This is a genomic window from Isoptericola sp. NPDC057653, assembly GCF_042799955.1.
In the GTDB taxonomy this organism is placed as follows: Bacteria; Actinomycetota; Actinomycetes; order Actinomycetales; family Cellulomonadaceae; genus Isoptericola.
This window is the reverse complement of record NZ_JBHVHP010000002.1, coordinates 999,925-1,057,595: the sequence shown is the minus strand read 5'-3', so window position 1 is coordinate 1,057,595 and position 57,671 is coordinate 999,925. Positions and strand designations below refer to the sequence as shown.

Below are 57,671 nucleotides of genomic sequence, written 5' to 3'. Positions count from 1 at the left end.
TCGGGCAGCGGCTCCGTCTCCGTGACGTCCAGCGCGGCCCCCGCGAGGGTGCCGGCGCGCAGCGCCGCGACCAGGGCCTCCTCGTCCACCGTGGCGCCGCGCCCCGCGTTGACGAACCGCGCGTGCGGGGGCAGGAGCCCGAGCACCCGCGCGTCGAGCGCGTGGTGGGTGGCGTCGGTGGCCGGCAGCAGCGAGACCAGCACGTCCGTGGTGGGCGCCACCTCGTCGATCGACCCGACCACGGGGTAGCCGTAGCGCTCGCCCGGGGTCGACGCGACGCCCGTGACCTGCGCGCCGAGCGCGGCGAGCAGCGGCGCGAGGACGGCCGCGATGGAGCCGAAGCCCCAGACGGTCACGCGGGCGCCGCGCAGGGTGAACAGCGCCTCGTCGCGGGCCTGCTCGCGGCCGAGGCCGCGGTCCCAGACGTGGTCGCGCTGCGCCGCGAGCGTGCGGTCGAGGCGGCGGACCGACGCGAGGACGAGCGCCAGGGTGTGCTCGGCGACGGTCGTGTCGTGCAGGGAGCGGCCGGAGGAGATCACCACCTCCGGGGCGAACCCTGCCGCGAGCGCCTGGTCGGGGCCGGCGTTGAGGGTCTGCACCCAGCGCAGCCGCGGCATGCGCCGGGCGGCGTCCTCCAGGACCCGCTGCGGGCTGGACCACGTGACCAGGACGTCGGCGTCGGCGTGCTCCTCGGGCACCGGGTCGCGCATGACGTAGTGCGCCACCGTGACGCCCGGGACGTCGATCGTGAGGTCGAAGGGGACGTTTCCGGGCACGAGGATCTTCACGCCTCGGGACGCTATCAGCCCGGCGGAGGAGTGGTTCCGGACCGTTCGCCGTGCGCCCTGTGACCTGCCCTCTTATCGTTCGAGAGGTCCGGCGTCCGCCGGGGTCACGGGTGTCGAGGAGGTCGGCATGACGACGTCGGGGACGGGGACGGCGCCGCCGACCCGCGCGCAGGTGCGGCAGGCGATGACCGCGCGCACGCCACGCAACTACATCACCTGGCTCACGCTCGCCTTCATGATCACCTCGTCGGTGGCGAGCCTGCGGGCGGCGCCGACGATGGCGGTCTACGGCCTTGCGGCGGTGTTCCTGTACGTCGTGCCGGCGATCGTGTTCCTGCTGCCGACGTCGCTGGTCTCGGCGGAGCTCGCGTCGGGGTGGTCGGGCGGCGTGTACCGCTGGGTGGCGGAGGGGCTCTCGAAGCCGCTCGGCTTCCTGGCCGTGTGGTGCCAGTTCGCGATGACGATCTTCTACTACCCGAGCCTGCTGGGGTACGTGGCCAGCACGCTCGCGTACGTCATCAACCCGGCGCTGGCGTCCAACGGCGTCTACGTGGCGATCGTCATCATCGTCATCTACTGGGCCGGCGTGTGGGTGTCGTCGCAGGGCACGAAGACGGTCGCGGGGCTGTCGAGCGCGGGGCTGATCATCGGCACGCTGATCCCCGCGGCGATCCTCGTGGTGCTGGGCATGGTGTTCCTCGGGCAGGGCAACGCCTCGGCCGCGCCGATGGACTCCTCCCACCTGCTGCCGCAGTGGACGGGCATCGCGTCGCTGGTGCTCATCGTCAACAACTTCCTGTCGTACGCCGGCATGGAGATGAACTCCGTGCACGTGAACACGCTGAAGAACCCCGGCAAGGAGTTCCCGCGCGCGATGTTCCTGGCGATCGGCCTGGTGCTGCTGATCTTCATCCTCCCGGCAGTCGCGATCAGCTGGGTGATCCCGGCGGACCAGCTCTCCCTCACCGCGGGCGTCATGCAGGCGTTCGACGCGTTCTTCGCCAACTTCGGCGTCTCGTGGCTGACGCCGATCCTCGGCCTCATGCTCATCGCCGCGTCGATCGGCGGCATGCTCACCTGGCTCGCCGGGCCGTCGAAGGGCCTGCTGACGGTGGCGCGCGAGGAGGGCTACATGCCGCCCTTCCTGCAGCGGCTCAACAAGAACGGCGTGCAGCAGAACATCCTCGTCGCGCAGGGCGTGTTCACCACGTTCATCGCCCTGCTGTACGCGTTCATCCCCGACGTCTCCAGCGCCTACTGGATCCTGTCGGTGATCACCACGCAGGTGTACCTGATCATGTACCTGCTGCTGTTCGTCGCGGCGATGCGCCTGCGCCGCACCGCGCCGGACCACCCCCGCGGTTACCGCGCCCCCGCGCTCGGCGTCCTGTGCGTGGTGGGCTTCCTCGCCTCCGTCGCCGCGATGGTGATCGGCTTCGTGCCGCCCGCCCAGTTCTCGAGCGGTTCGGTGGGGGTCTACATCCTCATCGTGGGCGGCGGGCTCGGCGTCATCGGCCTGCTCATCCCGTGGCTGTTCCTGAGGTTGCGCAAGCCGTCGTGGCGGCAGCCGGCGGAGGACGACGGCACGGCGGACGACGCGGCGGGCCCGGCGGCCGCCGGGACGGAGGCCTGAGATGACCACGACGACGCCGTCGCACGAGCCGGAGCGCGGGGCTCAGGGGCGCAAGCGCTGGATCACGTACACCGCGGCGGCGGTGCTGCTGCTCCTGCTCGGCGCGGTCATGATGATCCAGTTCGCCGGCCACCAGGACCGGCAGGACCAGCGCGAGGCGGAGCAGAAGGCCGCGACGCTGCACGCCGCGTTCGCCGAGATCGGGATCACGTCCTTCTCCGAGGAGACCATCGCCCGCGTGCTCGGCTCCGACGGCGGCGGGTTCTGCACCGACCCGGCCGCGCTGGTCGACGCCACCGCGAACCTCGCGGCCGCCAACGGCGCCGCCGGCCCCGGCATCCGCCCCTCGGTGCTCGACGAGCGGCGCCTGGAGGGCGACCGCCTCGTCATCGAGACGTACTGCCCGGACCAGCTCGACGAGTTCGACGCGTACGTCGACTCGCTCAACCTGGACCCCACCACCACCCAGTCGACCGACCCGTCCACCACCCAGGAGGGCTCATGACCACCGCCCCCGACGTCGAGGCCCTGCGCGCCGCCGTCGCGCCGCTGCTGCCGCGCGCGCTGGACGACCTGCGCACGCTCGTCGCCATCCCGTCCGTCGCGGACGAGCGCCTCTTCCCGCGCGCCGAGTGCGAGCGCGCGGCGCAGTGGGTGGTCGACGCCTTCCGCGCGGAGGGCATCGACGACGCCCGCCGCGAGCGCACCCCGGACGGCTCGGACGTGGTGGTCGGGTACCGGCCCGGCCCGCCCGGCGCGCCGACGGTGCTGCTGTACGCGCACTACGACGTGCAGCCGCCGCTCGACGACGCCGCGTGGAAGACCCCGCCGTTCGAGCTGACGGAGCGCGACGGCCGCTACTACGGGCGCGGGTCCGCCGACTGCAAGGGGAACGTCGTCACGCACCTCACGGCCCTGCGCGCGTTGCGCTCGCTGGTGGGCGAGGACCTGCCGGTGGGCGTGCGCATCGTGGTCGAGGGCTCGGAGGAGCAGGGCACCGGCGGCCTCGACCAGTGGGTCGAGGCCAACCCGGGGGCGCTCGCCGCCGACGCGATGCTGGTGCAGGACACCGGCAACGCCCGCCTCGGCCTCCCGACGCTCACCGTGTCGCTGCGCGGCGCCACCACCGTGGTGCTGCACGTCGAGGCGCTCGAGGGCGAGATCCACTCCGGCATGTTCGGCGGCGCGGCGCCCGACGCGCTCGCCGCGCTGGTCGCGATCCTGGCGTCCCTGCGCGACACGGAGGGCAACACGACCATCGACGGCGTGGACGCGTCGGGCACCTGGCCGGGCGTCGGGTACGACGCCGACCAGTTCCGCGGCGACGCCGGCGCGCTCCCCGGGACGCGGCTGCTGGGCGACGGCGCCGTGGCCGACATGCTCTGGGCGCGCCCGGCGGTGACGATCCTCGGGATCGACGCGCCGTCGGTCGTGGGCTCCGCGGCGGCGATCCAGCCGCGCGCCGCGGCCCGGCTGAACCTCCGGGTGCCGCCCGGCGCGGACGCCCTCGACCTGCAGGACAAGCTCGTGGCCCACCTCGAGGCCCACGCCCCCTGGGGCGTGCGCGTCACCGTGGAGCGCGACGCCGTCGGGCAGCCGTTCGCCGCCCGCACCGACGGGCACGTCTTCGAGACCCTGTCGGCGGCGCTCGCGGACGCGTACGGCGAGGCCACGGTGACGGCCGGCCAGGGCGGCTCCATCCCGCTGTGCAACATCCTGGCGAGCCAGTACCCGGACGCGTCGATCGTGCTCCTCGGGGTCGAGGAGCCCGCGTGCCTCATCCACGCGCCGAACGAGAGCGTGCACCCGAGCGAGATCGAGAACCTGGCCGTGGGCGAGGCGCTCTTCCTGGCCCGGCTCGGCCAGGGATGACCGCCGTGCCCGCCGCCCGGTACGACGCGGTCGTGGTGGGCGGCGGGCACAACGGGCTCACCGCCGCCGCGTACCTCGCGCGGGCGGGGCGGGCGGTCCTCGTCCTGGAGCGGCTCGACCACGTGGGCGGGGCCGCGGTCTCCGCCCCGGTGTTCCCGGGCGTGGACGCGCGGCTGTCGCGGTACTCCTACCTGGTGTCCCTGCTGCCGCGGCGGGTCGTCGACGAGCTCGCCCTGCCCCTGACCCTGCGGCGCCGGCGGTACTCCTCGTACACGCCGGTGGGCGACGCGGGGCTGCTCGTCGACACGGGCGACGCCGCCGCCACGCGGGCGTCGTTCGCCGCCGTCGGGGCGCCCGCGGCCGACCACGACGCGTGGCGGCGCTGGTACGCCGCGACCGGCCGCCTCGCGCGGCGCCTGTTCCCCACGCTCACCGAGCCCCTGCCGTCCCGCGCCGAGGCCCGCGCCCTCGTGGACGACGACGCCGCCTGGGACGCCCTCGTCGAGCGACCGCTGGGGGAGGCGCTGCGCACCCGGTTCGGCTCCGACGTCGTGCGCGGCGTGGTCGCGACCGACGCGCTGATCGGCACGTTCGCGGACCTGGACGACCCCTCGCTGGCGCAGAACCGCTGCTACCTCTACCACGTGGTGGGCGGCGGCACCGGGGACTGGGACGTGCCCGTGGGCGGCATGGGCGCGGTGTCCGGGGCGCTGCGGGACGCGGCGCTCGCGGCCGGGGCGACGGTCGTGACGCGCGCCGCCGCGACCGCCGTCGACCCGGGCGCGGGCGGCGACGCCCAGGTCTCCTGGACGGACGACGACGGCCGCACGCACGGCGTCGCGGCGGGCGCGGTCCTGTGCGGCGCGGCGCCCGCCACCCTGGACCGCCTGCTCGCCGCGGCCGGTGCGGCACCGTCCGGCCGGGCCGGGGCCCGCGCCCCCGAGGGCGCGCAGCTCAAGGTCAACATGCTGCTGAGGCGGCTGCCCAGGCTGCGCGACGGCGTCGACCCGGTCGCCGCGTTCAGCGGCACCTTCCACGTGAACGAGTCGTTCGACCAGCTCCGGGCCGCGCACGCCGACGCCGCGGCCGGCCGTGTCCCGGCGGTGCCGCCGTGCGAGATCTACTGCCACTCGCTCACCGACCCGTCGATCCTCGGGGCGGACCTGCGCGCGTCGGGCGCCCAGACGCTCACCCTGTTCGGCCTACACATGCCCGAGCGGCTGTTCCGCACCGGCGACCCGGCCGCGCAGGACGCCGCGCGGGACCGGGCGCTCGCCGCCACGTTCGCGTCCCTGGACTCCGTGCTCGCCGAGCCGATCGAGGACGTGCTGCTGCGCGGCCCGGACGGCCGGCCGTGCCTGGAGGCGCGCACGCCCGTCGACCTGGAGCGCGACGTCGGGCTGCCGGGCGGGCACATCTTCCACCGCGACCTGTCGTGGCCGTGGGCGCCGGACGGCGACGGCGGCGACGGCGGCGGCGACGGCGGCGACACGGCCGGCCTCGACCGGCCCGGGTCGTGGGGCGTCGAGACCGTGCACCCGCGCGTGCTGCTGGCGGGTGCCGGCGCGCGGCGCGGCGGGGGCGTGAGCGGCGTCCCCGGCCGCGCCGCGGCGATGGCGGTGCTCGGGGCGGGCTAGCCCTGGGGCGCCAGGGTGCGCAGGACGCAGAACTCGTTGCCCTCGGGGTCGCCCAGCACCTCCCAGCTCGCGTCGGGGTCCTGCCCCACGTCGACGCGGGAGGCGCCGAGCCCGAGCAGCCTCGCGACCTCGTCCTCGGAGCTCCGGTCGATCGGGCTGACGTCCAGGTGGAGCCGGTTCTGCACGGTCTTGGCCTGCGGCACCCGCGCGAAGACCAGGGTGGGGGCCTCCTGGCGGGCGCGGACGCCCTCGACGGTCGGCTCCCACGAGCCGATCTCCACCTGGTCGTCGCGGCGCTCGAGGACGTCGAAGCCCAGCACCTCGCACCAGAAGGCGGCGAGCCGCTCCGGGTCGTGGCAGTGGACGACCACCTCGGTGAGCCTGCTCGTCATCGCTCCGCCCCCTTCGGCGCGACGGCCTCCAGGTCGTCGACGCTCCCCGACATGATCGTGCGCACGTGCGCCGTGACGTGCTCGACGGGCCAGTCCCACCAGGCCAGCGCGAGGAGCCGGGCGACGTCCCGCTCGGAGAACCGGGTACGCAGGACGCGCGCCGGGTTCCCGCCGACGATGCCGTAGTCCGGCACGTCGTGGGTGACCACCGCGCCCGCGCCGACGACCGCGCCGTGCCCGATGCGCACGCCCGGCAGCACCGTGGCGCCGTGCCCGAACCAGACGTCGTGGCCGACCACCGTGTCCCCGCGGCTCGGGAGACCGGCGAGGAGGTCGACGTGGTCCGCCCAGGATCCGCCGAGGGTGGGGAACGGGAACGTGGACGGGCCGTCCATGCGGTGGTTGGCCCCGTTCATGAGGAAGCGGGTGCCGGTCCCGAGCGCGCAGTACCTGCCGATCCGGAGCTTCTCGGGCCCGTAGTGGTAGAGCACGTTGCGGGTCTCGAAGGCCGTCGCGTCGTCCGGGTCGTCGTAGTAGGAGTACTCCCCGACCTCGATCAGCGGGGACGTCACCAGGGGCTTGAGCTGCACCACCCGGGGCTGGCCGGGCATCGGGTGCAGGATCGTCGGATCAGCGGGAACGGGCATGCGTCGCGGTCTCCTCGTCGGTCGTGCTTCGCGTCCGGCCCATGATGAGGCTCCCGGCCCGGCCGGTCATCCTCATTCCTGCGGTCAGCCCGGCGCCCCGACCGCCCGCTCCTGCGCGGCGGCCCAGGCGTAGCCCGGGTCGTCGCGGAGCAGGGCGTCGTGGGGGCCGCGTGCGACGACCCGGGCTGGGCCGCCGGGGCCGCCGGGGCCGGCGGGGGCCGCGCCGAGCAGCAGCACCTCGTCGGCGGACACGAGCGGCGTGAGGCGGTGCGAGGCGACCACGACCGCCCGGCCCGTGGCCCGCGCGTGGGCCGCGAGGGTGCCCACGAGCGCGTCGGCGGTCGCGGCGTCGAGGTGCTCGGCCGGCTCGTCGACGAGCAGCACGCCGGCCGGGGCGAGCAGCGCCCGCGCCACCAGCAGCCGACGGCGCTCGCCCCCGGAGACGTCCGCGCCGTCCGGGCCGAGCATCGCGTCGAGGCCGTCCGGCAGCGCCGCCAGCCAGGTGTCGAGGCCGACGGCGGCCAGCGCGTCGCGGGCGTCGTCCTCGGTCACGTCGGGGCGGGCCACGCGCAGGTTCTCCAGCACGGTCGTGCCGAAGAGGTGGCCGTCCTCCGCGACGAAGAGCGTGCCGCCGGACGCGGCGCGCACCTGCCCCGCGCGGACCGGGAGCAGCCCGGCGGCCGTGAGCAGCAGCGTCGTCTTGCCGACGCCGGACGGGCCGGCCAGCGCGACCACGGCGCCCGGCCGCAGCGCGAGGTCCACGCCCGCCACGACCGTGCGGTCCGCCCAGCCCGCGGCGACGCCGTCGAGCTCCAGCAGGTCGCCGCCCGCGGGGGCCGGCCCGGGCGCGGGGGCCGCGGGGGCCGCGGGAACGGCGTCGGGGAGGAGGGCGACGAGCCGGCGGGCGGCCTCCCGGGAACGGCGCAGCTGGACGGCCGCGGCCGGGAGCGTGGACGTGGCCTCGAAGACGGCGAGCGGGGTGAGGACGACGACGGCCAGCTCGACGGGCGTCAGCGCGCCCGCCGCGACGGCCGGCACGCCGAGCAGCAGCGAGCACAGCACGGCGAGCGTCTGCGCGCCGGCGTCGATGGCGGCCGACGTGCCCGAGATGCGCGCGCCGTCGTGGGTGGAGCGCGTGAGCCGGGCGTCGGCGGCGCGCAGCCCGGCCAGCCGGTCGTCGAGGCGGCCGGCGACGCGCAGCTGCTGCCCGTCCTCGAGCAGCTCCAGGGCCCGGCCGGTGACCTCGGCGCGGGCGGCGGCGCCGCGGCGCTCGACGGACGCCGCGGCCCGCGACGCCAGCCACGGCGCGAGCACCCCCGTGAGCAGCAGGCAGCCGAGCAGGGTGAGCCCCGCGGCGGGCAGGAACGCGCCCACCAGGATCACGGAGCCCAGGCCGACGCCGACGGCCACGCCGGCGGGGATCAGCGCGCGGACGACGACGTCGCCCACCGCGTCCACGTCGGCGCCCACCCGGGCCAGCAGGTCGCCGCGGCGCAGCGCGACGACCCGCGTGACGGGTCCGCGGGCCAGCGCGTCGTAGAGGTTGGCGCGCAGGGCGGCCATGCCGCGCAGGGCGACGTCGTGGGAGGCGAGCCGCTCCAGGTAGCGCAGCACGCCCCGCCCGGTGCCGAACGCGCGCACGGCGACGACGGCCACCGACAGCTGCAGCACCGGCGGCATCTGCGACGCCCGCGCGACGAGCCACGCCGCCGCGGCGGCCAGGCCCACCGAGAACCCGAGCGCGAGCGTGCCCAGCACCACCGCCCGCAGCACGCGCGACCAGCGCACCTCGAGCATCGGCAGCACGCGGCGCAGCGGGTCGCGCGTGCCGGCGTGCGGGGCCGCGGCCGTCCCCGGGGCCGAGGCCGGTGTCGTCCCCGGCGTGCGCGCGCTCATCGGCCCACCACCTCCCCGCCCTCGGCGACGCGCCGCGAAGCGACGTCCACCACCTGGTCGGCCAGCGCCAGCAGGGACGCGCGGTGGGCGACGACGACCACGGTGCGGCCCGCGTCGCGCCACGCGCGCACGGTGTCGAGCACCACCTGCTCGCCGCGGGCGTCGAGGTGGGCGGTGGGCTCGTCGAGCAGCACCAGCGGCGGGGGAGCGGAGCCGCCCGTCCCGGCGCCGTCGAGCAGCGCCGCCGTGAGGGCCACGCGCTGCCGCTGCCCGACGCTCAGCCCCGTGCCGCCCAGGCCGACGGGCGTGTCCCAGCCCTGAGGCAGCCCGGCGACGACGGCGTCCAGGCCCGTGGTGCGGGCGGCGGCGGCCAGCTCCTCGGCACGGACGGCACGGCCGTCGGCGACGGCGTCGCGCAGGGTGCCGGGCGCGAGGCTGGGGCGCTGGGGCACCCACGTGACCTGCGGCCACCAGGTGGCCGGGTCGACGTCGGCGAGGTCGACGGGAGCCGGGTCGACGGACGTCGCGTCCGCGGGCTCGACGACGACCCGCCCCTCGTCGGGCCGCAGCAGCCCGAGCAGGACGAGGGCCGTGGTCGACTTGCCCGCGCCGCTGGGTCCGCGCAGCGCCACGACCCGGCCGCCGCCGGGGCGGCCCGTGCCGAGCGGCACGCGGGCGGTGAGCCCGGCGGGCGCGGCCACGCCGCGGTCCCCGGCGCGCACGCCCACGCCGTCGAGGACGAGGGTGGCGCCCGCGAGCGCCGGCGCGGGCGCGGTGCCGACGTCGGGCAGCGGCTGCTCGAGGACGGCGAAGGCGCGGTCGGCGGCCGCGAGGCCGTCGGTGGAGGAGTGGAACTCGGCGCCGACCCGGCGCAGCGGCAGGTACACCTCGGGCGCGAGGACGAGGACGGCGATGGCGGGGACCAGCGCGATCATCCCCTCCACCAGGCGCAGGCCGACGCCCACCGCGACGATCGCCACCGACAGCGTGGTGAGCAGCTCGAGCACCATGCCCGACAGGAACGCGATCCGCAGCGTGCCCATGGTCGCGCGCCGCGACGCGTCGCCGAGGGCCCGCACCCGCGCGCCGGGCCCGATCTCGCGCCCGAACGCGCGCAGGGTGGGCAGCCCGGCCAGCAGGTCGAGCACCTGGGAGCCCAGGCGCTCGATCGTGTGCAGCCGGCGCTCGGACGCGCCGGCGGTCATGACGCCGACGAGCCACATGAACAGGGGCACGAGCGGCAGCGTCACGACGCAGATCAGCGCGGACACCCAGTCCAGCCCGAGCACGACCAGCACCAGCACCGGGGTGAGGATCGCGGTGAGCAGCAGCTGAGGGAGGTACCGGACGAGGTACGGCGCCAGGTCGTCGAGGCCGCGGGTGGCCAGCGTGGCCGTGGCCGCCGAACCTGCGTCGCCGCCGGCCCGCGGCCCGAGCGCCACGGTGTGCGCCACGACCTGCTCGCGCAGCTCGGCGACGACGTCCGCGGCCGCCTTCTGCGCGTACCGCTCCTGGGCCCAGGCGATCGCCGCCCGCGCCGCGAGGGCGGCGACGAGCACCCCGAGCCACGGGGCGAGGTCCGCCAGGGCCAGGGGCGTGCCCGCGCTGCCCGCGGTGACCGCGGGCCCCAGCGTGTGGGCGATGGCGAACGCCTGCACGACCACGGCGCCGGCGGCGGCGACGCCGAGCGCGGCGGTCAGGGCGACGTACCACCGGGCCGCGCGGGCGCGTCGCAGCAGGCGCGGGTCGAGGGGCTTCACGGGAGCAGGCTAGGGCTCGGCACGGACGGTGCTCGGACGGCGCTCGCGCGGCGCGTCAGAACGCCGCGTCCTTGATCTTCTGCCAGGACAGCCCGGCGGGCGCGGGGATGTCCTTGCTGGACAGCCGGCGGCGGAACACCCAGTACGTCCAGGCCTGGTAGGCGATGACGAGCGGGGTGAGGACCACGGCCACCCACGACATCACCGTGAGCGTGTAGGGGGTGGAGGAGGCCTCGGCCACGGTGAGGGCCACGCCGCCGTCGACGGCGGGGATGACGTCGGGGTACATGGAGCCGAAGATGAGCACGACGGCGGCCGCGATGGTCACGGCCGACAGGGTGAACGCGACGCCCTCGCGGCGGGCCCGCGCGGCCACGACCACGCCGACGAGCGCGAGCGCGGCGACCGCCACCGGCACCCAGGTCCACGCCACGGAGTAGGCGACCTGCGCCCAGACGGCCCAGCCGCCGGCCACGACCAGCGCGACGACCGACAGCACCGACGCGAGCCGGCCCGCGCGCTCGCGGACGTCGCCGTCGGTCTTCAGCGCCACGAAGACGCTGCCGTGCAGCAGGAACAGCACCAGCGTGGTGAGGCCGCCGGCGAGCGCGAACGGGTTGAGCAGCGCCCAGAACCCGCCCACGTACTGGAACGACTCGTCGAGCAGCAGCCCGCGCACGAGGTTGCCGAACGCCACGCCCCACATGACCGCGGGGACCCACGACCCGAACTGGATCGCGAGGTCGCAGCGCCGCGCCCAGCGGGCGTCGGCGATCTTGCCCCGGTACTCGAACGCGACGCCGCGGGCGACGAGCGCCAGCAGGATGATCAGCAGCGGGATGTAGAAGCCGGAGAACATGGTGGCGTACCACTCGGGGAACGCGGCGAAGGTCGCGCCGCCCGCGGTGAGCAGCCACACCTCGTTGCCGTCCCACACCGGCCCGATGGTGTTGATGAGGACGCGACGCTCCTTGTCGCGCTGCTCCTTGCCGCCGCGCGGCAGGATCGACAGCAGCATGCCGACGCCGAAGTCGAAGCCCTCGAGCACGAGGTAGCCGGTCCACAGGACGGCGATGATGAAGAACCAGAGGATCGCGAGGTCCACGGCAGTAGCTCCAGTCTCGTTTTCTCGGCGCTCAGTACGCGAAGGACAGCGGGCGGTCGGTGTCGTCCGAGCTCTGCGCCTCGGGCGACTCGTCCCGGACCGAGGCGGGCACGCCCTCGATCGTGTACCGGTGCATGAGGCGGTACCAGACGACGGCGAGCAGCGCGTAGACGAGCGTGAGCACGATCATCGACGCGAGGATCACGCCCGGCGGGACCGCCGTCGAGACGCCGCGCTCGGTGAGCAGGCGTACCTGGTCGATGCCGCTCGGGTTGGGTGCCACGACCCACGGCTGCCTGCCGACCTCGGTGAAGATCCACCCGAACGAGCAGGCGATGAACGGCATGGGCAGGGCCAGGATGCCGAGCCGCCCGAGCCAGACGTTCTCGCTCACGCGTCCCTTGCGCGTCAGCCAGAGCGCGAGGAGGGCGAGGGCGGCGGAGAAGGCGGCGAAGCCGATCATGAGGCGGAACGACCAGTACGCGACGGCGAGCGGCGGCGTGTAGACGACCGGGTCGCCGGAGGCGGTGGTGTCGCCGTAGCGCTCCGTGTACTGCTGCTGCACGTCGTTGACGCCGGGCAGGAAGGACTCGGGGCCGGAGAAGTGGCCCGTGCCGAGGTAGCTGGCGAGGCCGGGGACGGTGAGGATGTGCCGCACGCCCTCGCAGCCCTCGTTGAGGTTGCCGATCGACAGGATGGAGAAGGCCGCGGCCTCCTCGCCGTCGCACAGGGCCTCGGCCGACGCCATCTTGCCGGGCTGCTGCTCGAACATGAGCTTGCCCTGCACGTCGCCGGACCAGATGACGCCGGCGCCGGCGACGAGCATGACCCAGGCCCCGAGGACGACGGCGGGGCGGTAGACGTTCCGCGCCGTCTCGACGTTCTCGGCCTTCTTCGTGCGGGCGAGGCGCACCATCCACCAGGCCGCGATGCCGCACACGAACGTGCCGGCGGTGAGGAACGCGGCGGTGATGGTGTGGGGGAAGGCCGCCCACAGGGTGTTGTTGGTGAGCACCGCGCCGATGGACTCCATCTCGGCGCGCCCCGTCTCGGGGTTGTAGATCGTGCCGACCGGGTGCTGCATCCACGAGTTGGCGGCGAGGATGAAGAATGCCGAGAGGTTCGTGGCGATCGCGAACAGCCAGATGGCCGCGAGGTGCACCTTCTTGGACACGCGGTCCCAGCCGAAGATCCACAGGCCGAGGAAGACGGACTCGACGAAGAAGGCGGCCAGCGCCTCCATCGCGAGGGGGGCGCCGAAGACGTCGCCCACGAAGCGGGAGTACTCGCTCCACGCCATCCCGAACTGGAACTCCTGCCAGATGCCGGTCACGACGCCGAGCGCGAAGTTGATCAGCAGGAGCTTGCCGAAGAACTTCGTCAGACGCAGCCAGCGCTCCTTCTTGGTCACCACCCACGCCGTCTGCATCGCGGCGACCAGGGGCGCGAGGCCGATGGTCAACGGGACGAAGATGAAGTGGTAGACGGTGGTGATGGCGAACTGCCAGCGGGCCAGTGCGAGGGCGTCCACGGGTTCTCCTGATTTTCGACCGAGTCGTCTTTCGACGGTATGACCACTGGCCCGTGGGCGCACGACCAGGGCGGTCGCCGCCACGGAGCCCTGCTCGTGAAGACTTTCACGATCTTGGTCGTGAAGGTCTTCACAAGTCAAACCCGGGACGGGCGCGGCGTGTCCGGCGGCGGCGTGTCACGCGGCGGGTCGCGCAGGATGCGATACTGGTGCGAAGCCGCACGGGCCCACATCCCGGGGCGGCCCACGAGCTCGCAGCACTCGCGATCCGCACGCGATGCCGCCGCCTGGCACGAGGCCGGGGGGTGGGCGTCCGCGAAGAGAGCGGTGCCGCAGCCGGAACCGAGACTTCCGTCGGTCGGTGCGCTGAGCAGCGCCGCCGTCCGACGACGACCACCGGGGTCCGCACGTGTGGGGGCGGGATCTCCGGAGCTGGAGCGCCTTCCGTGACGTCCGACAACCCGACCGACGCCGCAGCCCGCAAGCCCGTTCGCCGCCGCGCGACCCGCGCCGCCGGCGGCCCGCAGGACGCCGCCACCGAGCAGCCCGCGACGACCCCGGACACCCCGGCCGCCGCGCTGTCCGACCTCGTCCTGCCGGAGCGCTCCGACGCCCGCGAGGACGCTCCCGGGGGCGGCACCGGCAACCTCGCCGACATCGTGCTGCCGCAGGGCCCGAGCGGCCGCACCGAGGGCGACGACGCAGGCCAGAAGCCCGCCCGTACCCGCCGCCGGGCCACCCGCTCCACGGGCGCGCAGCGCGCCGCCGAGCCGGCCGCCGACGCGGCGCCCGCCACGGAGGCCGTCGTCGAGACGCCCGCCGAGGCTCCCGCGACGCCGGCGGCCGAGCCCGCCCCCGAGGCCGAAGCGGCCCCCGCGACCAAGCCCCGCACCCGCGCACGCCGGGCCACGGGCTCGACGACGAAGAAGGCCGCGACGGAGGATCCCGCCGCGACCGAGGCCGCGGAGCCGGCGGAGGCACCCGCCGCGACGAAGAGCACCGCGAAGACCGCCGCGAAGAGCGCCACCAAGACCGGCGCGAAGCGCTCCGCCCGGACGGCCGAGGCCGAGGAGAAGGAGCCCGCGGCGAAGACCGCGAGGAAGACCACGCGCAAGAAGGCAGCCCCCGCGGCGCCCGCCGAGGAGACCGCTCCGGAGGCGACCGCCCCGGAGACCGCCGCCGCGGCGCAGCCGGAGCCGACCGCTCCGCGGTCGCCGGCCGCCAGGGGCGGCGGGTCCGTGACCCCGCGTCTCGCGACCACGGCCGTCCTGTTCCAGGCGCCGGACCTGTCCGGCCGCCGCGCCCGCCGCGCCCAGGCCCCCGCGGGCCCGCCGCGCCCGCACGACGAGCCGGCCGCGCCCTCGTTCGCGTCGAAGGTGAGCACCGCGACCACCGAGCCGGCCGCCGAGACCACCGAGCCGGCCGCCGCGCCTGCCGCGCCTGCGGCGTCCACCGCCGAGGTCCCGGCCGAGGCCCCCGCCGCCGCGACGACCGGCGGCGCGACGCGCTCGCGGTCGCGCCGCGCCACCCGCCCGTCCAAGGCGGCGCAGCCCGCGGTCGCGGAGACCGAGGCCACCCGGCCCGAGGCCGCGCCGGAGCCGGCCGCCGCGCCGGCCCGTCCCGAGCGGACGCCGGTCGCGGGCCAGCAGACCGAGGCGCCCGGCGTCGAGCTCACCGACGACGAGGCCGCCGCGGTCGAGGAGGTCGGCGTCATCGAGTCCGAGCTCGTCGCCGAGGGCGTCGAGCTCGTCGACCTGGGCCCGGAGGACCTGAGCGACGAGGACGGCGAGGACGACGAGATCCGTCCGCGCCGCCGCCGGCGCCGGGGTGGCCGCGGCCGCCGCGGCGGGCGCCGTCCCGAGGACGGTTCCGAGCCGGAGGGCGACGAGGACGCCGAGGACGGCCCGCACGACGAGGCCGCCGGGCGTCCCGCCGACGAGGACGCGGACGAGCACGGCGACGACCAGGACGACGACCACGGCGACGCCGAGGACGAGGGCGGGGAGTCGGCCTCGAGCCGTCGCCGTCGCCGCCGTCGCCGGGGCACCCGCGCGGAGCGGGCCGAGGCCGCGGTGGCGCGCACGCGCGACCGGGACGAGGTCACCGCGCTCAAGGGCTCCACGCGCCTCGAGGCGAAGCGCCAGCGCCGCCGCGAGGGCCGCGACGCCGGCCGCCGCCGCCAGATCATCACGGAGGCGGAGTTCCTCGCCCGCCGCGAGTCGGTGACGCGGTCGATGGTCGTGCGCGAGCTCGACGGCCGCACCCAGATCGCCGTGCTCGAGGACGGCGTGCTCGTCGAGCACTACGTCTCCCAGCAGTCGCAGGCGTCGATGGTGGGCAACGTCTACCTCGGCCGCGTGCAGAACGTGCTGCCCAGCATGGAGGCCGCGTTCGTCGACGTCGGCAAGGGGCGCAACGCCGTGCTGTACGCCGGCGAGGTGAACTGGGACGCCGCGGGCCTCGAGGGCGGCCAGCCGCGCCGCATCGAGGAGGCGCTGAAGTCCGGCGACTCCGTGCTCGTGCAGGTCACCAAGGACCCGATCGGGCACAAGGGCGCGCGCCTCACCTCGCAGGTCACCCTCGCGGGCCGCTACCTCGTCCTCGTGCCCGGCGGCGGCATGACCGGCATCAGCCGCAAGCTCCCCGACACGGAGCGCAGCCGCCTCAAGAAGATCCTGCGCGACGTCGTGCCCGAGGGCTCGGGCGTCATCGTGCGGACCGCCGCGGAGGGCGCGAGCGAGGCCGAGCTGCGTGCCGACGTCGAGCGTCTGCAGGCGCAGTGGGCCGCGATCCAGAAGAAGTCGTCGTCCGCCAGCGCCCCCGCGCTGCTGCAGGGCGAGCCGGACCTCGCGATCCGCGTGGTGCGCGACATCTTCAACGACGACTTCTCGTCGCTGCAGATCCAGGGCCAGGGCGCGTGGGACGAGATCGCGCAGTACGTCGAGGAGCTCGCTCCCGACCTGCGCGACCGCGTCACCAAGTGGACGGAGAACACCGACGTGTTCGCCGTGCACCGCGTGGACGAGCAGCTCGCCAAGGGCATGGACCGCAAGGTCTGGCTGCCGTCCGGCGGGTCGCTGGTCATCGACCGCACCGAGGCGATGACGGTCGTCGACGTCAACACCGGCAAGTTCACCGGCGCGGGCGGCACCCTCGAGGAGACCGTCACGCGGAACAACCTCGAGGCGGCCGAGGAGATCGTGCGCCAGCTGCGGCTGCGCGACATCGGCGGCATCGTCGTCATCGACTTCATCGACATGGTGCTCGAGTCGAACCGCGACCTCGTGCTGCGTCGGCTGGTCGAGTGCCTGGGCCGCGACCGCACCAAGCACCAGGTGGCGGAGGTGACCTCGCTCGGTCTGGTGCAGATGACCCGCAAGCGCGTGGGCCAGGGCCTGGTCGAGGCGTTCTCCGAGACCTGCGAGCACTGCAAGGGCCGCGGGTTCATCGTGCACAGCGAGCCCATCGAGAAGGGTGGCGCCCCGCACCAGCACGCCGACGCCGACCAGGGCGAGGGCGCCAAGCGCTCGCGCCGCAAGCGCGGCGGCAAGCAGGCCGAGCCGGCGGCTCCCGCCCCGGCGGCCGAGGTGCCGACGCTGCCCGAGGACCGGTCCGAGGCACGCGAGGCCGTCAAGGCCACGCTCGCGACGATCGCGGCCGCGGCGGCGCACGCCCACGAGCACGAGCACGACGCGAAGGACGAGTCGTCGCGGCCCGTGGAGGCGCCCTCCGACGCCCCCGCGCCGCTGACCCTCCCCGAGCCCGTCGAGGCCGCGGTCGTGACGCCCGTCGCGCCCGAGACCCTCATCGAGCTGCCCGAGCGCAAGCCGGAGGAGCCCGCGCCGGCGCCGTCGGCCGGGGAGCCCGCCGAGAAGCCCGTGAAGAAGGCGCCGCGCCGGGCGCGCAAAGGAGCCGGAGCACCGAAGTCTGCTCAGCCGGGTGCTGGGGAGGCTGCGGCCGGAGTGACCGGCACCGCATGACCGGCGACGAGTGACCTGACCGCGAGGTCGGGGCGAGGGCCCGAGATCGATGTCCACGACATCGACCTCGGGCCCTTCTCGTCGACCTCGGCGTGCCATGCTCGGGCCATGGACGACGGGGGCGGCGGGCGGCTCGAGGTGATCGCCGGGCCGATGTTCGCCGGCAAGACGGAGGAGCTGGTGCGCCGCGTGCACCGGGCGCGGATCGCGCGGCGGGGCGTGCTCGTCGTCGGGCACGCGCTGGACACGCGCAGCGGCCCCGGCCGGGTGGCCTCGCACTCGGGCCTGGAGCTGCCGTCGCGCAGCGTGCGGTCGGCGCAGGAGGTCCCGGGGCTCGTCGAGGCCGGCACCGAGCTGGTGGCGGTCGACGAGGCGCAGTTCTTCGGGCCGGACCTGGTGGACGTCGTCACCCCGCTGGCGGACGCCGGCCTCGTCGTGGTGGTGGCGGGGTTGTCGGTGACGTTCGACGGCCGGCCGTTCGCGCCGCTGCCGGCGCTGATGGCGGTGGCCGAATCGGTCACCAAGCTGACCGCCGTGTGCGCGGTGTGCGGGCGCGACGCCGCCTTCCACGTCCGGCTCGGCGGTGTGCGCGCGGGGCGGCCGGGCGGGGACGCCGACGCGCTCGCCCCCGCCGCCGGCCACGTCGGCGGCACGGAGAGCTACGAGGCGCGCTGCCGACGCCACCGCGCCGGGTGATGCGCCGGGTGATGCGCCGGGGTGACGCGTCGGGTGGCGCGGCGAGCCGTCAGCCGCGCCCGAGCTGCTGCCGCAGCGGGCAGTCGAACGGGTCGCGGGCGGCCAGCCCGACCTGGTTGAGGTACCGCACCACGATCGCGTAGGAGGCCAGCAGCGAGGTCTCCGTGTACGGCATGCCGAGGCGGGCGCAGTGCTCGCGGACGATGAGCCTGGCCCGCGCCAGGTGGGGGCGGGGCATGCTCGGGAACAGGTGGTGCTCGACCTGCAGGTTGAGGCCGCCCATGAGGACGCTCATCCAGGCGCCCCCGCGCACGTTCCGCGACGTGAGCACCTGCTTGGACAGGAAGTCGATGCGGCTGCCCGCGGGGATCATCGCCATGCCCTTGTGGTTGGGCGCGAAGGTCGCCCCCATGTAGACGCCGAACACGGCGAGCTGCACGCCGAGGAACGCGAAGCCGAGCCCGAGGGGCAGCACCCAGAACACCACGGCGACGTAGACGGTGAGGCGCACCAGGATGGTGACGAGCTCGCGCCGCCGCGCGGCCCGGTCCTCCGGCGGGCCGGACAGGAGCGACCGCACCGCCGTGACGTGCAGGTTGAGGCCCTCGAGCGTCAGCAGCGGGAAGAAGAGCCAGCCCTGGCGGCGCGTGATCGCGCCGAGGAACCCGCGGTGCTCGGCGGCGGCCTCCTCGGTGAAGGAGATGACGCCGGGCGCGACGTCGGGGTCCTTGCCGACCTGGTTGGGGTTGGCGTGGTGCCGCGTGTGCTTGGTCATCCACCACGAGTAGCTGATCCCCACCACGGCGTTCGCCAGCAGCCGGCCCACGCGGTCGTTGAGGGGACCGGACGCGAAGACCTGGCGGTGCGCGGTCTCGTGCGTGAGGAAGGCCAGCTGGGTGAGCACCAGCCCGAGGGCGGCGGCGATCAGCAGCTGGAACCACGAGTCGCCCAGCAGGACGAAGCCGGCGACGACGCCGCCCAGCGCGACGGCGAGGGCGACGGCCGTGGCGAGGTAGTAGCCGTACGCGCGGCGCAGGAGGCCGGCGTCACGGACCTCCTTCGACAGCGCGCCGTACGTGCTGGTGAACCGGGCGGCCTGACCGCCGCGAGCGGCGGACGGGGCCTGAGGGGCGGCCGGGACGACTGTGGGCATGCGTGCCTCGCAGGGGTCGGGGTCGACTTCCCAGCCGAGTGGTGAGCGGTTGCTCTGTCGTGCGGATGCCTCGAGCCTACGGATCCGTAGGTTCAGGGCAAGGGGGCTGTCCCCCCGAGCGCCCGGATCCGTGCGAGGACGACGGCCGACGTCGCGGCGTCCGCGGCCGCGACGATCCCGCGCCCCCCGCGGACCGGCCCGCCGTCGAGGTCGGTGACGACGCAGCCGGCCGCCTCGCAGAGCGCGACGCCGGGCAGGAAGTGCACGCTGCCGTCGACGCCGGCACCCGTGACGTACGCGGCCTGCCGCCCGGCGGCGACCCACGCGAGGGCGAGCGACGTGGAGGCCACGCGCAGCCCGAACGCCGCGCGCAGGGCCGGGTCCGCGACGAGCGCGGGCGTCGGGTCGCCGTTGTCGACGTCCACGTTGACCAGCCGCGTCACCGGGCTGGGGGAGAGATCGGTGTCGGCGCCCGTGCCGGGCGCGCGGCGGCGGGCGCGGGCCCCGTCGGTCCAGAGCACCTCGCCGGTGAGCGGGTCGGCGACCGCCGCGACGAGGACGTGCTCGGTGGCGCCGCGCTGCTCGGCGAGCGCCACGTTGACGCCGAAGGACGGGACCCCGGCGGCGAAGTTGAGGGTGCCGCACAGCGGGTCGACGTACCAGCGCCGCGCGGCGTCCCCGCCCGAGGTGCCCAGCTCCTCGCCGACGACCCCGTCGTCCGGGCGTGCGGCGGCCAGCACCTCGCGGACGGCCCGCTCGGCGGCGACGTCCGTGTCGGTGGCGAAGTCGAGCGCGGACTTCGCGTGCCGCGTCACGGGGCGGCCGAACGCGGCGGCGACCTCCGTGGCGCCGGCCAGGGCGGCGGAGATCGCGACCTCGACGTCGGTCGGGCGGGGCCCGGGGGTGGGGCGGGGTGCAGCCGTGGGGTGCGTCACGTCCGGCATCCTGGCACGTCCGGGGGGCGGCCCTCAGTCCTCGACCAGCGGGACGAAGGAGTAGGTGCCGTGGTCGGACGTGCGGACCCTGCCGCCGTCGTCGCGCGTCACGAGCACCATGACGTGCCGCACCGGGATCACCATGCGGCCGCCGCGGGCCACCTGGTCGACCAGCTCGTCGGGCAGCCGGGTGGCCGCGGCGGAGACGAGCACGCGGTCCCAGCCGCCCGGGCGGGGCGCCCCGAGGACACCGGGGGTGGCGTGGGCCACGTGCGCCCAGGTCATGCCCGTGCGGCGCACGTTGGCCGCCCCGCGCGCGGCCAGGTCGGGGAACCGCTCCAGGCCGAGCACCGTGCCGTCGGGCCCGACGAGCCGGGCGAGCAGCGCCGTCGTCCAGCCGGAGCCGGACCCGACGTCCAGCACCTGCGCGCCTGCGTGCACCTCCAGGAGGCGGAGCATCGCCGCGACCGTCGACGGCTGCGAGCAGGTCTGCCGGTGCCCGATCTCGAGGGGCTGGTCGGCGGCGGCCCAGCGGGCCACGCCGCGGGGCAGGAAGCGGCGCCGGTCGACGTCGCGCAGCGCGGCGGCGACCGCGTCGGCGACGCCCCCCGCACCCGTCGGCAGGTCGGCAGGTCCGGTCCGTCCGGCCATCTCCCCATCGTGGCCCCGCCCGGCGTCCGACACCGGGCGGGGCGACGACGGGCGAGCGACGGCACGCGGGGTGACGATCGATCCAGCGGCCGGCGTCCTCGTCGCCGGCCCGGAGATCGGAGGACGGCATGGCAGGGACGGTCGCGCGCGTCACGGAGATCACCGCCCGCTCGGACACGAGCTTCGAGGACGCGATCCGCGTCGGTCTCGAGCGTGCCGGCCGGACGGTCCGCAACATCACCGGCGCCTGGGTCAAGGAGCAGAAGGTCGACGTGTCCGACGGCACCGTCGTCGCGTGGCAGGTGGACCTGCAGGTGACCTTCGTCCTCGACGACTGAGAGGCCCGCGGACGGTGCGGCACGCCCACCGCCGGCCGGCGGTGGGCGACGTCACGCCCTGGGCGGGCGGCGGAGGTTTGAACCCTTCGGCTCGCTCGCGTAGTCTTGGACGTCGGCACGCCTCTGGTGTGCCAGTCCCGTGTGCCCACGACGCACCGCACTCGACCGCCGCGGCGGGCCGAGTTGCAGACCAAGTCGGTGATTCGACGTCGTGCGGCATGCCCAGACCAGGAGAGATGAGCAGCAACGTGGTGTACGCGATCGTCAAGGCCGGTGGCCGTCAGGAGAAGGTGTCCGTCGGGGACATCGTCGTCATGGACCGACTCAAGGCCCAGGCCGGTGACACGGTGGAGCTGCCCGCTCTGCTTCTGGTGGACGGGGAGAAGGTGACCACCGACGCCGCGAAGCTGGCGAAGGTCAAGGTCACGGCTGAGGTCGTGCGGGACGAGAAGGGCCCGAAGATCACGATCCTCAAGTACAAGAACAAGACCGGCTACCGCAAGCGCCAGGGTCACCGCCAGTCGCTGACCCGCCTCAAGGTCACCGGCATCAAGTGACTCACCGCCGGGCCGAGCGCGACACCCCGCAGCACGGCCCGCGGCACTGATCCCCTCGTTCTTCGCAGAAAGCAGGTCTGAAAGATGGCACACAAGAAGGGCGCGAGCTCCTCGCGCAACGGTCGTGACTCGAACTCCCAGCGTCTCGGCGTGAAGCGCTACGGCGGCCAGGTCGTCAAGGCCGGCGAGATCATCGTCCGCCAGCGTGGCACCCACTTCCACCCCGGCGAGAACGTCGGCCGTGGCGGCGACGACACGCTGTTCGCGCTGACCGCCGGCTCGGTGGCCTTCGCGACGCGTCGTGGCCGCAAGGTCATCGACATCGTCGCGGCCGAGGTCTGAGCCGCAACACACTTCCTCGACTCCCACCCGAGTCGACGACGAGGGGCGCACCGTCGCGGTGCGTCCCTCGTCGCTTTGCCTGAGAGGATCTGACCATGGCCAGCTTCGTCGATCGCGTGGTGCTGCACGCCGTGGGCGGTGACGGCGGCCACGGTGTCGCGTCGATCCGCCGCGAGAAGTTCAAGCCCCTCGCGGGCCCCGACGGCGGCAACGGGGGCGACGGAGGCACCGTGCGCCTCGTCGTCGACCCGCAGACCACGACGCTGCTGGAGTACCACCACTCGCCGCACCGCCGGGCGACGAGCGGCACCCAGGGCATGGGCGACGACCGCGACGGCGCCAACGGCGGCGACCTCGTGCTGGTCGTGCCGGACGGCACCGTCGTCAAGGACCGCGAGGGCAACGTGCTGGCCGACCTCGTCGGCGCCGGCGCGGAGTACGTCGTCGCGCAGGGCGGCCGCGGCGGCCTCGGCAACCGCGCCCTCGCCTCCCCGAAGCGCAAGGCGCCGGGCTTCGCGCTGCTCGGCGAGCCGGGCGAGGAGCGCGAGGTCGTCCTCGAGCTCAAGACGATCGCCGACGTCGCCCTCGTCGGGTACCCGAGCGCGGGCAAGTCGTCGCTGGTCGCCGCGATCTCCGCCGCGCGCCCCAAGATCGCCGACTACCCGTTCACCACGCTCGTGCCGAACCTCGGCGTCGTGCAGGCGGGGGAGACCCGCTACACGGTGGCCGACGTGCCCGGGCTGATCCCGGGCGCGAGCGAGGGCAAGGGCCTCGGCCTGGAGTTCCTCCGGCACGTCGAGCGCACCGCCGTCCTGGTGCACGTGCTGGACTGCGCCACCCTCGAGCCGGGCCGCGACCCGCTCAGCGACCTGGACGTCATCGAGGCCGAGCTGGCCGCGTACGCCGGGGACCTCGGGATCGAGGGCGGCCGGGTGCCGCTCACCGAGCGCCCGCGGCTCGTGGTGCTCAACAAGATCGACGTCCCCGAGGCGCGCGAGCTCGCCGAGCTGGTGCGCCCCGACCTGGAGGCGCGCGGGCTGCGCGTCTTCGAGGTGTCGACGGCGAGCCACGAGGGCCTGCGCCCGCTGACCTTCGCGCTCGGCGAGCTCGTCGAGCGCGCCCGCGCGGCCGCCCCGGCGCCCGAGCCGACGCGGGTCGTGCTGCGCCCCAGGGCGGTCGACGAGGCCGGGTTCACCGTCACGGCCCGGCGCGAGCACGAGGGCGTCTACTACGAGGTCCGCGGGTCCAAGCCCGAGCGCTGGGTGCGCCAGACGGACTTCAACAACGACGAGGCGGTCGGCTTCCTCGCGGACCGGCTCGCCAAGCTGGGCGTCGAGGACCGGCTCCTCAAGGCGGGCGCGGTCGCCGGCGACGAGGTGCGCATCGGCGACCCCACCAACGCCGTCGTCTTCGACTGGGAGCCGACGCTCACCACCGGCCCCGAGCTGCTGGGCGTGCGCGGCACCGACATGCGCCTCGAGGAGAGCGCCCGACCGACCCGTGGCGAGAAGCGCCGCGAGCACCAGGAGCGGATGGACGCCAAGACCGAGGCGCGCCGCGAGCTGTGGACGGAGCGCGAGTCGGGTCACTGGACGGACCCCGACGACGCCTGACCGAGGATCCGGCGAGAATGCCGGGGTGAACGCCGCCACCTCCCGCGCCAGCCTGCCCACGGCACATCGGATCGTCGTGAAGATCGGGTCGTCGTCGCTCACCGGTCCGGACGCACGCCTCGACCTCGGCGCGCTGCGCGCCCTGGTCGACGTGCTGGCCGCGCGGGTGGCGGACGGCGGGCAGGTCGTGCTCGTCTCCTCGGGCGCGATCGCCGCCGGCATCGGCCCGCTCGGGCTCAGCGCCCGGCCGCGCGACGTGGCGACGATGCAGGCCGCGGCCATGCTCGGCCAGGGCCAGCTCGTGGCCCGGTACACCGAGGCGTTCGCCGCGCACGGCCTGCAGATGGGGCAGGTGCTGCTCACCGCCGAGGACACGGTGCGCCGGTCGCGCTACCGCAACGCGCAGCGGTCGCTGGAGCGCCTGCTGGCGCTCGGCGTCGTGCCCGTCGTGAACGAGAACGACGCCGTGACGACGGACGAGCTGACGTTCGGCGACAACGACCGCCTGGCCGCGCTGGTCTCCCACCTCGTGCGGGCGGACGCGATGGTGCTGCTCACCGACGTCGACGGCCTGCACGACGCCCCGCCGTCGCGGCCCGGCGCCCGGCGCATCGCGCACGTGGCCGACCTCGCCGACCTCGACGGGGTCGAGGTCACCGCGCGCGGCAGCGCCGTCGGCACGGGGGGCATGGTCACCAAGCTCGAGTCGGCGCGGATCGCGACGGGCGCGGGCGTGCCGGTCGTGCTGACCAGCGCGCCGCACGTCGCGGCCGCGCTGGCCGGCGAGGACGTCGGCACGTTCTTCGAGGCGACCGGCCGGCGCACGACGGCCCGGCGGCTGTGGATCGCGCACGCCGCGCAGTCCCACGGCCGGCTGCACCTCGACGCCGGCGCCGCGCGGGCCGTCCTGGGCGGGCGGGCGTCCCTGCTGCCGGCGGGCGTCACGCGCGTCGAGGGCACCTTCGAGGCCGGCGACCCCGTGGAGCTGGTCGGGCCCGACGACGTGGTGCTCGCGCGGGGTCTCGTGGCGTTCGACTCGGGCGAGCTGCCGGGCCTGCTCGGCCGGTCGACCTTCGACCTGCGCGCCGAGCTGGGGGAGGGCTACGACCGGGAGGTCGTGCACCGCGACGACCTCGTGCTCGAGCACCGCCGCTGACGCCGCGGCGACGCCGCACCGACGACGCCGCACCGACGACGCCGCACCGACGACGCCGCACCGACGACGCCGCACCGACGACGCCGCACCGACGACGCCGCACCGACGACGCCGCGATGAGTTCGTCGCGGCGGGGCCGTCGGTAGGGGCAGCGGCGCGCGCGGTGCGCGCCCCGGCCCAGGAGGCTCCCATGCGTCGCCCGCACCCCGTCCTCGCCCTCGTCACCTCGTTCGTCGCCGCCGCCGGCACGGTGCTGGCGCTCGCCGTCGCCCCGGCGTCGGCGGCGCCCCGCCCGTCCCCGACGGTCGCGCGGGCCCCGGCCCCGCCGACCGAGTACACGGGGGACCTCGCCGGCGCCCGCTACCGCGTGCTGGTCCCGGACGACTGGAACGGCACCCTCGTGCTGTTCAGCCACGGGCACTACCCGTCGGAGTTCTTCGGCGGCTTCCCGGTGCCGCACCTGCTGGGCAACCAGGAGCTGAGCGAGCAGACGCTCACGGACCAGGGGTATGCCGTGGCGGCCTCCCTCTTCCAGGGCGGCGGGCTGGACTTCGCGGTGCCGACGGCGGTGGCCGACCAGTCGCGCCTCCTGGACTGGTTCTCCGCGCACGTCGGTGAGCCGGCCCGCACCATCACCTACGGGCAGTCGATGGGCGCCGTCACCGCGGTCGCGCACGCCGAGGCCGAGCCGGACCGGATCGACGGGGTGCTCACGGTCGGCGGCGTCATCGACTGGGTGGGGCAGCTCGACGCGATCCTCGACATGAACCTCGCGACCCGCGTGCTGCTCACCGACGGCACCGACGCCCACGGGAACCCGATCGATCTCGTCGACGCGGCGGACCCGCAGGCGAGCCGCGACGCGCTGGTCGCCGCGCTCACCGCGGCGGCGGAGACGCCCGAGGGGCGCGCCCGGATCTCCCTCGTCGCCTCCCTCAACACGGTGACCGGGTGGTACTGGATGAACGAGCCGCGCCCGGCGGACGCCGAGGCATGGGCCCGCGGGCAGGCGCAGTGGCTGGTCGGCGCCTACACGCTGGGGCTGGGGCCGACGGCGCGCGTGCACCTCGAGGCGACGCTGGGCGGCAACCCCAGCAGCACCGACCTGACCCGGCTGCGGACGCGCCTCGCGCGATCGGGCGACGCCGCCCGTGTCCGGGCCGCGTACGCCGCGGCGGGCCTCGACCTGCGCGCCGACCTGGCCGCCCTGGAGGCGGCATCCCCGATCGTGGCGGACCCCGCCGCCCGGGCGGCGATGGTCGCCCACCGGCCGGAGGGCACGACGCCGTCCCCGGTCCTCACCCTGCACACGACGGGCGACGGCGGCGCGCCGCCGTCGGGCGAGCGGTCCTTCGCGCAGCGGGTGCGCGAGGTGGGCCACCCCGGCAACCTCCGCAGCCTGTACGTCGAGCGCGGGGCGCACCTGTCGGTCAGCCTCGGCGAGGAGCTCGTGGCCCTGCGCACCCTGGAGCGCCGGATCGACACGGGACGGTGGCCCTCGCTCGCCCCGCGGCGGCTGAACCGCGCGGCCGCCGCCCTGGGCCCGGACTACCGGGCGACCTTCGAGGTCGTCACCCTGCAGACCTTCGACCACGCCCCCGCGTTCACGCGCTTCGTGCCCCCGCGCGCGCCCCGTCCCTCCTGGTGAGAGGGGGGTCCCTCCGTCGGGCGCGGCATCGTAGTCTCGGGGGATGACCACGACCCTCTCCGAGCAGACGGCCGGCAGCGACCAGGGCGCCGACGTCGCGGTCGCCGTGCGCGACGTCGCGCGGCGCGCCAAGGTCGCGTCCCGCACGCTCGCGACGGCGAACCGGGCCACCAAGGACGCCGCGCTGCGCGCGCTCGCCGACGCCCTCGTGGCTTCGTCCGGCCCGATCGTGACGGCGAACGCCGACGACCTGGCGCGGGGTCGGGAGCGCGGGCTCAGCGACGGGCTACTCGACCGCCTCGCGCTCACGCCCGAGCGCGTGGGGGCCATCGCCGACGCGCTGCGCGAGCTCGCGGGGCTGCCCGACCCGGTGGGCGAGGTCGTGCGCGGCCAGACGCTGCCGAACGGCCTGCGGCTGCGTCAGCTGCGCGTGCCGATGGGTGTGGTCGGGATGATCTACGAGGCCCGCCCCAACGTCACGGTGGACGCCGCCGGGCTCGCGCTGAAGTCCGGCAACGCCGTGATCCTGCGCGGCGGCAGCGCCGCGGCGTCGTCGAACGCGGTGGTCGTCGACGTGCTGCGCGCGGCGCTCGCGGCCCAGGGGCTGCCCGCCGACCTCGTGCAGACCATCGACGCGTACGGCCGCCCCGGAGGTGTCGCCCTCATGCAGGCGCGCGGGCTGGTCGACGTGCTCGTGCCGCGCGGCGGCGCGGACCTCATCCGCACCGTCGTGGAGTCGTCTACCGTGCCGGTCATCGAGACCGGGGTCGGCAACGTGCACGTGTACGTGGACGCCACGGCCGACGTCGCCGAGGCCGTCGAGATCGTCCTGAACGCCAAGACCCAGCGCGTCGGGGTCTGCAACGCGGCGGAGACGCTGCTGGTGCACGCCGACGCGGCGGAGGCGTTCCTGCCCGCCGCCCTGGCCGCCCTCGGCGGCGCCGGCGTCGTGCTGCACGGGGACTCCCGCTCCGTCGCCCTGGCGCCCGAGGCCGTCGAGGTGCTGCCCGCGACCGACCACGACTGGGCCACCGAGTACCTGGCGCTGGAGCTCGCGGTGCGCGTGGTCGACTCCCTCGACGACGCCATCGAGCACATCCGCACCTGGTCGTCCGGGCACACCGAGGCGATCCTCACCCGCGACCTCGCCGCGTCCGAGCGGTTCGTCGCGGAGGTGGACTCCGCGGCGGTGATGGTGAACGCGTCGACGCGCTTCACCGACGGCGGCCAGCTCGGCCTGGGCGCCGAGATCGGCATCTCCACGCAGAAGCTGCACGCCCGTGGCCCGATGGGCCTGGCCGAGCTCACCACCACCAAGTGGGTGGTGCACGGCGACGGGCACGTCCGGCCCTGACGGCCCCGCCGTCGCCCGTCGGCCCCGCTCCCGCCCCGTGAGAGACTGGGCCCCGATCGCACCTGCCGCACCCACGACGCACAGGAGGAACCCGTGCTGCACACCGCCGTCCAGGTGGCCCAGGAGGCCGCCGAGCACGCCGAGACCATCTCCCCGATCGCGATGGGTCTCCTCGCGTTCGGTGGCCTGGTCGCCGCGCTCGTGGTGACGTACGCCTTCCGCAACGTGTCCAACCGCCACTGACGACCGCCGTCCGGCCAGCGTGAACGAGCCGTCGTCGCAGCCGCGCCGTCCGCGCCTGGGCGTGATGGGCGGCACGTTCGACCCCATCCACCACGGGCACCTGGTCGCCGCCAGCGAGGCGGCGGCGCTGCTGGATCTCGACGAGGTCGTGTTCGTCCCCACGGGCAAGCCGACCTTCAAGCAGCACCAGCACGTCTCCGAGGCGGAGCACCGCTACCTCATGACGGTGATCGCGACGGCGTCGAACCCGCGCTTCACCGTGAGCCGCGTGGACATCGACCGCCCGGGGCTCACGTACACCGTCGACACGTTGCGGGACCTGCGCGAGGAACGCCCCGACGCCGACCTGTTCTTCATCAGCGGCGCCGACGCGATCGAGCAGATCCTCACCTGGAAGGATGCCGCCCACCTGTGGGAGATGGCACACTTCGTGGCTGTCACGCGGCCGGGGCACCAGCTCACGGTGGACGGACTGCCCCACGACGGGGTCACGACGCTGGAGGTCCCGGCGCTGGCGATCTCGTCGAGCGACTGCCGTCGCCGGGCGCAGGCCGGTCAACCGGTGTGGTACCTGGTGCCGGACGGCGTGGTCCAGTACATCGCCAAGCACGGTCTGTATCGAGGTCTCGATGAGTGACAACAACCCGTCCCGCCCGCTGACCCGCCGCGAGATCCGCGAGCGGGAGCAGGCGGCCGCCGCCGCGCAGGCCCCCCAGGCCCCGGCGGCGCCGCCGCCCGCGGCCGGCCCGGACTACGGCCGCCCCGCGGCGCCGTCCCCGTTCGGCCCGCCCGCCGGGTCGGCGGGCGGTGCCCCCGCGTCCCGGTTCGCCGCGCCGCCGACCAGCGCTCCGTCGCGCCGGTCGCTGCGCGAGCAGAGCCCCGCGGCGGGACCCGCCCCGGCGCCGATGGTCCGGCCGCCGTCGGCCTCGGCGGGTGTGCGCGGCCTCGACGAGACGGGCCGCCTGGCCCCCATCCAGCGCCCCACCGGGGAGATGTCCCGCGCGGTCGCGCCCGCCCCGGTGTCGCGGCCCGCGGCGCCGAGCGCCCAGGCGGCCCCCACGCGCACCTCGATGCGACGCGACTTCGCTGCACCGCCGGCCGCGCCCTCGCCCGCCCCGACGGGCACGACGCTGCCGCCCCTGTCCTCCCCGGCGAGCGCCGCCCCGCCCGCGGCGACCCCGCCCGCCTCGGTGGCCCCGCGCCCCGACGGGCCCCCGCGTCGTTCGCCGTTCGCGACCACCGGGTCGGACTCGCCGTTCGGCGCGCCGTCGGCGCCGACCGCCGCGCCCACCGCCCGGGCCGCCGCGCCGGCGGCGCCCGCGAGCGCGCCGGCCTCGTCGACGCCCCCGCCGCTGCCCTGGGCCAGCCCCGCGGCGGAGCGGCCCGCCGCCCTCCCGCCCTCGCGCCCGACGGCGGGCGCCGCGCCGGCCGCGCCCGCGCGCCCCGCCGCGTCCCCGTTCGACGCCCTGGTCGCCTCGGAGCAGCCCGTGCGGGCCCGCTCGGCGGCGCCGCAGGTCGAGGAGGACGACGAGGAGGACTGGGACGAGCCCGAGGCGTCCTACACCTGGTTGCACTACATCGTGCTGGTCGTCGTCGCGTTCGTGCTCGGCCTGCTGGTGTGGAAGCTCCTGCTCGCCGGCTCGGACGACAAGAGCTTCAGCACCGACTCCGCCGCACCCGCGGTGACCCACTCCCTCACGACACCCCAGCCTGGAGCCGCAGCATGACCGCCACCCCCCGCGCCGTCGAGCTGGCGATCGCCGCCGCCCGGGCCGCCTCGGACCGCAAGGCGCAGGAGATCATCGCGCTCGACGTGAGCGAGCAGCTCGTCCTCACGGACGTGTTCCTCATCGCGTCCGGCACCAACGAGCGCCAGGTCTCGGCGATCGTGGACGCCGTCGAGGAGGCGATGATCAAGGCCGGCGCCAAGCCGATCCGTCGCGAGGGCAAGGCGCAGGCGCGCTGGGTGCTGCTCGACTTCGGCGACGTCGTCGTGCACGTGCAGCACGCCGAGGACCGCGTGTACTACGCGCTGGAGCGCCTCTGGAAGGACTGCCCCGCCATCGACCTGCCCGAGGACGCGCGGGGCGGCGACGGCGCGGCCGCGGCGGCGGAGTACGGCGACGCCGCGGGCGACGGAGCGATCCGCCTCGCGGGCGACGAGCGGTGACGGCCGGCACGGTCGTCCTGCTCCGCCACGCCCGTACGGCGTACAACGCGTCCCTGCGGCTGCAGGGGCAGATCGACATCCCCCTCGACGACGTCGGCCGGTGGCAGGCGGGGGAGGGCGGCTCCGCCCTCGCGTCGTCGCACCGGGCGACGCGCATCGTGTCCTCCGACCTGGGCCGCGCCCTCGAGACGGCGACCGCGTACGCGGAGGCGCTCGGCGGCGCCCCGGTGCAGACCGACGTGCGGCTCCGCGAGCGCGGCTTCGGCGACTGGGAGGGCATGACGGGCGCGGAGATCTCCGCGCGCTGGCCCGAGGAGTACGCCGCCTGGCGGCGGGGTGCCGAGCCGGCGGGCGCGGGGGCCGAGTCCAAGGCGGCCGTCGCCGCGCGGATGACCGAGGCGGTCGCCGAGCACGCCGAGCAGCTGGACGACGACGCGACCCTGGTGCTGGTCTCCCACGGCGCCGCGATCTCCCTGGGGGTCACGGCCCTGCTCGGTCTCGACCCGACCTCGTGGCGCGGGCTGGCCGGCATGCACAACGTGCACTGGTCGCACCTGCACCGGTCGGGGGAGGGCGCCGTCCCGGCCTGGCGGCTCGTCGCGCACAACGTGGGCGCCGGATACCCGCTGGACCACTGGCAGGCCGGTCCGGACTGGAATTTGGAACCTGACCCGAAGTCTGCCTAAGATATCGACGTTCCGAGGGGCGCAAGACCGGAGGAACACACCGAATCAGACGAATCGTCGGTCGCTCGCGGCCACGAGAGTCGGTTCTCGGGGCTGTGGCGCAGCTGGTAGCGCACCTGCATGGCATGCAGGGGGTCAGGGGTTCGAGTCCCCTCAGCTCCACCCCGACGAGAAGGCCCGGAACCCTCAGGTTCCGGGCCTTCTCGCATGTGCGGGGTCTCGCGCCGGCCCACGCTGCGGGACGACCTTGCGCCCGGCGACCGGTCGCCTAGGGTGGGCTGCGGCCGCGTCGTCGGCCGCCACATCTGAAGACACCCATGACAGGGGAGCGCCGTCGAAGGGGCGCTGAGAGTGCGGGCACGAGCCGCAGACCCTTGGAACCTGCTCCGGTTAGCACCGGCGAAGGGAGTTACCTGGAATGTCCGCGCCCATCGCACGTCCGACCGTCCTCGGGACGGTTCGCGCGAACCTGCGGTACCGCACCGTCGACCTGGTCACGATGGCGATGCTCGGCGTCGCCGTCGGCGTCGTCTTCTGGGGCTGGACGCAGCTCTACCACCTGCTCTCGGCCGGTCTGGTCGTCGTGTTCCCGCCGGCCACCGGCCTGCTCGGCGGCGGATGGCTGCTCGGTGGCGTGCTCGGCGGACTCATCGTCCGCAAGCCCGGCGCCGCGCTGCTCACCGAGGTCGTGGCCGCGAGCGTCGAGGCCCTGCTCGGCGCAGGCTGGGGCTTCTCCGCCATCGTCTCGGGCGTCGTGCAGGGGTTCGGCGTCGAGCTCGTGCTGGCGCTGTTCCTGTACCGGCGGTTCGGCAGCGCCGTCGCGGCGCTGTCGGGCGCCGCGGCGGGCGCCTGCGGCGCCGTCTACGAGTGGTTCGCCTACTACCCCGACTGGCAGTGGGGCTTCCGCCTCGCCTACCTCGGCCTCTTCGCGCTGTCCGGCGCGCTCCTCGCCGGGCTCGGCGGCGCGGCGCTCGTGCGCGCCCTCGCCCGCGCCGGCGTGCTCGACGCGTTCGGGCCCGGCAGGGACCTGGCCGACCGCGCCGCCCGGGGCTGAGGGGTGGCGCGCGCACGGCTGCAGGGCCTCACGTGGCGCCCCACCGGTCGGGCGGCACCCGTGCTCGACGGACTCGACCTCACGGTCGGCGCCGGGGAGCGGGTCGGGCTCGTCGGGCCCAGCGGGGCCGGCAAGTCGACCGTGCTGCACGCCCTGGCGGGCGTGCTCGGCGACCCGCTGCCGGGCGACCTGTCCGGCACCGCGCACGTGGACGGCGTCGTCGGCCTCGTGCTGCAGGACCCGGGCGCCGCCGTCGTCGCCGAGCGGATCGGCAGGGACGTCGCGTTCGGGCCCGAGAACGCGGGCCTGCCGCGCGACGAGATCTGGCGCCGCACCCGCGGGGCGCTCGACCGCGTGGGCCTGCGGTACCCGCTCGACCGGCCCACGTCGGCGCTGTCGGGCGGCGAGCTCCAGAGGCTCGCGCTCGCCGGCGCGCTGGCCCGCGACCCGGACCTGCTGCTCCTCGACGAACCGACCGCCATGCTCGACCCGGACGCCGCGGCCGAGGTGCGGTCCGCGGTGCTCGACGCGCTCGCCGGCACCGACACCTCGCTGGTGGTCGTCGACCACCAGGTCGGGCTGTGGCTGGAGCACCTGGACCGGGTGGTCGTGCTCGGCCCGGGTGGCGTCGTCACGCACGACGTCGCGCCGGGCGCGCTGCGCCCGCCGGGTCCGGGGTCGGAGCCCGCGCTCCGGGCAGCGCTCACGGACGCCGGCGTCTGGCTCCCGGGGGTGCCGGCGCCCACCCCGCTGCCGGTGCCCGCGGCGCTGGTCGCGCCGGAGCACGCCGGGCCCGACGTGACCGTCGACGCGCTCGGCGTCGACCTCACGACGCGCGGCCTGCACGGTCGCACCACCACCCGCGCGCTCGACGGCGTCGACGCCCGCCTCCCCGCCGGCCGCCTCACCACGATCACCGGCCCCTCGGGGGCCGGGAAGTCCACGCTCGTCGCGGCCCTGGCCGGGCACCTGCGGCCCGCGCGGGGCCGCCTCGCCGGGGCGCCCGGACGCGGCACCCGGTCGCGCGAGCTCGCCCGCCGCTGCGGCTGGGTGCCGCAGCACCCCGAGCACGGGCTGCTCGCCCTGCGCGTGCGCGACGAGGTGGTGCTCACCGGTCGGCGGCTGGGCGTGCCGGTGGACCTGGAGGCGGTGCTCGGGCTGCTGCGTCTCGACCACCTCGCCGACGCGCACCCGTTCCGCCTCTCCGGCGGCGAGCAGCGGCGCCTGGCCCTGGCGGCGGCGCTCGCGCACCGGCCTCCCCTGGCGCTGCTCGACGAGCCGACCGTGGGCCAGGACCGGCACACGTGGGCGGCGGTGGCCGGGTGGGCCGTCGCCGCGGCGGGGCACGGCGCCACCGTCGCGGCGAGCACCCACGACCGGCACCTCGTGGGCCTCGCCGACCACCGCGTCGCCCTGCCGCCGGGCAGGCGGGACGGGCAGGATCGGGGCGCGTCCCGCCCGGGGCGGGTGGTGGCGGCGTGACCGGGGTGCTCGGGCGGGTGAACCCGCTCGTGCTCGTGGCGCTCGGGCTGCTGGGGCTGGTCGCGTCGTTCGGCGTGCGCGACCTCGCGTCGGCGGCCGTCGCGCTGGGCGCCTGCCTCGTCTGCGGGGTGGCGGGCCTGCCGCGGAGGTCCGGCGCGCCGGCCCGCTATCTGGCGGTGGTCGTGGCCGTCGCGTCGGTCACGTGGTCCACGTGGCTGCTGGGCGGGCGCGACCTCGAGGTCGCGGCCGTCGCGGGGATGCGGATCGCCGTGCTCGCCCTGCCCGGGGTCGCGCTCGCGCCCCTGGTCGACCCGAGCGGGCTGGCCGACCAGCTGGGCCAGCGCCTGCGGCTGCCCGCGCGGTTCGTGGTCGGCGTGGCTGCCGCGCTCCAGCGGTTCGAGCGGCTCGGCGACGTCTGGGAGCAGGCGTCCCGCGCCCGCCGGTCACGCGGCCTCGGGCCGGGGCGCGGGCCCCTCGACCGCGGGCGGCACGCCGCCTCCGTGACGTTCGCCGTCCTGGCGGCGACGCTGCGGGACGCGACGACGATGTCGGTGGCGATGGACGCCCGCGGCTTCGCGGGAGCGGGGTCGCGGACGTGGGCCGAGCCGGCGCCGTGGGCCCGGCACGACACGGTCGTCCTGGGCGTCGGCGTGCTGGTCGCGGCGCTGCCGTTCGCCGTCCTCGCGGCCGGGTAGACGGCAGGCGCGCACACTGGGGGAGGAGGTGCGCGCATGGACCGACCGGAGGCACGCACGGAGCACGACTTCGACGCCCTGTACGCGGGGGACGTCCCGCCACCGTGGGAGATCGGGCGGCCCCAGCCCGCGCTCCTCGCCCTCGTGCGCCGGTCCGTGCTCGCGGACCCCGTGCTCGACGCCGGGTGCGGCACCGGCGTGCTGGCGCTCGCCGTCGCGCGGGCCGGGCACCGGGTCCTGGGGGTCGACGGCGCGGCCCACGCGATCTCCCGCGCCCGGGAGCGGGCCGCCGAGGCGATCCTCGAGCCACCCGGCGAGGTGCGCTTCGAGGTGGCCGACGCCCGCCATCTCGACCGGCTGGACGTGCGGCCGCGCACCGTCCTGGACTCCGGCCTGCTGCACACCCTCGACGCGGACGGCCGCGCCGCCTACGTGGCCGGGCTCGCCGCGATCTGCCCGCCGGGCTCGCTCGTCGCAGTGCTCGCCATGTCGGTGCACGCCGGTCTCGGCTGGGGCACCACCGCGGACGACCTGCGCGCCGCGTTCGCGTCGGCGGACTGGACGTCCACCGAGGTCACGGACGCGGAGCTCGTCGCGCGGCCGGCCGACGACGAGCGGCACCTGCCGGCGCTGCTCCTCACGACGCGGCGCGCGTGAGCCCCTGCCGCTCGACGGCGGCGAGCAGCGCGCGGGCCTTGGCCGGCCCCACGGCGCGGCCGGGTCGCGCCGCGACCGCCTCCAGCCCGGGGAAGGTCGCGGCGTCGGCGGGGACGAGACCGCGGCGGGCGGCCTCCGCGAGGTAGGGCAGCGAGGCGTCGGCGACGTCGAGCACGCGGGGGAGCCAGCGGGGCAGGGGGCCGTCGATGGCCCCCGCCGCGGCGACCGCCTCGGTGAGCACCGGCCACAGGGCGGGCAGCGTGGCGGGGCGCCGCTCCACCAGGCGGACCATGCGCGCGGGGCTCGCCGCGGGCTGCGTCACCAGGGCGCGCGCGGCGAGGCGGACGCCCGCCCACCCGAGGCCGCCGTTCCCGATCAGCTCGCGCACGACGCGCTCCCCGCCGATCCCGGCGTCGCCCTCGTGGCACAGCATGGACAGGGCGACGGCGTGCAGGGCCGCGCTGCGCGGCGGGATCCCGCCGGGCGGCGTCCGCAGCGGCCCGCCCGTGCCCTGGGTGCGGTTGCGGTGCTCGTGCGCGCGCAGCAGGCCGGCCTCGGCGTCCCAGGCGAGCCACGCCTCGGTGCCGCGCGCGGGGTAGCCGGACGGGTCGGGTTCCTCGCCCTCGGCGCGCACGACGGCGTCGCACTGGCCCTCGCGCTCCAGGTCGTAGGCCCACACCTTGACGACCCGGTAGACGCGCCCAGGGTGGGCGGGGAGCCGCAGGTCGAGCGCGAGCAGCTTCGTGGGGGCGTCCGGGTCCTGCCAGGCGGCGCCGATGCGCACCCCGTCGTCGACGGCGGGGAGCGTCGCGACCCCCGCGGGCCACACGGCGTCGAAGTCCGCGGGCGCGCTCGCGGGCACGGGCCGCGGCGCCGGCGCGGGGTCCGCCTCGACCGGCTCCAGGGGTGCCGGCGGGAGCGCCGTCACGGCCTCCCGCGCGGCGACGACGGCCCGCGAGGACCCCGGCCGTGCGGCGAGCCGGCGCAGCCCGGGCACGGCGACGACCGCCGGGCCGGCGACCCCGGTCGCGACGGCGGCGGCCGCGTCGGGGGCCAGCACGAGCATCGCCTCGGCGAGCTCCGCCGTGCCCGCGAGCAGACGGGTCCGGTCCTGCGAGGCCGCGAGGAGCCCGTCGAGCACGGGCCAGACCACGGAGGCGAGCCCCTCGTCGGCGAGGCGGACCATCGCCGTCGCGAACGCCGCGAGGGCGCGCGGCGTGGTCCGGAGGTCCAGGAACGCCGCGTCGGCGACGCCGGGGCGCAGCAGGCCGCGGTCCCATGCCTCGAGCACGGCGGCGGAGGCGTCCTCGGCGGCGCGGTCGTGGACGCGGCGCTGGGATCCCAAGAGGTTCACGGCACCCGCCGGCCCGAACGGCGTCGCCCGGAGTGCGGCCTGCCGCAGCGTGACGCCGAGGGCCGGGTCCTCGCTGTGGACGAGGCCCTCCACGGCCGCCTCGCCCCAGCCCGGGAACACCGTGAAGGCGTCGTGGCCCGCGTAGCCGCGGGTGTCGATGCGGCGGGGGAAGCCGCGCAGGGAGCGCGGCAGGACGACCTGGTCCGCGCGCCAGCAGTCCCAGCGCTCGTCGCGGACGAGCTCCGGCTCGGGGACCGGGTCGGCGACGTACGCGACGGCGACGGGGCCGGCCAGGAGCCGCAGGTCCCGGCCGCGCTGGCCCTGGACCGGCACCTCGAGGGCGCGCAGCCGGTCGAGCACCTCGGGCGTCGCGGTGGCGACGTCCAGCCGGGTGAGGGCGAGCAGGAGGTCGGCCTCGAGCGCGGGGGCGCCCGCGGCCGCGTAGGCCCCCAGCCGGTCGGCCAGGTCGGCGGGGTCGACGCTCAGGTCCACGCGGCTGGGCGTGGACAGCAGGGCCGGCACCTCGCCCAGCCGCTCGAAGACCGCGTGGTCGCGGGCGCGCAGCACGCCGTGCGCGGCGCCGCTCGCGTCGAGCCCGTGCCCGCCGCGGACCCACGCGTGCACCGGCCCGAGCCCCTGCTGCCAGGACCGCCCCACGCCGCGCAGCGCGGTGCGCGCCTCCTCGGGGTCGCGCCGGGCGACGCGAACGGCCAGGTGCAGGAAGGTCTCGAGGGCGAGGTCGGCGGCGCCCTCCGGCTGCCGGGTGAGCGCGGCGGCCGCGGCGGTGATCGCCGCGCCGGTCGCCTCCGGGGGTGCGAAGCGCGGCGGCGTCCAGACCGGCGGGGTGGGGCGCCAGCGGCTGGGTGCCGTGGCGGCCGGCTCCGCCTGCACGGCGGCCGGAGCGGCGAGGCCCCAGGCGTCCAGCACGGCGCGCGCGGCCCGCGCCACCGCCGGGTCACGGCCCGCCGCGAGCTCGGCGACGCGGTCCCGGACGAGCTCCACGACCTTCGGCCCGGCGCCCCCGTCCGCCTCCGCCCGGCGTGCCGCGGCCGCGAGGACGACGCGCTGCGCCTTCTTGGTGCCGACGGCGAGGGACACCAGGAGGACGTCCCCGAGCGTCGCGTCGTCGACCCCCGCGACCAGCGCGGGCGCGAACGCCTCGACCAGCGGCGCCTCGCCGGTGGCCAGCACGCCGACCAGCAGGTCCGCCCGCGCCAGGACCTCGGTGGGCGTCACCGCGAGGCCCGGGATGCGCGCGGTCGCGGGCGCCGCGAGGACGGCGGTCCACGACCTGCGGTCTCCCGGCCGGACCGCGGCGTCGAGGGCCTGGAAGGCGAGGTCCACCGCCTCCTCCCGGGCGACCCAGCCGGCGTCGACGGCCGCCGCCACGGTCCGCCCCAACGGGCCGGCCGGCGGCAGCCCGGCGGCCACCGCCGCCCGGGCGTGCTCGGCGTACCGGGGCCGCAGCAGGTCCGCCGGCAGGGGCCGCCAGTGTCCCGGCCACTCCTCCGGGGCCCCCGGGAGCGTCGCGGCGGCGTAGGCCGCCCAGTCCCGGAGATACTCGGCGTCGTCCGGCACGTCCAGGCCGAGCCGGTGCACGAGCAGCACCTGGACGCCGCCCATTGTCATCGTCGAGAAGTCGCCCCAGCGCGCGGACGCGGTCCCCGCGCGCTCGACGAACCGGGCCGCGAATTCCGCCCCGCGGGTGGACACCACCCGCGCCACGAGGTCGTCCGACAGGCCCTCGGCGTCCGTCAGGAGCCGGACCGCCCGCGCGGCGTCCACGCCCTGCCGGACGGCGAACAGGGTGAGGAGCTCGAGGTCGACGTCCGTGGCCGCGGCCCAGCCCCAGGCGTCGTCGTCCCCGTCGTGCAGGCTCCCCAGGGTGACCGGGACGTCCGGCACCACATGGCGGCGCCAGGGGCCGCGGCGCAGCCCGGCGAGGGCCGCGCGTCGCTGCTCCGGCGAGCCGAGCGGCAGGGTCAGGGCGTCCTGCGGGTCGGCGCCGTCCCAGCCGAGCTCCCGGAAGATCTCGACCGCGCGGGCGAGGGCGGGGGTGGCCAGGGCGGTGTCCACGCGCGGCACGGAGCTCACGGGTGCGGGGTCCTCTCGTCGTCGGTGCTCCGCTCGGACGGCGGCGCGGCGGCGCCGAGGCGGGCCGCGAGCACATGCTGGCACGGGCCCCTGTCACCGCCGTGCCGCAGGTACCAGGTGCAGGTGCACGCGTCCCGCACGCCGCCGCCGGCCGCGAGGCGGACGCGGTGGTCGCCGCCGCTGCCGCGCACGAGGAAGCCGTCGCCGTCGGGCCGCACGCCCCCTCTCGCCGCGAGGGCACGGGCGGCCCGCAGGCGCGGGTTGTCGCGCTCGGCGCGGTCCGGGTCGTCCGGGAGCTCGCGGTGGAACCAGGCGGCGTCGTGGGCGTCCCACCCCACCCTGCCCTGGGCCGCGAGCACGGCGAGCGCGGCGCGCACGCGGGCCTCGTCCAGGGCCGAGCCGCGGGCCAGGCGCGCGACGTCGACGACGGGCTCGAACGCGAGGAGGGCGCCCACGAGGTCGGCGTCGCCGGAGGCCTCGGGGGCGGCGAGCCCCTCGAGCAGGGAGCCCTCCCCGGAGTGCCCGCGCCACGCCTCGGCGGTCAGTCCCACGCTGACCCGCGCCCCGGGGAGCGCGACCTCCACCAGCGCCGGGCCCTCGCCGCCGTCGGGCGGGCCGTACACGGTGACGCCGCGCACGTGCACCAGCAGCCGCTTGAGCGCGGCGAGGCGGTGCAGGCCGCTCACGTGCACCGACCCCGCCGAGCGGCGCGGCGCGAGCCGCGCACCCGAGGGGGCGGCCGTGAGCCAGCCCGACCGCGCGGTCGAGGTCGCCGCGGGCAGCGAGGCCACGAAGGACCGCGCCGCGGCGCCGTCGAGCCGCAGCACCGGGGCCAGCCCGTGGTGGAGCTCGGCGGCGTTGCCGAGCGCCCGCACCCAGCGCGGCGGCATCTCGACGGGGCGCTCCACCACCTGCTCGTCGGGCGTGGCCACCCGCAGGCCGTCGACCCCGACGTCGAGGTGGAGCAGCTCCGCCCGGCCCACACCGGTCAGGGCGCGCCGCGTGGCGGGCCCGAGGTCCACGTTGGTGGTGCCGGAGCCGATCTCGCCGCCGTCGAGCCCGTCGCCGAGGAGGTCCAGGCGGGCGTAGACGCCGTTGCAGGCCGAGAAGACCTCGGCGCGCAGCCGGTCGCCGTGGGCGGTGAGCACCGGGTCGCGCTGCGAGGTCGGCGCGTGCTGGAAGTACCGGGTGGCGGTCACGTCCGCGAGCGCCACGAGGGACCGGGCGAGCACCTGCGGGTGGGTCGCGAAGCCGTGGAAGAACGACGGGGACGCCTCCGGGCCGCCGGGTGCCAGGCCGGGCGCGAGCGCCAGGGCGAGGCCGGAGCCGTCGAGGGTGGACGCGCCGACGAACGCCCGGGTGCCTGTCATGGCCCCGAGGGTGCCACGAGCCGGTGACGCGCCGGTCGGCGCGTCACCGACCCCGGCCCGGTCACCGGGCCAGGTCCAGGACCCCGGGCTGGGACGGCCGGCCGCCGTCGGGCGCCCGTGCGATAGGAATGGTGCGTGCCGTCCCCGCCCCTCTTCCCGTTCCGCAGCGTCGTCCTGGGGGCGTTCCTCCCCACCCTGGTGCTGGAGATCGGTATCGGCGCGCTGCTGCCGGTCGTCGCGGTGACCGCCACGGGCCGCGGCGCGACCCTCACCGTCGCGGGGCTGGTGGCCGCGCTGCTGCCGCTCGGCAAGATCGCCTTCGACCTGCCCGCGGGCGCGCTCGCGCAGCGGCTCGGGGACCGGACGGCGATGCTGCTCGCGGGGGGTGTCGCCGTCCTGGCGTTCACCACCATCGCGCTCTCCTCGGCGCTCTGGGGGCTGGCCCTGGGCGTCCTCGCCCTCGGGGCGGCGAACGCGGTCTTCAACCTCGCGCGGCAGGCCTACCTCACGGAGATCACCCCGCCGCTGCGGCGCGCGCGGGTGCTGTCGACGCTCGCCGGCGTGCACCGCATCGGGCTCTTCCTCGGGCCGTTCGCGGGCGCCGCGACGATCGCCGCGACGTCGCTCCAGGGCGCGTTCTGGCTCGGCACCGGGTCCGCGCTGGTCGCGGTGGCCGTGCTCGCGCTGGTGCCGCCGGAGCCCCGGGCGGAGGCCCCGCTGCCGCGCGCGGGCGGCGGGCCACGGGTCTCCATCGCTGCCGTGGCCCGCGACCACCGCCAGCTGTTCGCGACGCTCGGCGTCGCCATCCTGCTGGTGAGCGCGGTGCGCGGCGCCCGGCAGACCGTCATCCCCCTGTGGGGCGAGCACCTGGGCCTCGACGCCGAGGTGACCTCCTTGATCTTCGGCGTCTCGGGCGCCCTGGACATGCTCCTGTTCTACCCGGCGGGCAAGGTGATGGACCGGTACGGGCGGCTGTGGGTGGCGGTGCCGTCCATGCTCACGATGGCGGTGGGCCTGGCCCTGCTGCCGTTCGCGCACACCGTCGCGGCCGTCACCGTCGTGGCGGCCGTGCTGGGCGTCGGCAACGGGATGGGGTCGGGCATCGTGATGACCCTCGGGGCCGACGTCGCGCCCGCGGCCGTGCGCCCCACGTTCCTCAGCGTGTGGCGGCTCTTCCAGGACACGGGGGACGCGCTGGGTCCGCTGCTCCTGTCGGCGGGGGCCGCGCTCGGCTCCCTCGCGGCGGGGGTGTGGGCCACCGCCGCCCTCGGCGGCGCCTCGGCCGCCGCCCTCGCGCGCTGGGTGCCGCGCTACTCGCCGCTCGCGAACCTCGTGCGCCGCCGCTAGGGCGACCCGTCGACCGGCCGCTGTTGCGCCCCACGCCGCGAGCAACTAGGTGTGGGAGATGGAGGTCTTCGAGAAGTGGGAATCCGAGATCCGCGGCTACAGCCGGACGTACCCCACGGTGTTCGCCTCGGCGTCGAACGCGCGCCAGGTGGACGAGGCCGGCCGTAGCTACGTCGACTTCTTCGCGGGGGCGGGCGTGCTCAACTTCGGGCACAACAACCCGCGGATGAAACGCGCCATGATCGCGTTCCTGGAGGCGGACGGCGTCGCGCACAGCCTCGACATGGCCACCACCACCAAGCGCGACTTCATCGAGGCGTTCGTCGGCACCGTGCTCGAGCCGCGCGGGATGACGGTGCGCCTGCAGTTCATGGGCCCCACCGGCAGCAACGCGGTGGAGGCGGCCCTCAAGCTCGCGCGGAAGGTGACCGGGCGTCGCGAGGTGGTCGCGTTCACGCACGGGTTCCACGGGATGACGCTGGGGTCGCTGGCGCTCACGGGGAACGAGTTCTTCCGGGCGGCGGCGGGGGTGCCGCTCGACAACGTGGTGCGGCTGCCGTTCGAGACCGCGCCGGGCGGCGGCCTGCGGTCGCTGGACGACTACCGGGCCCAGCTCGCCGACGTCTCCAGCGGCCTCGCCGCCCCGGCGGCGTTCGTCGTCGAGACGGTGCAGGCCGAGGGCGGGGTCAACGTGGCGAGCGTCGAGTGGCTCCGGGCCGTGCAGGAGCTCGCGCACGACGTCGGGGCGCTGTTCGTCATCGACGAGATCCAGGTGGGCTGCGGCCGCACGGGCAGCTACTTCAGCTTCGACGGGATGGGCCTGGACCCGGACATCGTCTGCCTGGCCAAGGGCATCGGCGGGTACGGCACGCCCCTGGCGATGAACCTCGTGCGGCCCGAGCACGACGCGCACTGGCTGCCGGGGGAGCACACCGGCACCTTCCGCGGGCAGGGGCTGTCGTTCGTGGCGGGGCGCGAGGCGCTCACCTACTTCGAGGACGACGCCCTCATGACCGAGGTCCGGGCGAAGGGCGAGCGGATGGCGGACGCGCTGCGGTCCCTCGCGCAGGACGCCGAGGGCCGCGGCTTCGCCGTCCGGGGGCGCGGCATGATCCAGGGCCTCGACCTGGGCGACGGCGCCCTGGCGAAGGCGGTCGTCGCGGACTGCTTCGACCACGGCCTGCTCGTCGGCGCGTGCGGCAGCGGCGGCCGCGTGCTCAAGCTCATCCCGCCGCTGACGATCCCCGACGACGACCTCGCGGAGGGGCTGGAGATCCTCGGCGCGGCGGTGCGCAGCGCCACCTGACACCACCCGACTGGCAGGAGGCCGGTATGCGGCAGCGCGACGACATGACGTTCCCGTTCGAGGAGTACGAGCGCCGCCTCGGCGACCTGCGCCGCCGCATGGCGGACCGCATGCTCGACGCGGTGGTCATCACCGACCCCGAGAACCTCATGTACCTCACCGACTACCAGACCACGGGGTACTCGTTCTTCCAGGCCCTGGTCGTGCCGCTCGAGGACGAGCCGTTCATGATCACGCGCAGCATGGAGGAGTCCAACGTGCACGCCCGTACGTGGGTGGACCTCACCCGGCCGTACCCGGACACGGGCGACGCGATCCAGAGCCTGGTGCAGTCGCTGCGCGAGTTCGGCCTGCACACCGGCGACGTGGGCTACGAGCGCAACAGCTACTACTTCCCGGCCTACCACCAGGACTACGTGCACTCGGCGTTCACGGAGGGTCGCCTGCTCGACTGCTTCGGCATCGTCGAGGAGGGGCGCATCGTCAAGTCGCCGGCCGAGATCGACGTGATGCGCCGGGCCGCCCGGGCCACCGAGGTCGGGATGGCGGCGGGCCTCGCGGCGTGCGCGGCGGGCGTGACGGAGAACGACGTCGCCGCGGAGATCAGCGCCGCCATGTTCCGCTCGGGCGGGGAGTTCCCGGCCGTGATGCCGTACGTCGCGTCGGGGCCGCGGAGCATGATCGGCCACGCGACGTGGGAGGGGCGCACGGTGCGCCCCGGCGAGCACGTGTTCCTCGAGGTGGGGGGCTGCTTCCGCCGCTACCACACCGCGATGATGCGCACGGTGGTGCTCGACGACCTCTCGCGGAGCCTGCTCGTGGCGCAGGAGCGGATGAAGCTGGCGCTCGCGGAGGTGGAGGCCGCCATCCGGCCCGGGCTCACGGTGTCCGACGCCGACAACATCGTGCGCAACATCATCTCCGACAACGGCGTCGGGGCCCGGCTGGTGACCCGCTCGGGGTACTCGATCGGCATCGCCTTCCCGCCCAGCTGGGACGAGGGGTACATCGTGAGCCTCAACCAGGGCGACCCGCGCGTGCTGCGCGAGGGGATGACGTTCCACATCATCCCGTGGATGTGGGGCGTCGACGGCGACAAGACCGTCGGCATCTCCGACACGGTGCACGTCACGGCCGACGGGTGCGAGTCGTTCTTCACCCTCGACCAGGACTTCACCTGCAAGCCCGAGCACGCCGCCGCGCGGGTCGACGGCGAGCCCCTCGCGCTCGTACCGGACGCCGCGGAGGCCGCGGAGAAGGAGGAGGACGCATGCTGACCGCGACCGACCCGAGCACGGGGCAGGTGGTCCGCGAGGTGCCGGCCGCGACGCCGGGGGAGGTGGACGCCGCCCTCGCCGCCGCCGAGGCCGCGCGCGCGGCCTGGCGCGGGCGGGGCCTGGACGGCCGGGCCGCGGTGCTGCGCGCGGTCGCCGCCGACCTGCGCGCCCGCGCCGACGAGCTGGCCCCGCTGATGACGCAGGAGATGGGCAAGCCGGCCACGGAGGCGCTCGGCGAGGTGGAGAAGGCGGCCTGGTGCGCCGAGCACTACGCCGAGCACGCCGCGGCCTACCTCGCGCCGCAGGACATCGCGTCGGACGCCACGCACAGCTACGTGCAGCACCTGCCGCTCGGCACGGTGCTGGGGATCCTGCCCTGGAACGCCCCGTTCTGGCTCGCCCTGCGGTTCGCCGCGCCCGCGCTCATGGCGGGCAACACGGGGGTGCTCAAGCACGACCCGCACGTGCCCGGCTGCGCGGCGGCGATCGGCGACGTCTTCGCGCGGGCGCTGGCCGAGTCCGGCGCGCCCGACGGCGTCTTCGCGAACCTGCCGCTGGAGACCTCCGACGTCGCCGCCGTGATCCGCGACCCGCGCGTGCAGGCCGTGTCGTTCACCGGGTCGTCGCGCGGCGGCGCCGCCGTGGCGAGCGTGGCCGCGGCCGAGATCAAGCCCGCGGTGCTGGAGCTCGGCGGGTCCGACCCGTGCGTCGTGCTGGCCGACGCCGACCTCGACGCGGCCGCCGACACGATCGCGCTGTCCCGGGTCATCAACGCGGGGCAGTCCTGCATCGCCGCCAAGCGGGTGATCGTCGAGGAGCCGGTGCACGACGCCCTCGTGCGGCGCCTGCGCGACCGCCTCGCCGCGCTGCGCGTGGGCGACCCCCGCGACCCGGCCACGCAGGTGGGGCCGATCGCGCGCGAGGACCTGCGCGCCACCCTGCACCGGCAGGTCACCGAGACGGTGGCGGCGGGCGCCCGGCTGCTGCTCGGCGGCGAGCTGCCCGACGGCCCGGGCTGGTTCTACCCGCCCACGCTGCTCGACGACGTGACCCCGGACATGACCGCGGCCTGCGAGGAGACCTTCGGCCCGGTCGCCGCGGTGGTCCGGGCCGACGACGCGGACGCGGCGCTCGCGGCCGCCAACGCCACCGAGTACGGCCTCGCGGCGAGCGTGTGGAGCACCCCGGAGCGCGGCGAGCAGCTGGCCCGCGGGATCGCCGCCGGGCAGGTCGCGGTGAACGGCATCGTCAAGACCGACCCGCGCCTGCCCAGCGGCGGCGTGAAGCGCTCCGGCTACGGGCGGGAGCTGGGCCCGCACGGCATCAGGGAGTTCGTCAACGTGCAGCAGGTGTGGGTCGGCCCGCGCCGGGGCTGACGCCCGACGCGGGCCGGCCGTCGTCCGCCGTGGTCAGCGCACCGTCGCGAAGCTCGGGTGCGGCGGCTGGTTGTAGGCGGTGTTCTGCCACGCCACGGCCAGCCGGTACTGGCGGTCGGCCATGAGGGTGGGGTGCGCGATGGTGGTCGGGATGTCCGTGGTGTAGATCCGCAGCGCGCTGGAGTCGGTGGTGCGCCAGACGACCTCCTCGCGCCAGTCGCCGAGGATGTCGGCCTGGAGCGCGGGCGTCGCCTTCGTGCCGTTGTTGGAGGCGACGCCGGAGCCCGTGAGCAGGCGGGTGTCGCCGCTCGTGCCGTACTTGTCGATGTGCGTGTCGTCCAGCAGCTCGCGCTGGCCGTCGCCGTCCCACCAGACGACGAAGTTGGTGGATCCCGGCTTGCGGCCCACCTCGGAGCCGTCGGTCGCGCTGCGCAGGCCGGACACCTGGGAGGACCACACCTCGGCGCCGGGGTTGTCGGCCGTGATGTCCGCGGCCACGCCGCGCCCGTTGTCGGCCCCCGCGGCCGGTGCGCTGGACAGGATCCGCCCGGTCGCGGCGTCCGCCACCCAGTGCGCCGGGTCGGTGCCGGACTCGGACGGCTTGAAGACCTCCAGGCCCGGGTTCGAGGGGACGAGGTCGCTCACGTGGTACGCGTCGCCGTGGTGCGTGCCGTTCTGCCACAGGCCGCTGCCGTCGTCGTCGATCGCCATCGAGCCGTAGAGGATCTCGTCGCGGCCGTCGGCGTCGACGTCCGCGATCGACAGCTGGTGGTTGCCGCGTCCGGTCCAGTCGGGACCGTTGGTGGACGAGCCCGAGTCGAACGTCCAGCGCCGCGTGAGGGCGCCGTCGCGGAAGTCCCAGGCGGCGACGGCGGTCTTGGCGTAGTACCCGCGGCCCATGACGATGCTGGGCCACGCGCCGTCGAGGTAGGCGGTGCCGGCGAGGAAGCGGTCCACCCGGTTGCCGTAGGTGTCGCCCCAGTCGCCGACCGCGCCGCGCGCCGGGCGGAAGTCCACCGTGTCGAGCTCGGCGCCGTCGGTGCCGCGGAAGACCGACAGGAACTCCGGCCCGCTGAGCACGTACCCGCTGGAGTTCCGGTGGTCCGCGGCGGCGTCGCCGATCACCTGGCCCGTGCCGGACACGGTGCCGTCGCCGGTCTTCACGGCGACCTCGGCCCGGCCGTCGCCGTCGTAGTCGTAGACCTGGAACTGCGTGTAGTGCGCGCCGGCCCGGACGTTCCGGCCGAGGTCGATGCGCCACAGGCGCGTGCCGTCCAGCTCGTACCCGTCGAGGTAGACGTTGCCCGTGACGCCCGACTGTGAGTTGTCCTTGGCGTCGCTGGGGTCCCACTTCAGGACGATCTCGTACTCGCCGTCGCCGTCCAGGTCGCCGACGGAGGCGTCGTTCGCGGAGTAGGTGTACCCGTCGCCGGCGGGCGGGACGTCGAGGGGGACGTCGAGCGAGCTCGCCTGCGCGCCCGCGACGGGCTGCAGGGTCAGGGACGTGCCCGCGACCGGGCCCTGCGCGGCGGCGCGGGCGGCGCCGTCGCCCACCCGGACGACGGCGTAGCGCGCGTCCGGGGGAGCGCCCTCGTCCAGGAACGTGGTGGCGCCGGTGGCGGGCGGGCCCGGGACGCGGACGCCGTCGCGGTAGACGTGGAACGCGGCGGCGTCACCGTCGGCCGCGAGCAGGCGCCAGCTCACGCGGTTGCCGCCGTCGGTCGGCGTGCTGACGACGGCCCGGCCGCCGGGGACGGCGTCGTCCTGGGCGGTGGCGGTGGCCGCGGCGGCGGGGGCGGGGGCCTCGCCGCCCGCGGCGAGCGCGGGGCAGGCGAGGGCGAGCGCGCAGAGCGCGCCTACCGAGGCGGTGACGGTGGTCGTGCGGAGTGCCGGCAGCATCGTTGCTCCGATCCGGTTGAGACGATTCACATCGGTCGTCGCCGAGACTGCCAGCAACCGGTTGCCCGCCGCATCCCTGATCCCACGACGTGGGACGACGCGGGTGTCAGCGCGCGGGCGCGGTGGAGGAGCGCACGACCAGCTCCGGGTGCACGACCTCGGGCTCGTGCACCGTGTCCGGGTCGGCGAGCAGCGCGAGGAGGTGCTCCACGGCCCGCCCGCCGACGTCGTGGAACGGCTGCCGCACCGTGGTCAGCGGCGGCGAGGCGTACGCCGCGAGGGCGATGTCGTCCATCCCGACGACCGACACGTCCTCGGGCACCCGCCGCCCCAGCTCGACGAGCGCGCGGACGGCGCCGAAGGCCATCTCGTCGCTGGCGACGAAGAGGGCGGTGACCTCGGGCATGCGCCCCACGAGCTCGCCGTTGCGGTGGCCGGACTCGGGCGACCAGTCGCCGTGCAGCACCGGCGGCACGGTGCGCCCCGCGTCCTCGAGCGCCTGGCGCCAGCCCGCCGTGCGCCCGATCGCGTCGTTCCAGGACTCGGGGCCGGCGATGTGCCAGACGGTCTGGTGGCCGAGGCCCAGCAGGTGCTCGGTCGCCAGCCGGCCCGCCTCGACCTGGTCCACCGCGACGACCTCCGTGGCCGACGAGCGCATGCCGTCCAGGACGACCGTGGGCAGGCCGCGGGTGAGGTCGCCGAGGGACGCGTCCTCGCGCACGGGCACGGCCATGAGGAGGCCGTCGACCCCCTGGTCGAGCAGCCGCGAGACGGCGTGCGCCACCGCCGGGGTGGACAGGGACGGCGTGGTCGCCGTGGAGACGAAGTAGCCCTCCGCGCGGGCGGCGGTCTGGGCGCCGAGCAGGATCGCCGACGTCGAGTAGTGGTCGGTCTCGTGCGTCACGACGCCCAGCGTGCGGCTGCGGCCGGTCACGAGCGCCCGGGCGAGGCGGTTGCGGCGGTACCCGGTCTCCTCGACGGCGGCCATCACCTTCGCGCGCGTGGCGGCGTTGACGTGCGGGTGGTCGGACAGGACGCGGGAGACGGTCTGCGCCGAGACGCCGGCGATGCGCGCCACGTCGTTCATCGATGACGCCCGTGCCACGGCTCACCCCGGTCCCTCGTCGTGCGGCCCGTCCCGGCCCGCTGCGGGCTCGATGCTACCGCCCGTCGTGGTGACCATAACAAGCGGGTCGTGGTTCGGGAGGGAAGTGGCCATATACGGGGCCTTGGCGACCGGTTGTTATGGATATCAGAACCGGCTATGGTGCTCGCATTCCTCGTGCGGCATCGGTGCCGCTCCTCGGTACACAGTGGTCAGAAGGAGTCAGAGATGAAGCGTTCGACGGCGAACGGGTCGGCGCGTGCGACAGGCGCGGCGTGCGTGGCCGCGGTGGCGGCGGTCAGCCTCGCGGCGTGCGCCGGCGGCGACACGGCGGGCGGTGCCGACGGCACGCCCACGACGATCGAGGTCTGGACCTGGGCGCAGGGCTACGACAAGGCCGCCGAGGCGTTCAACGCCGCGCACGACGACGTCCAGGTGAAGTTCACCGAGATCGAGCCGGGCAACAAGGGCGGCTACGACAAGATCCGCAACGCGGTGAAGGCCGGCGACGCCCCCTGCCTGGCGCAGGTCGGCTACGAGACCATGCCGAGCTTCGTCTCCGAGGGCAACCTGCTCGAGGTGACGGACATCGCCTCGAAGGACGCGGACGCCTACACCCCGGCCGGCTGGTCCGGCGTCACGGTCGGTGACCGCGTCTACGGCGCCCCGCAGGACCAGGGTCCGATGGTGCTCTTCTACAACAAGGACGTCTTCGCCGAGCACGGCGTCGACGTGCCCACCACGTGGGCCGAGTACCGGGCCGCGGGCGAGAAGCTCAAGAAGGCCGGCGTCGCGCTCACCGGGACGTACGAGGACTTCGACTACACCGGCTTCTCCTGGCAGGCGGGGGCGCCCTGGTACACGGTGGACGGCGGCACGTGGTCGATCACCAACGACTCGCCCGAGAACCAGGAGGTCGCGGACTACTGGCAGGGCCTGGTCGACGACGGTCTCGTCGGCGCCGGCATCTGGAGCGACGCGTGGGCGTCCGGCCTCTCCGACGGCAGCATCGCGACGATCGCCGGGGCCGCCTGGTTCAAGGGCATCCTCAAGGACTCGGCCGCTGCGGCCTCCGGCTCGTGGGCCGTGGCCCCGCTGCCCACGTGGGAGAAGGGCGACACCGCCACCGGCAACGTCGGCGGCAGCGCCACGGCCGTCCTCGCCGGCTGCGAGGACCCCGAGGCCGCGTGGGAGGTCGCGCACTTCATGTCCACCGACCCGACGGCGGTCGACGCGGTCATCGAGGCGGCCGGCACGCTGCCCGCCTCGGTCGAGGGCCTGAAGTCCGACCTGCTCACCCAGGGCGACGAATACTTCGGCGGCCAGGTCGTGGACGAGGTGTTCGTCGACGCGGCCGCGGACGTGGCCGAGGGCTGGCAGTGGGGCCCCGGCGTGTCCACGCTCATGGGGACGTTCGCCGCGGACATGAAGAAGGCCTACGCCGGCCAGGGCGACGCCACCGTCGCCGGCGCGCTGGCGAGCTCGAAGGCCGCCACGATCGACGAGCTCTCCCAGCAGGGCATCACGGTCGGCAAGTGACCGTGACCGCCACGATCTCCACGGAGCACCGCCCCGGGCGCGCCGCCGCGCCCGGGCCGGTGCCCCCGCGGGCGCGCCGCCCGCGCTCCCGCACGTCCCGCGTGGCGCTGCGGTTCGTCGCGCCGTTCGTCGTCCTGTTCGCGGCGGTCTACGTCGCGCCCATCTGCTACGCCGTCTACCAGAGCCTGTTCCGCATCGAGCGGGACGCGCTCGGCCTGACGCCGCCCACCGAGGTCTTCGACCCGTGGTTCAACTACGCCGCCGCCCTGCACGACGCCGGGTTCGTCGCGTCGCTCGGCCGCGTGCTCCTGTTCGGCGTCGTGCAGGTGCCCGTGATGCTCGGCTTCGCGCTCGGCCTGGCGCTGCTGATCGACTCCGCCTCCGCGCGGGGCAAGGGGTTCTTCCGGCTGGCGAGCTTCGCGCCCTACGCGGTGCCGACCGTCGTGTCGGCGCTCATGTGGTCGTTCCTCTACTCGCCGACGGGCAGCCCCATCAACCAGCTGCTCGCCCCCACCGGCGTCACCGTGGACTTCCTCGGTACCGAGCTGACCCTGTGGTCCGTCGCCAACGTCGTCACCTGGGGCTGGACCGGCTACAACATGATCATCATCTACGCCGCGCTGCAGGGGATCCCGGGCGAGGTGCTCGAGGCCGCCAAGCTCGACGGCGCCTCCCCGTGGCGCATCGCCTGGCACGTCAAGGTGCCGCTGGTGCGGCCCGCCCTGCTGCTCACCGCGGTGTTCTCGATCATCGGGTCCGCCCAGCTCTACAACGAGCCGTTCGTGCTGTCGTCGAGCACCGGCACCATCGGCCCCAAGTTCACGCCGCTGATGGCCGCCCAGTCGTCGATCACCGCCGCGAACTACCCGTACGCCGCGGCGCAGTCGGTCATCCTCGCCGTGGGCGTGGCCGTGCTGTCCGTCCTCTTCTTCCGCCTCACCTCCCGGAGGTCCTCGTGAGCGCCCCGCGCACGGCCGTGCGGCCCCGCCGCGACTCCGTCGAGACGACGCTGCGCAGCCGGGTGCTCGTCACCGGGGTGCTGGTGCTGACCAGCGCCTACTTCCTCTTCCCGCTGTGGTGGCTGCTCGTCGCGGCCACCAAGGACGCGGGCTACACGTTCGCGGGCAACCCGCTGTGGTTCAGCCACTTCGACCTGTTCGGCAACATCGCCGACCTGTTCGCCTACAAGAACGGCATCTTCGCGGCCTGGATGGGCAACGCCGCGCTCTACTCGATCGTGGGCGCCGGGATCGGGACCCTCGTGGCGGCGGCCACCGGGTACGCGGTCGCGAAGTTCGAGTTCCCCGGGCGCGGCGTCCTGTTCGCCGTCGTGCTGGGGGCGGTGCTGGTGCCGAAGGTGCTCTTCACGCTGCCGCTGTTCCTGATGTTCTCCCAGGTGGGGATCGTCAACACCTACCTCGCGGTGCTGCTGCCCAGCATCGTGAGCCCGTTCGGCGTCTACCTCGCGCGGGTCTTCGCCGCGCAGTCGGTGCCCGACGAGGTGGTGGAGGCCGCGCGCCTCGACGGCGCCGCCGAGGGCAAGATCTTCTTCGGGGTGAGCCTGCGCATGATGTCGCCCGCTCTCGTGACGATCTTCCTCTTCCAGTTCGTCGAGATCTGGAACAACTTCCTGCTGCCCTCGCAGGTGCTGATCGACGAGAACCTCAAGCCCGTCACGGTGGGGCTGGTCACGTGGAACGCCCTCGTGCAGTCCGGCCAGATCGAGCGGCACATGGTGATCATCGGCGCGTTCGTGGCCGTCGTGCCCCTGATCGTCGCCTTCCTGTCCCTGCAGCGGTTCTGGCGCTCGGGGCTGGCCACGGGGGCGCTCAAGTGACCGCCGGGCCCGCCCTGACCACCGACGGCGCGATGCTGCTGAGGCACGGCGCGCCGCACCGGATGCTGTCGGGCTCCGTGCACTACTTCCGGGTGCACCCGGACCTGTGGCGCGACCGCCTGACACGCGTGCGCGCGATGGGGCTCAACACCGTCGACACGTACGTGCCGTGGAACTGGCACGAGCCCGAGCCCGGCAGGTTCGACTTCGCCGGCGACCGCGACGTCGAGCGGTTCCTGCGCCTCGTGGGCGAGCTCGGCATGGACGCCGTCGTACGCCCCGGGCCGTACATCTGCGCCGAGTGGTCCAACGGAGGCCTGCCCGCCTGGCTCACCGGCACGCCCGGCATCGCGCTGCGCACGATCGACCCCCGCTTCACGGACGCCGTCGACCGGTGGTTCGAGGAGCTGTTGCCGCGGGTCGCCGCGCTGCAGGCCGGCCGCGGCGGACCCGTGGTCGCCGTGCAGGTGGAGAACGAGTACGGCAGCTTCGGCGACGACCACGCGTACGTGTCCTGGGTGCGCGACGCGCTCGCGCGGCGGGGGATCGACGAGCTCGTCTTCACGGCCGACGGCCCCACCCACCTCATGCAGGACGGCGGGTCCCTGCCCGGCGTGCTCGCCGCGGCCACCCTCGGCTCCCGGCCGGGGGAGGCGCGCGACCTCCTCGCCGGCCGCCGCGCGGACCCCGAGCCCTTCCTCGTCGCGGAGATGTGGAACGGCTGGTTCGACCACTGGGGCGAGGAGCACCACACGCGCGACCCGCACGACGCGGCGCGCACGGTCGGCGAGATCCTCGACCTGGGCGGCTCGGTGAGCCTCTACATGGCGCACGGCGGCTCGAACCCGGGCCTGTGGGCCGGCGCGAACCACGACGGCACCGTGCTGCAGCCCACCGTCACCAGCTACGACTCGGACGCGCCGGTGGCCGAGGACGGCGCCGTGACGGCGAAGTTCTTCGCGATGCGGGACGTCGTCGCGCCGTACCGCTCGCCCCACGTGCCGCGGGACGACGACGCGGTGGCCCTCGCGCAGCCGGCGCGCCTGACCGCGCGCACCCTCCCGGCCCCGGCCCTGCGGCCGGCGTCGCGGGCCCTCGACGCGCTGGCCGGCCCGGGCGACCGCTCGCCGCGCCCGCGCACCTTCGAGCAGCTCGGCCTGGACGCGGGCCTGGTGGCCTACCGCGCCCGGACCCGGCTGCCCGCGGGGGAGTCGAGGGTCTCCGTGCTCGGCCTGCACGACCGGGCGACGGTGCTCGTCGACGGCGCGCCCGTGGGCGTGCTGGAGCGTGCGACCGCCACGGACGGCGTCGTCGTCGCCGGCACGGGCGCGGAGGTGACCCTCGAGCTGCTGGTCGAGAACCTCGGGCGGGTCAACTACGGCCCGCGCCTCGGCGAGCCCAAGGGCATCGTCGGCGACGTCCTGGTCGACCGGCGGATCGTGCACGGCTGGTCGTCGCGGCCGGTCCCGCTCGCCGACGCCCGCCCGGACGCGCTCTGGGCGGCCGCTCCCGCGGCCGATGACGCCGAACCCGCCGCCGGCACCGAGGACACGACGCTCGGGCAGGACGGGCGCCCGGTGCTCGCGCGCACCGTCCTGGAGGTCGACGAGCCCGCCGACACCTTCCTCGCGCTGCCCGGCTGGGCCAAGGGGTTCGTCTGGGTGAACGACGTCCTCCTCGGTCGCTACTGGGAGGTCGGCCCGCAGCGCACCCTCTACGTCCCCGCGCCGCTGCTGCGCCACGGGGAGAACACGGTGACGGTGCTCGAGCAGCACCGCGCCGGCACGGCCCTCGAGCTGCTCCCCGGCCCCGACCTGGGCGCCGCGCAGGAGTACGTCGAGGAGTTCTGACCAGCAAGTTCTGACCAGCAAGTTCTGACCAGCACGGACCGCCTTGGCGGGTCGAGGACGACCCGCTCGAACGAAGGAGAGATCCGCATGGCACGACGCTCCCTCCCACGCCCCGTCCCACCCCGCGCCCTCCCACCCCGCGCGGCGCGCGGCGCCGTCGCGGTGGCCGCGGCGCTCGCCACCGGCTGCGCCGGGCTCGTGGCGGTCCCCGCGGCCGTCGCGACGACCACGGCGACGACCACCGCGACGGCCGCCGCCACCGCGGCGACCGACGGCACCACGCTGCGCTCCGGCGCGCTCGACGTGCGGGTCGCCGACGACTTCCCCCGGGTGCTGCGCTACACCGACCGGTCGAGCGGCGCGACGATGCTCGGCAGCACCCGCCCGGTCACCTCGGTGACCATCGACGGCACCGCGCACGACGTGACGGTCGCCCGGACGGGAGGGACCGCCTCGTCCGCCACCTACCGGCTGACGTTCGCGGACCTGCCCGGCGTCCGGATCGACGCCGCGCTGAGCGTCGAGGGCCGCCAGGTGCGCTTCGCGGTGACGAAGATCGTCGACACGGCCGAGCACCGCGTCGGCACGCTCGAGATCCCGGGGCACGACCTGCTCTCGGTCTCGTCGGCCGACACCGACCCGCGCGTCGCCACGGCGGTCATCTCGCCCGACCGCACCGCGAAGGGCGACACCTTCGCGTCGGTCACCCCGGGCACCGCCACCAACCCGTCGCCCGTCGGGTCCGCCTACGCGATCGTCAGCGCCAACGGCCTGGCGGCGTCCGTGGTCACGAACAGCGTGTACGACGAGGCGGCGGGCAAGGCCGCGCAGGAGCGCAACCGGCTGCAGCGGCAGGCGCGCGCCGACGGCGACGACGTCCGCGTCGGCGTCTGGAGCGGGGCCTGGACCTACCGGGCCAAGGGCTCGTCCGTCACGGAGGAGCTGCCGCACGCCACCGTCGTGCTCACCCCCGACGCCAACGACGACGGCGTCGTCGACTGGCAGGACGGCGCGATCGCCTACCGCGACGCCGCCCCGAAGGCGAAGGGTGCCGACCAGGTGCCCGACCGGGTCGTCACGCACATCCCGTTCAACTTCGCGTCGCAGGCCACCCACCCGTTCCTGCGGACGCTCGACGACGTCAAGCACATCTCCCTGGCCACGGACGGCCTCGGCCAGATGGCGCTGCTCAAGGGCTACGGGTCGGAGGGCCACGACTCGGCGCACCCCGACTACGGCGGCAACTACAACGAGCGCGCCGGCGGCCTGACGGACATGCGCAGGTTGCTGCGGTCCGGCGGCGACTGGAACGCCGACTTCGGGGTGCACATCAACGCCACCGAGTCGTACGCGGAGGCGAACGCGTTCTCCGAGGACCTCGTCGACCCGGGCGCCGAGGGCTGGAACTGGCTCGGCCAGTCGTACTACATCGACCAGCGCCGCGACATCACCAGCGGCGACCTGGCGTCGCGCATCGGCCAGCTCGCCGACGAGACCGGCGGCGACCTCGACCTGCTCTACGTGGACGTCTACTACAACTACGGGTGGCAGGCGCGCGCCCTGGCGGACGCCGCGAGGGCGAACGACTTCGAGCTCGCCTCGGAGTGGTCGGACAAGTTCGAGGCCGACTCGCTGTGGAGCCACTGGTCCGCGGACGAGAACTACGGCGGCGCCTCCAACAAGGGCCTGAACTCGCAGATCGTGCGCTTCATCCGCAACGGCGAGAAGGACACCTGGAACCCGCACCCCCTGCTGGGCAACGCCCGCATCGTCGAGTGGGAGGGCTGGACCGGGCAGGTCGACTGGAACGCCTTCACGAAGAACATCTGGTCGAACAACGTGACCACGAAGTTCCTCCAGCACCACGAGATCGAGCGCTGGACCGACGAGGAGATCGACTTCGCCGACGGGGTCTCGGCACGCGGCACCAGCGCGGCCGACCGGGAGATCCGGGTCGGGGACGCCGTCGTCGCGCGCGGCGACACGTACCTGCTGCCGTGGAGCGCGGCCGACGCGCCCGGCGCCAAGGGCAAGGTGGCCAAGGGCGACAAGCTCTACCACTACAACCCCGCCGGCGGCTCCACCACGTGGGACCTGCCCGGCACCCTCGCCGACGCGTCGTCCCTCACCGTCTACCGGCTCACCGACACCGGCCGCGCGAAGGTCGGCGTCGTGAAGGTGCGCGACGGCCAGGTCACGGTCGACGCCGAGGCCGGGCAGCCGTACGTGCTCTACCCCGACGTGCCGGGCAACGGCTTCACCACCCCGACCGCGGGGAAGGTGGCGTGGGGCGAGGGCTCGCCCGTCGTGAACCCCGGCTTCGACGCCGCCGACCTGGCCGCCTACCGCACGTCGGGCGCCGTGACCCGCGAGCGGCTGAGCAACGGCCAGCACGTGGCGCAGCTCGGCGCGGGCAAGGCCTCGCTGGCGCAGCGCACCGCCGAGCTGCGGCCCGGCACCTACGCCGCCAGCGCGTGGGTGGAGGTGCAGCCGGGCGCGTCCCGGCCGACGACGCTCGAGGTCACCGGCCCCGGCCGGTCGGTCGAGGGCGCGTCGGTGACCGTCGACCGGTCGACCGCCCGCAACGAGGTCGCCGCCGACGACAAGCACAGCCGGTACTACCAGCGCGTGCAGGTCGTGTTCGACGTCAAGGAGGCCACCCGGCCCACCCTCACCGTCCGCGCGGGCGCGGGCGACGCCGTGGTGCGGCTCGACGACCTGCGGGTCGTCGCGACGGACCGGACGACGGCGCCGGCCGACCTGCGCACGGACGGCGCGGACGTCGTCGCGTTCGACGACTTCGAGTCCGTGCCCCAGGGCTGGGGCCCGTTCGTCAAGGGTGACGCCGGCGGCGTCACCGACCCGCGCACCCATCTCGCGTCGAAGCACGCGCCGTACACGCAGGCCGGCTGGAACGGCAAGCTCGTGGACGACGTCCTCGGCGACGCCTGGTCGCTCAAGGCGCACGAGGAGAACCAGGGCCTCGTGTACCGCACCACCCCCGCGACGGTCGACCTCGAGCCGGGGCACCGCTACCGCGTGAGCTTCGACTACCAGTCCGGGCGCGGCGGGTACTACCAGTGGGTCACCGGGTACGACTCCGTGGCCTCCGGGAAGCCCGTGTCGGTGGAGACGGGCGCGACGGCGATCGGCGAGCAGCGCAGCACGAAGCGGTTCAGCCAGGAGGTCGTGGGCTCCGCCTGCGGCGACACCTGGGTGGGGCTGCGCAAGGCCGTCGGCGGCGGCGACCAGGCCGACCTGGTCCTCGACGACTTCCTGGTCGAGGACCTCGGCGCGGCCGACGAGGTCCCGGCGTGCGCGTCGCTCGAGGTGGACTCGGAGCGGTCCGCCCTGGAGCCCGACGTGGCGAACACCGTGACCACCACGCTCAGCGTCTTCGAGCCGACCGACGTCGCCGACGTCGAGGTCGCCCTCGACGTGCCCGACGGCTGGGACGTCGAGGCGACCGACGCCACCTCGGCGGGGACGCTGCCGAGCGGCGGCGAGCTCGTCACCACCTGGAAGGTCACGCCGCGGGGCGACGTCACCACCGACGCCTACCCGCTGACCGCCACCGCGACGTACACGACCACGGCCGACCCGGTCGGGCCGCGGACCGTCGAGGCGAGCAGCGACGTGCACGTCGTCGTGCCGCCGGCCGCGGGCGACCACTGGGCCAGCGACCTGCCGTTCGTCTCCGAGTCGAACGGGTGGGGGCCGGTCGAGCGCGACCTGTCGAACGGCGAGCAGGGGTCGGGCGACGGGTCGCCCCTCACCCTGCGGGGGACGGTGTACCCCAAGGGCATCGGCGCGCACGCGCCGTCGACGGTCCGGCTGTTCCTCGGCGAGCGGTGCGAGTCGTTCACCGCGACCGTCGGGGTGGACGACGTCCAGACCCGTGGGTCGGTCGCCTTCCAGGTGCTCGGCGACGGCGCGTCGCTGGCCACCACGCCCGTGCTGCGCGGCCGGGGGGAGACCGTCGACCTGGCGGTCGACGTCACCGGCGTGCGCTACCTCGACCTCGTCGTGACCGACGGCGGGGACGGCAACGGCAACGACCACGCCGACTGGGCGGGCGCGAAGCTCGGCTGCGGCTGACGCTCGCGGGCCGCTCACGGGCGGGGTCCGGCGCTCCCACGAGGGGCGCCGGGCCCCGCCCGCCGTCGTCCGGTCGGGGTCGTGACGTCAGGGCTTCGGGATGCTCGTCACCGTGGTCAGGAGGAACACCGAGTCCTCCAGCGCGCGCACGGCGTGGCGCTCGTGGGTCAGCACCCGCAGCTGGCCGGCGCGCACCTCCTCGTCGCCCTCCAGCGCCGTGACGCGCAGGCGCCCGTGCAGCACGAGGACGGACGCCGCCGGCGGCGAGTTGTGCTCGCCGAGCTCCATGCCCTCCAGCAGGGCCAGCACGGTCTGGCGCAGCGGGCCGTCGTGCACGACGATCTCGGCGCTGCGGCCGTGCTCGGCGGCGCGGGCCTTGTCGAGGTGCGTCGCGGTGAGGGCGTCCAGGTCGGCCATCGGGGGCTCCATCCGTCGGGCGGCTCGCGGTGCGGGCCGCGTCGACGAGGCCCGCCGACCTCACCGTACCCGGGGGCGCGGGCGGGGCTCGCCCGGTGGGCGCACGGCGCTCAGCCGAGGCCCGTCCAGAC

Annotated in this window: 47 protein-coding genes, 1 tRNA gene and 1 riboswitch (2 of these 49 only partly in view); of the genes, 32 read left to right on the top strand and 16 right to left on the bottom strand. The window is 75.6% G+C overall.

The genetic code is table 11. The annotated features are described in order from the left end of the window. Positions 1 to 788: the 5' portion of an NAD(P)-dependent oxidoreductase gene (locus ACFU9A_RS16030; RefSeq protein WP_430576272.1), read on the bottom strand. The gene continues 151 nt to the left of window position 1, outside the view; 788 of the gene's 939 nt are visible here — the first part of the coding sequence; the start codon lies at positions 786 to 788; the stop codon falls past the left edge of the window. Positions 789 to 915: 127 nt separating this feature from the next. Between ACFU9A_RS16030 and ACFU9A_RS16025 the strand changes: the two genes are divergently transcribed. From ACFU9A_RS16025 to ACFU9A_RS16010, 4 genes are read left to right on the top strand one after another with little or no spacing between them, the layout of a single operon-like run. Further along, complete coding sequence (locus tag ACFU9A_RS16025; RefSeq protein ID WP_430576271.1) at positions 916 to 2,421, top strand: APC family permease; 1,506 nt, start codon at positions 916 to 918, stop codon at positions 2,419 to 2,421. Between the two features lies 1 nt (position 2,422). Further along, complete coding sequence (locus tag ACFU9A_RS16020) at positions 2,423 to 2,926, top strand: hypothetical protein (RefSeq protein WP_430576270.1); 504 nt, start codon at positions 2,423 to 2,425, stop codon at positions 2,924 to 2,926. Then, the gene (locus ACFU9A_RS16015) at positions 2,923 to 4,293 is read left to right on the top strand and encodes a dipeptidase (protein WP_430576269.1); all 1,371 of its coding nucleotides are present in this window, start codon (positions 2,923 to 2,925) and stop codon (positions 4,291 to 4,293) included. The genes ACFU9A_RS16020 and ACFU9A_RS16015 overlap by 4 nt, the downstream gene beginning before the upstream one ends. Then, a complete protein-coding gene (locus ACFU9A_RS16010; RefSeq protein ID WP_430576268.1) occupies positions 4,290 to 5,930 on the top strand; it encodes a phytoene desaturase family protein in 1,641 nt (546 codons plus the stop codon). Before ACFU9A_RS16015 ends, ACFU9A_RS16010 begins: the two co-directional genes overlap by 4 nt. Here the strand turns inward: ACFU9A_RS16010 and ACFU9A_RS16005 are convergent. From ACFU9A_RS16005 to ACFU9A_RS15980, 6 genes are all read right to left on the bottom strand, one after another. Continuing rightward, positions 5,927 to 6,322, bottom strand: a complete 396-nt coding sequence (locus ACFU9A_RS16005; RefSeq protein ID WP_430576267.1) for a VOC family protein — start codon at positions 6,320 to 6,322, stop codon at positions 5,927 to 5,929. The two genes, ACFU9A_RS16010 and ACFU9A_RS16005, sit on opposite strands and share 4 nt — an antisense overlap. Next, positions 6,319 to 6,933, bottom strand: a complete 615-nt coding sequence (locus ACFU9A_RS16000; RefSeq protein ID WP_430576266.1) for a CatB-related O-acetyltransferase — start codon at positions 6,931 to 6,933, stop codon at positions 6,319 to 6,321. Before ACFU9A_RS16000 ends, ACFU9A_RS16005 begins: the two co-directional genes overlap by 4 nt. A 120-nt stretch (positions 6,934 to 7,053) precedes the next feature. Continuing rightward, a complete protein-coding gene (gene cydC / locus ACFU9A_RS15995) occupies positions 7,054 to 8,865 on the bottom strand; it encodes a thiol reductant ABC exporter subunit CydC (RefSeq protein ID WP_430576265.1) in 1,812 nt (603 codons plus the stop codon). After that, positions 8,862 to 10,625, bottom strand: a complete 1,764-nt coding sequence (gene cydD / locus ACFU9A_RS15990) for a thiol reductant ABC exporter subunit CydD (protein WP_430576264.1) — start codon at positions 10,623 to 10,625, stop codon at positions 8,862 to 8,864. The genes cydC and cydD overlap by 4 nt, the downstream gene beginning before the upstream one ends. Before the next feature lie 55 nt (positions 10,626 to 10,680). Then, the gene (cydB, locus tag ACFU9A_RS15985) at positions 10,681 to 11,730 is read right to left on the bottom strand and encodes a cytochrome d ubiquinol oxidase subunit II (RefSeq protein WP_430576263.1); all 1,050 of its coding nucleotides are present in this window, start codon (positions 11,728 to 11,730) and stop codon (positions 10,681 to 10,683) included. Positions 11,731 to 11,761: 31 nt separating this feature from the next. After that, on the bottom strand, positions 11,762 to 13,261 hold the full coding sequence (locus tag ACFU9A_RS15980) for a cytochrome ubiquinol oxidase subunit I (protein WP_430576262.1): 1,500 nt from the start codon (positions 13,259 to 13,261) through the stop codon (positions 11,762 to 11,764). A gap of 446 nt (positions 13,262 to 13,707) precedes the next feature. On the opposite strand from ACFU9A_RS15980, the gene ACFU9A_RS15975 reads away from it, so the two are divergent. Both ACFU9A_RS15975 and ACFU9A_RS15970 read left to right on the top strand, forming a co-directional pair. Further along, positions 13,708 to 17,241, top strand: coding sequence for an Rne/Rng family ribonuclease (locus tag ACFU9A_RS15975; protein WP_430576261.1), 3,534 nt, complete (start codon positions 13,708 to 13,710; stop codon positions 17,239 to 17,241). A gap of 108 nt (positions 17,242 to 17,349) precedes the next feature. Further along, positions 17,350 to 17,937: a thymidine kinase gene (locus ACFU9A_RS15970; RefSeq protein ID WP_430576260.1), complete on the top strand. Its 588-nt coding sequence runs from the start codon at positions 17,350 to 17,352 to the stop codon at positions 17,935 to 17,937. Between the two features lie 49 nt (positions 17,938 to 17,986). On the opposite strand, the gene ACFU9A_RS15965 is transcribed toward ACFU9A_RS15970, so the two are convergent. The 3 genes from ACFU9A_RS15965 to ACFU9A_RS15955 form a co-directional block, all read right to left on the bottom strand. After that, positions 17,987 to 19,090, bottom strand: a complete 1,104-nt coding sequence (locus ACFU9A_RS15965; RefSeq protein WP_430576259.1) for a fatty acid desaturase family protein — start codon at positions 19,088 to 19,090, stop codon at positions 17,987 to 17,989. Positions 19,091 to 19,182: 92 nt separating this feature from the next. Further along, entirely contained in the window at positions 19,183 to 20,025 is an 843-nt protein-coding gene (locus ACFU9A_RS15960) for an inositol monophosphatase family protein (protein ID WP_430576258.1), read from the bottom strand. A 33-nt stretch (positions 20,026 to 20,058) separates the two neighbouring features. Beyond that, positions 20,059 to 20,676, bottom strand: a complete 618-nt coding sequence (locus tag ACFU9A_RS15955; RefSeq protein WP_430576257.1) for a protein-L-isoaspartate O-methyltransferase — start codon at positions 20,674 to 20,676, stop codon at positions 20,059 to 20,061. Positions 20,677 to 20,804: 128 nt separating this feature from the next. Between ACFU9A_RS15955 and ACFU9A_RS15950 the strand changes: the two genes are divergently transcribed. The 17 genes from ACFU9A_RS15950 (at position 20,805) to ACFU9A_RS15870 (ending at position 34,671) form a co-directional block, all read left to right on the top strand. Next, the gene (locus ACFU9A_RS15950; RefSeq protein WP_430576256.1) at positions 20,805 to 21,014 is read left to right on the top strand and encodes a dodecin family protein; all 210 of its coding nucleotides are present in this window, start codon (positions 20,805 to 20,807) and stop codon (positions 21,012 to 21,014) included. 248 nt (positions 21,015 to 21,262) lie between these two features. Beyond that, positions 21,263 to 21,571 carry a 50S ribosomal protein L21 gene (gene rplU / locus ACFU9A_RS15945; RefSeq protein ID WP_380315082.1) on the top strand — a complete coding sequence of 103 codons (309 nt, stop codon included), beginning with the start codon at positions 21,263 to 21,265 and terminating at the stop codon, positions 21,569 to 21,571. Positions 21,572 to 21,655: 84 nt separating this feature from the next. Then, positions 21,656 to 21,913, top strand: a complete 258-nt coding sequence (gene rpmA / locus ACFU9A_RS15940) for a 50S ribosomal protein L27 (RefSeq protein ID WP_079574743.1) — start codon at positions 21,656 to 21,658, stop codon at positions 21,911 to 21,913. 95 nt (positions 21,914 to 22,008) lie between these two features. Beyond that, positions 22,009 to 23,526 (top strand): GTPase ObgE, encoded by a 1,518-nt coding sequence (gene obgE / locus ACFU9A_RS15935; protein WP_430576255.1) that lies wholly within the window; start codon positions 22,009 to 22,011, stop codon positions 23,524 to 23,526. A gap of 25 nt (positions 23,527 to 23,551) precedes the next feature. Beyond that, positions 23,552 to 24,682, top strand: coding sequence for a glutamate 5-kinase (proB, locus tag ACFU9A_RS15930; protein ID WP_430576254.1), 1,131 nt, complete (start codon positions 23,552 to 23,554; stop codon positions 24,680 to 24,682). Positions 24,683 to 24,872: 190 nt separating this feature from the next. After that, a complete protein-coding gene (locus ACFU9A_RS15925) occupies positions 24,873 to 26,330 on the top strand; it encodes an alpha/beta hydrolase family protein (protein WP_430576253.1) in 1,458 nt (485 codons plus the stop codon). Between the two features lie 43 nt (positions 26,331 to 26,373). Then, complete coding sequence (locus ACFU9A_RS15920) at positions 26,374 to 27,684, top strand: glutamate-5-semialdehyde dehydrogenase (protein ID WP_430576252.1); 1,311 nt, start codon at positions 26,374 to 26,376, stop codon at positions 27,682 to 27,684. 93 nt (positions 27,685 to 27,777) lie between these two features. Continuing rightward, entirely contained in the window at positions 27,778 to 27,927 is a 150-nt protein-coding gene (locus ACFU9A_RS15915) for a hypothetical protein (protein WP_380314886.1), read from the top strand. Between the two features lie 19 nt (positions 27,928 to 27,946). Further along, complete coding sequence (gene nadD / locus ACFU9A_RS15910) at positions 27,947 to 28,564, top strand: nicotinate-nucleotide adenylyltransferase (RefSeq protein WP_430576251.1); 618 nt, start codon at positions 27,947 to 27,949, stop codon at positions 28,562 to 28,564. After that, complete coding sequence (locus tag ACFU9A_RS15905) at positions 28,557 to 29,654, top strand: hypothetical protein (RefSeq protein WP_430576250.1); 1,098 nt, start codon at positions 28,557 to 28,559, stop codon at positions 29,652 to 29,654. The genes nadD and ACFU9A_RS15905 overlap by 8 nt, the downstream gene beginning before the upstream one ends. Continuing rightward, positions 29,651 to 30,097 (top strand): ribosome silencing factor, encoded by a 447-nt coding sequence (gene rsfS, locus ACFU9A_RS15900; RefSeq protein ID WP_430576249.1) that lies wholly within the window; start codon positions 29,651 to 29,653, stop codon positions 30,095 to 30,097. The genes ACFU9A_RS15905 and rsfS overlap by 4 nt, the downstream gene beginning before the upstream one ends. Continuing rightward, positions 30,094 to 30,783 (top strand): histidine phosphatase family protein, encoded by a 690-nt coding sequence (locus tag ACFU9A_RS15895; RefSeq protein WP_430576248.1) that lies wholly within the window; start codon positions 30,094 to 30,096, stop codon positions 30,781 to 30,783. Before rsfS ends, ACFU9A_RS15895 begins: the two co-directional genes overlap by 4 nt. An 89-nt stretch (positions 30,784 to 30,872) precedes the next feature. After that, positions 30,873 to 30,945 (top strand) — tRNA-Ala (locus tag ACFU9A_RS15890). A gap of 150 nt (positions 30,946 to 31,095) precedes the next feature. Beyond that, positions 31,096 to 31,208: riboswitch (TPP riboswitch) on the top strand. Continuing rightward, positions 31,202 to 31,837 carry an ECF transporter S component gene (locus tag ACFU9A_RS15885; RefSeq protein WP_430576247.1) on the top strand — a complete coding sequence of 212 codons (636 nt, stop codon included), beginning with the start codon at positions 31,202 to 31,204 and terminating at the stop codon, positions 31,835 to 31,837. Its footprint overlaps the riboswitch before it by 7 nt. A 3-nt stretch (positions 31,838 to 31,840) precedes the next feature. Beyond that, a complete protein-coding gene (locus ACFU9A_RS15880) occupies positions 31,841 to 33,319 on the top strand; it encodes an ATP-binding cassette domain-containing protein (RefSeq protein ID WP_430576246.1) in 1,479 nt (492 codons plus the stop codon). Continuing rightward, positions 33,316 to 34,014, top strand: coding sequence for an energy-coupling factor transporter transmembrane component T (locus ACFU9A_RS15875; protein WP_430576245.1), 699 nt, complete (start codon positions 33,316 to 33,318; stop codon positions 34,012 to 34,014). Before ACFU9A_RS15880 ends, ACFU9A_RS15875 begins: the two co-directional genes overlap by 4 nt. 36 nt (positions 34,015 to 34,050) lie before the next feature. Further along, positions 34,051 to 34,671 carry a class I SAM-dependent methyltransferase gene (locus ACFU9A_RS15870; RefSeq protein ID WP_430576244.1) on the top strand — a complete coding sequence of 207 codons (621 nt, stop codon included), beginning with the start codon at positions 34,051 to 34,053 and terminating at the stop codon, positions 34,669 to 34,671. Here ACFU9A_RS15870 and ACFU9A_RS15865 read toward each other — a convergent pair. Both ACFU9A_RS15865 and ACFU9A_RS15860 read right to left on the bottom strand, forming a co-directional pair. Then, the gene (locus ACFU9A_RS15865; RefSeq protein WP_430576243.1) at positions 34,652 to 38,119 is read right to left on the bottom strand and encodes a hypothetical protein; all 3,468 of its coding nucleotides are present in this window, start codon (positions 38,117 to 38,119) and stop codon (positions 34,652 to 34,654) included. The two genes, ACFU9A_RS15870 and ACFU9A_RS15865, sit on opposite strands and share 20 nt — an antisense overlap. Then, complete coding sequence (locus ACFU9A_RS15860) at positions 38,116 to 39,489, bottom strand: SWIM zinc finger family protein (protein WP_430576242.1); 1,374 nt, start codon at positions 39,487 to 39,489, stop codon at positions 38,116 to 38,118. The genes ACFU9A_RS15865 and ACFU9A_RS15860 overlap by 4 nt, the downstream gene beginning before the upstream one ends. A 135-nt stretch (positions 39,490 to 39,624) precedes the next feature. Between ACFU9A_RS15860 and ACFU9A_RS15855 the strand changes: the two genes are divergently transcribed. From ACFU9A_RS15855 to ACFU9A_RS15840, 4 genes are read left to right on the top strand one after another with little or no spacing between them, the layout of a single operon-like run. Continuing rightward, positions 39,625 to 40,836, top strand: coding sequence for an MFS transporter (locus tag ACFU9A_RS15855; protein ID WP_430576241.1), 1,212 nt, complete (start codon positions 39,625 to 39,627; stop codon positions 40,834 to 40,836). A 58-nt stretch (positions 40,837 to 40,894) separates the two neighbouring features. Further along, a complete protein-coding gene (locus ACFU9A_RS15850) occupies positions 40,895 to 42,142 on the top strand; it encodes an aspartate aminotransferase family protein (RefSeq protein ID WP_430576240.1) in 1,248 nt (415 codons plus the stop codon). Positions 42,143 to 42,168: 26 nt separating this feature from the next. After that, positions 42,169 to 43,419, top strand: coding sequence for an ectoine hydrolase (gene doeA, locus ACFU9A_RS15845; protein WP_430576239.1), 1,251 nt, complete (start codon positions 42,169 to 42,171; stop codon positions 43,417 to 43,419). Beyond that, a complete protein-coding gene (locus ACFU9A_RS15840; protein WP_430576238.1) occupies positions 43,413 to 44,795 on the top strand; it encodes an aldehyde dehydrogenase family protein in 1,383 nt (460 codons plus the stop codon). Before doeA ends, ACFU9A_RS15840 begins: the two co-directional genes overlap by 7 nt. A 33-nt stretch (positions 44,796 to 44,828) precedes the next feature. Here ACFU9A_RS15840 and ACFU9A_RS15835 read toward each other — a convergent pair whose 3' ends face one another. Together ACFU9A_RS15835 and ACFU9A_RS15830 are read right to left on the bottom strand one after the other, a co-directional pair. Beyond that, positions 44,829 to 46,694, bottom strand: a complete 1,866-nt coding sequence (locus tag ACFU9A_RS15835) for a rhamnogalacturonan lyase (protein WP_430576237.1) — start codon at positions 46,692 to 46,694, stop codon at positions 44,829 to 44,831. Positions 46,695 to 46,800: 106 nt separating this feature from the next. Then, positions 46,801 to 47,781 (bottom strand): LacI family DNA-binding transcriptional regulator, encoded by a 981-nt coding sequence (locus tag ACFU9A_RS15830; RefSeq protein WP_430576236.1) that lies wholly within the window; start codon positions 47,779 to 47,781, stop codon positions 46,801 to 46,803. Between the two features lie 246 nt (positions 47,782 to 48,027). On the opposite strand from ACFU9A_RS15830, the gene ACFU9A_RS15825 reads away from it, so the two are divergent. The 5 genes from ACFU9A_RS15825 (at position 48,028) to ACFU9A_RS15805 (ending at position 57,123) form a co-directional block, all read left to right on the top strand. After that, positions 48,028 to 49,338: an ABC transporter substrate-binding protein gene (locus ACFU9A_RS15825; protein ID WP_430576235.1), complete on the top strand. Its 1,311-nt coding sequence runs from the start codon at positions 48,028 to 48,030 to the stop codon at positions 49,336 to 49,338. Then, a complete protein-coding gene (locus ACFU9A_RS15820; RefSeq protein WP_430576234.1) occupies positions 49,335 to 50,297 on the top strand; it encodes a carbohydrate ABC transporter permease in 963 nt (320 codons plus the stop codon). Before ACFU9A_RS15825 ends, ACFU9A_RS15820 begins: the two co-directional genes overlap by 4 nt. Next, on the top strand, positions 50,294 to 51,175 hold the full coding sequence (locus ACFU9A_RS15815; RefSeq protein ID WP_430576233.1) for a carbohydrate ABC transporter permease: 882 nt from the start codon (positions 50,294 to 50,296) through the stop codon (positions 51,173 to 51,175). The genes ACFU9A_RS15820 and ACFU9A_RS15815 overlap by 4 nt, the downstream gene beginning before the upstream one ends. Then, positions 51,172 to 53,025 carry a glycoside hydrolase family 35 protein gene (locus ACFU9A_RS15810; RefSeq protein ID WP_430576232.1) on the top strand — a complete coding sequence of 618 codons (1,854 nt, stop codon included), beginning with the start codon at positions 51,172 to 51,174 and terminating at the stop codon, positions 53,023 to 53,025. Before ACFU9A_RS15815 ends, ACFU9A_RS15810 begins: the two co-directional genes overlap by 4 nt. An 87-nt stretch (positions 53,026 to 53,112) precedes the next feature. Next, a complete protein-coding gene (locus tag ACFU9A_RS15805) occupies positions 53,113 to 57,123 on the top strand; it encodes an endo-alpha-N-acetylgalactosaminidase family protein (protein WP_430576231.1) in 4,011 nt (1,336 codons plus the stop codon). A gap of 87 nt (positions 57,124 to 57,210) precedes the next feature. Here ACFU9A_RS15805 and ACFU9A_RS15800 read toward each other — a convergent pair whose 3' ends face one another. Beyond that, complete coding sequence (locus ACFU9A_RS15800) at positions 57,211 to 57,540, bottom strand: cupin (protein WP_430576230.1); 330 nt, start codon at positions 57,538 to 57,540, stop codon at positions 57,211 to 57,213. A 110-nt stretch (positions 57,541 to 57,650) separates the two neighbouring features. Beyond that, positions 57,651 to 57,671, bottom strand: partial view of a hypothetical protein gene (locus ACFU9A_RS15795; RefSeq protein WP_430576229.1) — the 3' portion only. The gene runs 531 nt beyond the window's last position; only the last 21 of its 552 coding nucleotides appear in the window; the start codon falls outside the window, past its right edge; its stop codon occupies positions 57,651 to 57,653.

Bases quoted from the DNA above. Each gene is read 5' to 3' on its own strand.
- ACFU9A_RS16000 (WP_430576266.1), bottom strand. From the start codon at position 6,933: ATGCCCGGCCAGCCCCGGGTGGTGCAGCTCAAGCCCCTGGTGACGTCC.
- ACFU9A_RS15870 (WP_430576244.1), top strand. From the start codon at position 34,051: ATGGACCGACCGGAGGCACGCACGGAGCACGACTTCGACGCCCTGTAC.
- ACFU9A_RS15840 (WP_430576238.1), top strand. From the start codon at position 43,413: ATGCTGACCGCGACCGACCCGAGCACGGGGCAGGTGGTCCGCGAGGTG.
- ACFU9A_RS15955 (WP_430576257.1), bottom strand. From the start codon at position 20,676: ATGGCCGGACGGACCGGACCTGCCGACCTGCCGACGGGTGCGGGGGGC.
- ACFU9A_RS16005 (WP_430576267.1), bottom strand. From the start codon at position 6,322: ATGACGAGCAGGCTCACCGAGGTGGTCGTCCACTGCCACGACCCGGAG.
- ACFU9A_RS15920 (WP_430576252.1), top strand. From the start codon at position 26,374: ATGACCACGACCCTCTCCGAGCAGACGGCCGGCAGCGACCAGGGCGCC.
- ACFU9A_RS16010 (WP_430576268.1), top strand. From the start codon at position 4,290: ATGACCGCCGTGCCCGCCGCCCGGTACGACGCGGTCGTGGTGGGCGGC.
- ACFU9A_RS16025 (WP_430576271.1), top strand. From the start codon at position 916: ATGACGACGTCGGGGACGGGGACGGCGCCGCCGACCCGCGCGCAGGTG.
- ACFU9A_RS15905 (WP_430576250.1), top strand. From the start codon at position 28,557: ATGAGTGACAACAACCCGTCCCGCCCGCTGACCCGCCGCGAGATCCGC.
- cydC (WP_430576265.1), bottom strand. From the start codon at position 8,865: ATGAGCGCGCGCACGCCGGGGACGACACCGGCCTCGGCCCCGGGGACG.
- ACFU9A_RS15965 (WP_430576259.1), bottom strand. From the start codon at position 19,090: ATGCCCACAGTCGTCCCGGCCGCCCCTCAGGCCCCGTCCGCCGCTCGC.
- ACFU9A_RS15800 (WP_430576230.1), bottom strand. From the start codon at position 57,540: ATGGCCGACCTGGACGCCCTCACCGCGACGCACCTCGACAAGGCCCGC.
- ACFU9A_RS15825 (WP_430576235.1), top strand. From the start codon at position 48,028: ATGAAGCGTTCGACGGCGAACGGGTCGGCGCGTGCGACAGGCGCGGCG.
- ACFU9A_RS15850 (WP_430576240.1), top strand. From the start codon at position 40,895: ATGGAGGTCTTCGAGAAGTGGGAATCCGAGATCCGCGGCTACAGCCGG.
- ACFU9A_RS15830 (WP_430576236.1), bottom strand. From the start codon at position 47,781: ATGAACGACGTGGCGCGCATCGCCGGCGTCTCGGCGCAGACCGTCTCC.
- ACFU9A_RS15860 (WP_430576242.1), bottom strand. From the start codon at position 39,489: ATGACAGGCACCCGGGCGTTCGTCGGCGCGTCCACCCTCGACGGCTCC.
- doeA (WP_430576239.1), top strand. From the start codon at position 42,169: ATGCGGCAGCGCGACGACATGACGTTCCCGTTCGAGGAGTACGAGCGC.
- ACFU9A_RS15805 (WP_430576231.1), top strand. From the start codon at position 53,113: ATGGCACGACGCTCCCTCCCACGCCCCGTCCCACCCCGCGCCCTCCCA.
- ACFU9A_RS16020 (WP_430576270.1), top strand. From the start codon at position 2,423: ATGACCACGACGACGCCGTCGCACGAGCCGGAGCGCGGGGCTCAGGGG.
- ACFU9A_RS15835 (WP_430576237.1), bottom strand. From the start codon at position 46,694: ATGCTGCCGGCACTCCGCACGACCACCGTCACCGCCTCGGTAGGCGCG.
- rpmA (WP_079574743.1), top strand. From the start codon at position 21,656: ATGGCACACAAGAAGGGCGCGAGCTCCTCGCGCAACGGTCGTGACTCG.
- ACFU9A_RS15885 (WP_430576247.1), top strand. From the start codon at position 31,202: ATGTCCGCGCCCATCGCACGTCCGACCGTCCTCGGGACGGTTCGCGCG.
- ACFU9A_RS15970 (WP_430576260.1), top strand. From the start codon at position 17,350: ATGGACGACGGGGGCGGCGGGCGGCTCGAGGTGATCGCCGGGCCGATG.
- ACFU9A_RS16015 (WP_430576269.1), top strand. From the start codon at position 2,923: ATGACCACCGCCCCCGACGTCGAGGCCCTGCGCGCCGCCGTCGCGCCG.
- rsfS (WP_430576249.1), top strand. From the start codon at position 29,651: ATGACCGCCACCCCCCGCGCCGTCGAGCTGGCGATCGCCGCCGCCCGG.
- obgE (WP_430576255.1), top strand. From the start codon at position 22,009: ATGGCCAGCTTCGTCGATCGCGTGGTGCTGCACGCCGTGGGCGGTGAC.
- ACFU9A_RS15925 (WP_430576253.1), top strand. From the start codon at position 24,873: ATGCGTCGCCCGCACCCCGTCCTCGCCCTCGTCACCTCGTTCGTCGCC.
- ACFU9A_RS15950 (WP_430576256.1), top strand. From the start codon at position 20,805: ATGGCAGGGACGGTCGCGCGCGTCACGGAGATCACCGCCCGCTCGGAC.